Raw genomic sequence first — 56,362 nt, 5'->3', positions numbered from 1 at the left:
GAGTCCGCGACCGTCGGCTCGCCCGCGGCCGTGGTCAACGCGGTGCTCGACGCGCTCAAGCCGTACGGGGTGCGGCACGCGGACATGCCGCTCACCCCGGCGGCCGTGTGGCGCGCGTCGCAGAACAGTCCACTCCGGACAGATTTGGCGATCACGTGATGAACGGGCAGGAGTTGCGGGCGCACGCGGAGTCCCTGCGGGCGGGCCGGACGCCGTTCGTGCTGGCGACGGTGGTGCGGGCGCAACGCCCCACGAGCGCGAAGCCCGGCGACTGCGCGCTGGTGCTCGCCGACGGGACCATCGAGGGTTTCGTCGGCGGGTCCTGCGCCGAGTCGACCGTGCGACAGCAGGGGATCCGGTTGCTGCTGACCGGCGAGTCGGCGCTGCTGCGGATCCAGCCGGGCGCGGGCGAGCAGGTCGAGGAGGGGGTGGTGACGGTCGGGAACCCGTGCCTGTCCGGCGGCGAGCTGGAGATCTTCCTCGACGCGCAGATGCCGCCGCCGTTGGTGGCGATCCACGGTGACGGGCCGATCGCGCGGGCGCTGGCGTCGGTCGGCCGCGTGCTCGGCTACGAGACGCGGGTGGGCGCCGAGCTGTCCGACGACACGTTCGCGGTGATCGTGGCGTCGCACGGCCGGGACGAGGAACGCGTGCTGGAGGCGGCGGTGCGCGCGGACGTGGCCTACATCGGCCTGATCGCGAGCGAGAAGCGCGGTGCTGCGGTGCTGGAGCGGCTGGGACTGCCCGAGCCCGGCCGCATCCACACCCCGGCCGGCCTGCCGATCGGGGCGCGGACGCCGGCCGAGGTCGCGGTGTCGGTGTACGCGGAGCTGATCGCGACCCGCCCGCGCCCGCCGCAGCGCCCGGCCGAGGACGTCGAGGTGGCCGCCGAGGCGGTCGACCCGGTGTGCGGCATGAGCGTCGCGATCACGCCGGAGGCGGTGCAGCTGCCCTACGGCGGGCGGCGGTACTACTTCTGCGGGGCCGGGTGCCGTCACGCGTTCGCCGACGAACCGGGCAGGTACACCGGTGACGCCTGAGACGGTCGGCGATCTCGCCGAGCGCCTCGGCGCCGCCGGGTACCTCACCGACGACGCGCTGGCCACCGCCCTGTTCCTCGCGGTCCGGATGCGGCAGCCGATCCTGCTGGAGGGCGAGCCCGGTGTCGGCAAGACGCAGGCGGCCAAGTCGCTGGCGGCGGCCATGGACACGCCGCTGATCCGGTTGCAGTGCTACGAGGGACTGTCCTCTTCGGACGCGCTGTACGAGTGGAACTACCCGCGCCAGCTGCTCGGGATCCGGCTGGCCGAGTCACGGGGCGAGTCGCTGGCGGAGGCCGACCTCTTCGCCGACGACTACCTGCTGGCGCGGCCGCTGCTGGCGGCGATCACGCACCCCGGCCCGCGCCCGGCGGTGCTGCTGATCGACGAGGTCGACCGCGCCGACGACGAGTTCGAGGCGTTCCTGCTCGAACTGCTGGCCGAGTCAGCGGTGACGATCCCGGAGCTGGGCACGCGGCGCGCGGTGGTGCCGCCGGTGGTCGTGCTGACCTCCAACCGGACCCGCGAACTGCACGACGCCCTCAAGCGGCGGTGCCTGTACCACTGGATCGCGCACCCGGAGGTGGCGCAGGTGGCGGCCATCATCCGGTTGCGGGTGCCGGGCGCGGCGGACTGGCTCGCCTCGCGTGTGGCGCGGGCGGTGGGGCGGATGCGCGGGTTCGGGCTGTACAAGCCGCCGGGGGTCGCGGAGGCGATCTCGTGGGCCTCGGCGCTGCAGGTGCTCGGTGTGCCGGTGGTGGACGGCCCGGCGATGGAGCGGACGCTGAGCGCGGTGCTCAAGTACGAAGAGGACCGCGCGGTGGCAGTGGAGCGGCTGGTGGAGGTGGTTGGTGAGTGAGCCTGGGCCGCGGTGGTGCGGAGGTTCGGCGTGGTGCTGAGGTGCGAGGCGGACTTCGGGGCGTTTTCCTCGGTGTCGGTGCGGCGGCCATATCCAGCGGACCGCGGTGGTGGAGCGGCTGGTGGAGGTTGTCGGTGAGTGAGGTTGCCGGTCTGGCCTGCGGTGGTGCGGAGGTTTGGCGTGGTGTTGAGGTGCGAGGAGGACTGCGGGGGCGTTGTCCTCGGTGCCGGTGCGGCGGCCATTTCCAGCGGGCGCGGTGGTGGAGCGGCTGGCGGGGGTGGTTGGTGAGTCAGCCTGGCGGTATGGCCCGCGGGGGGCGTTCTCCTCGGTGCCGGTGCGGCGGCCAGATCCAGCGGGCGCAGTGGTGGAGCGGCCGGTGGAGGTGGTCAGGGAGTGAGCCCGCCGGCTCCGCGGTGGCGCGTCTCGTGGAGGTCGTCGGTGAGTGAGCCCGCCGGTGGTGTCGCGTGAGTGACCTGGCGGAGCTGGCGGCGCGGCTGTGCGAGCGGCTGCGGTCGGCCGGCCTTGCGGTCGGTGCGGATCGGGCCGCGCGCTTCGCCCGGGCGGTGATGCTCGTGTCGCCGCAGCGCACGCGCGAGCTGTACCTGTGCGCGCTAGCAACCCTCACCTCGTCCCCGGCCGACGAGCAGGTTCTGGCCCGGGTGTTCGTCACCGTCTTCCCCCTGCCCGAGGCCGGCGCCGGCGGGGCCTTCAGCGCTGGGGAATCGACGGGGCCGTCGCGGGAGGTGCGGGCGCCCACCGCGGGCAGCGCGGTGGACCGGCTGGCGACCCGCGACTTCGGCACGCTCGAACCCGCGGAGCTGGCGCAGCTGCGGGCCGCGATGAGCGAGTTCCGGCTGGCGACCCCGCTGCGGCGGTCGCGGCGGAAGCGGGTTTCGCCCGGCGGGCGGCGCGCCGACCTGCGGGAGACGTTGCGCGTGGCGCGCCGCACCGGGGGCGAGCCGGTCCGGTTGCGGCGCTGGGTGTCGCGCGAGAAGCCGCGGAAGCTGGTCGTGCTGTGCGACATCTCGGGGTCGATGGAGCCCTACGCGCGGGCCTTGCTGCAGCTGCTGGTGTGCGCCGCGGGTGGCGCGCGGGCCGAGGTGTTCACGTTCGCGACCCGTCTCACGCGGCTGACCCGGGTGCTGCAGCGGGCACCGTCGGCGGCGCTGGCCGACGCCGGGCGGGAGGCGCCGGACTGGTCGGGCGGCACGAAGATCGGTGATTCACTCGGCGAGTTCCTGGATACCCATGGCGTGCGCGGGATGGCGCGCGGAGCGGTGGTGGTCGTCCTGTCCGACGGATGGGAGACCGGCAGCCCCGAGCGGCTGGGCCGCGAAATGGCCCGGTTGTCGCGGCTCGCGTACCGGATCGTGTGGGCCAACCCGCGCACGGCCAGCCCGCGGTTCCGGCCGTCGACCGGCGGGATGGCGGCGGCGTGGCCGTACTGCGACGCCGTCGTCAGCGCCCACCGCCTGGATGCGATCGAAGATCTGCTGAGCGCCATAGCCGGTTACTCCGGGCGGGATTAGGGTAGCCTAACCGCAGACGCTGAACGGGAGTGAGGAGCGGCGTATGGCAGGCAAGTCCCGGCCGGCGGTCCGGCTGCGGGTGCTGCGCACCCAGCGGCTGACACCGCACATGATCCGCATCGTCGCCGGTGGGCCAGGGCTGGCCGATTTCCAGCCGAACGAGTTCGCCGACGCGTATGTGAAGATGCTGTTCCCGCAGGAGGGTGTGGAGTACCCGACGCCGTTCGACATGGGCGTCATCCGCGCCGAGATGCCACGCGAGCAGTGGCCGGTGATGCGGACCTACACCGTGCGCTACTACGACCCGCGCGCCGGCGAGCTGGCGCTGGACTTCGTGCACCACGGCGACCAGGGGCTCGGCGGCCCGTGGGCGGCGGCCGCCCAGCCGGGGGACGAGCTGCTGCTGGCCGGCCCCGGTGGCGCCTACGCCCCCGGCGAGGAGGCCGACTGGCACCTGCTGGTCGGCGACGAGAGCGCCCTGCCCGCGATCGCGGTGGCGCTGGAGATGATGCCGGCCGGCGTGCCGGTGCGGGTGTTCGTCGAGGTGGCGGACCCGGCGGAGGAACAGCCGCTCGCCACCAAGGGGGACGCGCAGATCCAGTGGCTGCACCGTTCCGCCGGGGACGACCTGGTGGCCGCCGTGCGCGCGCTGGAGTTCCTGCCGGGCACGGTGCAGGCCTTCGTCCACGGCGAGGCCGGTTTCGTCCGGGAGCTGCGCCGGTACCTGCTCGGCGAGCGCGGGATGCGCAAGGACCTGCTGTCGATCTCGGGCTACTGGCGCCGGGGCAAGACGGACGAGGAGTGGCGGGCGGAGAAGGCCGCGGAGCGCGCCGCCGAGGAGGCCGCCGGCCGTTCGTGACGGTCAGCGGCGGGCGCTGGTGGCGGGCTGCACCGGCCGTTCGTGGCGGGTTGCGGCGGCCGCTCGTGACGGCCTGCGGCGGCCGTTCGTGGCGGGCTGTGATGGCTGCTCGTGATGGGCTGCGCCGACCGTTCGTGAGGGGCTGCGCCCGGCGCTTGTGGCGAGCTGTGCCGACCGTTCGCGATGGCTGTGCCTGCCGTTCGTGGCGGATAGCGCCGGCCGCTTGTGGCGGGGTTGCGGCGGCTGCTTGTGGCGGGCTGCGCTTGCCGTTCGTGATGGCTGTGCCTGCCGTTCATGGCGGGCTGCGCCTGCCGCTAGTGGCGGGGCTGCGGCGGCCGCTCGTGACGGGCTGCGCGGGCCGGTTACGCCGGGTGGTTGCGAGGCCGGCCGGCCCGTCGGCTATTCTCTCTTCCGGCGCCGGAACCCGGCGCCACACGCGGACGTAGCGCAGCTGGTAGCGCATCACCTTGCCAAGGTGAGGGTCGCGGGTTCGAATCCCGTCGTCCGCTCCACGCGCGATTAGCTCAGCGGGAGAGCGCTACCTTGACACGGTAGAGGTCACTGGTTCAATCCCAGTATCGCGCACCACAGTCCCTTGTGGACATCGGCTTTCCGGGAACGGCTGCCACGCTTGAGCGCGGCAGCCGTTCTCGTTTCGGGGGGCACGGACGCCGCGGTGAAGCGCACCGGCAGCCCTGCCGGGTCCTCGGCGCGGGAAGCAGTGGGACTTTCTCCGACGCCATCGCCAGGGTCACCCTGTGCAGCCGGCACAGAGCCGTGCCCACCGCGATTCGATCATCTGTCCGGTCCGGCGGGCCGGAAGCGTGTGCGGCCCGGTCACTGCAGGCCCACGGCCTCGCCGGTGCCAGGCGCTGCCGCGTCGCGGCACTTCGGCGCCGAAACCGTCCTGAAGCCGCGGTGAAACCGGCCGCCCGCAGGCTGCGGTCATGGAACAGGACGAACTCACCTCGCTGCCCACCGCCCGTCCCACCGGCTGTCCCTTCGACCCGCCCGCCGAGCTGGGTGAGATCCGGGCGCGGTGGCCCCTCGTGCGCATGTCATACCCCGACGGGCACCGCGGCTGGCTGGTCACCGGTCACGCCCAGGCCCGCGCCGTGCTCGGCGACTCGCGGTTCACCTCGCGGTACGAGCTCATGCACTACCCGCTCCCCGGCCTGGACGGCGACATCCCGCCGGCACCGGTCGGCGACCTCACCGGCATCGACGCGCCCGAGCACACCCGCTACCGCAAACTGCTCGCCGGGAAGTTCACCGTCCGCCGGATGCGCCAGCTCACCGATCGGGTCGAAGAGGTCACCGCCGAGCACCTGGATGCCATGGCGCAGCACGGCCCGTCGGTGGACCTGGTCCAGGCCTACGCGCGCCCGGTGCCCGCGGTGATGATCTGCGAGCTGCTCGGTGTGCCCTACACCGACCGCGAGTTCTTCCACACCCAGGTGACGGCGCTGATGGCCCCGAAGAGCACGCCGGAGGAGCAGTTCGCCGCGTACGGCGCGCTGCAGGACTACCTGCGGGACCTGGTACTCGCCAAGCGCGCCGAGCCCACTGACGACGTGCTCGGCGACCTCACCACGAGCGTCCTGAGCGACGAGGAACTGTCCGGCATCGGCACGTTCCTGCTGGGCGCCGGCCTGGACACCACCGCCAACATGATCGCGCTGGGCGCCTTCGCGCTGCTGCGCCACCCGGACCAGCTCGCCGCGCTCCGCGACGACCCTGCCCTGGCGGACAGCGCGGTCGAAGAGCTGCTCCGTTACCTGACCATCGCTCACACCGGTGTCCGCGCCGCGCTGGAGGACGTCGAGCTGGACGGTCAGGTGATCCGAGCGGGTGAGACCGTCACCATCGCCGCGCACGCCGCCAACCGCGACCCGGAGCGGTTCCCGGAGCCGGACACGCTCGACCTGCGCCGGCATGCCGCCGGGCACTTGGCTTTCGGCCACGGCATCCACCAGTGCCTGGGACAGCAGCTGGCCCGCGTCGAAATGCGCGTCGCCATCCCCGCGCTCTTCGCCCGCTTCCCGACGCTGCGCCTGGCCGTCCCGGCCGACGAGGTGCCGCTGCGGCACGACATGAACATCTACGGCGTGCACCGGCTGCCGGTCAGCTGGGATTGATCAGTGGCACAGTGACGGATGCGTAGCCGAGTGGGCGCCAGGTATTCAGCGCGAGCGTGGTGGTGTTGAGCTCGAGGGTGGCGTTTCCATGGGCACGGCGCTGGCGAGCATCGTCGCGGGCGGGCGGGGTGTTTCATCGGCCTCCTCAGAAGACAGTGCCCGCGTCCTGGGCGACGATCTCGTCCAGGGCTCGTTCGGCGACGGCGGCGATGGTCATGGACGGGTTGCACGCGGCGGTGTTGCCCGGCATCAGGGCGCCGTCGAGTACGTAGAGTCCGCGGTGGCCCAGGACGCGGCCGGCGAGGTCGCAGACCGTGCCCATCGACGCGCCACCGAGCGGGTGCCACGTGCTCGGCACGAGCGTCGTGGTGTTGAGCTTGACCGCGGCGGCTCCGCCGATGTCGGTGATCCGCTCGTGGATGCGCTGCGCCACCTTGGCGTCCGCGTTGCCCGGCCACTGCAGCACGGCGTCGTCCTTGACCGGGTCGTAGACGAAGTGGCCGCGCCCCGCGCTCACGCCGTAGCCGACGAGCATCGTGGTGCGCAGGTTCGGCAGCGGCGGGATGGACGCCTGGATGACCGTGTTCGCCAGTGCCGGGTCGGACCACTCCTTGCTGCCGTAGATGACCGGGCCGCCCTGCGGGGAGCCGAAGTCGTCGGCGAGGCTGGTCCACGTGTAGATCTGGTCGCCGTTGGAGCCCCAATTGGTGCCGAGGCCGTCCGGCAGGTCCGGGATCCCGCCGGTGGCGCCGGCGCGCATCAGCAGCTTGGTGGTGTTCGCCGTGCCGGCCGCCATCACGAGCGCGTTCGCGGTGAGGACCTTCTTTTCGAGCACCACGCCGCCCGTGTTGATCCGGTCGACGTGGATCAGCCAGCGCCCGTCGGGAGCCATCGCCACATCTGTGACGTTGTGCAGGGTCGCGACGGTGCAGCGGCCGGTGGCCTCGGCAGCCGCCAGGTAGGTGACGTCGACCGAGTGCTTGCCGCCATTGTTGACGCCGAACGCGCAGTCGCCGTTGGTGTAGGACGGTTTCATCTCGCCCTTCAGCTCGCGGAGGGCGTAGCTCCAGTCGATCGGCATCGGAATCTTCTCGACCGAGTGGCCCGCCGCCCGGGCGTTGCGGGCGAAGATCCGCGCCGCCGCGTAGGTCGGGCCGGCGATCAGCTCGTCCGGTGCGGTGGCGATGCGCAGCATGCTCGCCACCCGCGGGTAGTACACCTGGTCCATGCGCGCGTAGTCGAGCTGCTCGGGGAAGTTGGCGTTGAACACCTCCTCCGTCGGCTGGAGCGTCATGCCCTGGTAGACCAGTGATCCACCGCCGACGCCCGCCGCGCACATGATGTCCATGCCGTTGCCCGGCACGCGTTCCAGCAGTCCGGTGTAGCGCTCGAACGGGAACGACACGAGCCCGAACAGGTTGGGCTCCGAGCCGAGCCAGAAGATCCGCTTGTCCGGCGCGGTCGGGTGGGGGAAGGTCTCGGCGTTCGGTCCGGTTGGCCAGCGGATGCCGCGTTCGAGGACGTGCACGGGCACCCCGGCCTGCGCCAGCCGCAGGGCGGTCACGCCGCCGCCGAAGCCGGAGCCGATGACCACCACCCGGTGCTCCTCGCGGGTGACCGGCACGCGGCTCGCGGACGCGGCGCCCGGCAGGAGGGTCAGGCCCGTGGCGGCGGCCGCCCCCTTGATCACGGTGCGGCGGCTCAGAGCGGGCATGGGTCCTCCGTTGCGGTCGGTGCGGGTTCGGTGACGGGCGGGAGTTTAGGGAGGTGAACCGAGACATGGAACGATTTGCGGATCTCACTACTCGCCAGTAGCATCCGGCTGATGCGAGGTCGCCGGAGTTGAGCCCGCACCGCAGCGACGCCCTGCGCAACCGCGAGACGATCCTGCGCGTGGCCGACGAGGCGTTCGCGGAGGGCGTGGACGTCGTCCCGCTCGAGGAGATCGCCCGCCGGGCGCGCCTGGGCCGCGCGACGGTCTACCGGCACTTCCCCGACCGCCGCGCGCTCGGCTTGGCAGTGGCGGCGCAGCAACTGCGGGCGCTGCGCCGGATGGTGAAGCAGCAGGAGGCCGCACCCCGTCCGTTCCGCGAACTGCTGGCGATGGTGCTGGCCATGCAGGTTTCCCGGCGACCGCTGGTCCGCCTGTTCCGGGAGCTGCCGGTGCGCTACCAGCAGCAGAAGGCGAACGCGTTGATCACGATCCTGACCCCGGCTTTCCGGCGCGCGCAAGCCGATGGGCAGCTGCGCGCGGACGTGCAGCCGACGGACCTGTTGCTGGTGTTCGAAATGGTGGAAGCGGCGGTCGCGGCGGGATCGGCCGCGGTGCACCGGGACGGCGCCGTGCGGCGGGTGGTGGATGTCGTGCTGGATGGGTTCTTCGCGGTGGCGCCGGTGCGTTGAGCGGTGCAGGTCGCACGCCGTTGCCAAGATCGCCGGTGCGGCGCGGAATGATCGTGGACTGCTGCGAGGTCATGGTCTTCCTTCTGTCCTTTGTGGCTTCGGTTCTGCTGATCAGTTTAGGAGGGCGCAAACCGTCGCACATCTACCGAAAGACAGATCTTTGCGGCTCTCACCGCACCACCCCGCGCACCCCTTCCGGCCAGTCCAGCGGCACTCCGAGCTTTGCCAGACGGTCCTGGAAGTCCGCCAGCAGATCGGGCCGCGCGCGCACCGCCCGCGGGGGCACTCCGTTCTCCAGCGCGAACGCCGCCAGCGCTCCGGCCGCCTCGCCGGTGTTCCACTCCACCGGGTGCAGCCGGTAGCAACCGTTCGTCACGTGCGTCACCCCGAGGCACTTTCCGCCCGCCAGGAGGTTTTCCACCCGCACCGGCAGCAGCGCGCCGAGCGGGATCTGGAACGGGTGGCAGGCGATGTCGAGGTACCCGCGGCCCCCGGTGCTCGGGTGCAGGTCGATCCGGTAGCAACCGATCCCCACGCTGTCGGCGAACTGCTCGGCCTGCCCGATCCCGGCACGCGCCTCCACGCCGACGTGCTGCTCCAGCACCGTGAACTCGGCCCGGATGCGGCGGCTCTCCCGCACGTACGGGGCGAGCGCCAACCCATCCGCGGTGCCCAGCGGCTCCCCGGCCAGGCGCAGACCGGGATACCCCGCCTCGGTCTGCAGCCAGTGCACGAACGACAACGTCAGCGACCGCGCCTGCGCCAGCCGCGCCGCCCGCTCCTCCGGCGCCACCCCGGTCACCGGCGCCAGCCAGTAGTCGATCTGCGGCCAGTTCACCAGAGTCACATCCGGCCGCGGCGGATCCCACAACCGTCCACTCCGGATCCGCCGGAACCGCCACAGGTCCTGTCCCTCGCCGAACAACGGGCGGCTCAACGGCTCGCCCGTCTCCGGCTCCTGCGTTGCCCACCCCAGCTGCGGGCCGGGCCAGAACGGCGCCCGGTAACCGCGCCAGAAGTCGTAGTCGTCGGGGCGCGGCACGACGTGCGAGCCGTCCGGGTCCCACTCCAGCGCGGCGCACCAGGTGAGCGCCTGCTGGTCGAACGGATCGGCCGGCCCGTCCAGCGCGTGCGGCTCGCCCGTCTCGTCCGCGCTCTCCGACCCGAGCACGTGCTCACACCCCGCCAGCGGCAGGACATCGCCCTCTTCGGTCGCGTCGATCACGTACGACGCGCTCAGCGACACCACACCCTCCGGCGACGCGAACTCCACCGCGTCCACCCGGTCGCCCGTCGTCACCGCGCCGACCGGCGTGTGGTGGTACCGGATCTCCAGGTTCCCCGCGCGCACCAGCGGCGCGAGCAGCTCGTCCAGCACCTCGCCCACGACCACCGGCTCCGCGCACAGCGCGCTCACCCAGCCCTCGCCCGGGTTCAGCTCCCGCACCGCGCGCGCCTCGGCGCCCAGCCGGGGGTCCGCCCGGTACCGGTCCCGCACCCGGGACCGCATCAGCCGGTACGACTGGGTGGCCCCGAAGGTCTCCACCCACGCGTTCTCGTCAGGCGGCACCGCCTGCGTGGTCAGCTGGCCGCCGAGCCGCCCGGTCGCCTCGGTCAGCACCACCCGCCTGCCGAGCATCGCCGCCGACAGGGCCGCGGCCACCCCGCCGCAACCGCCACCGACGACCAGCACCTCGCAGTCGGAACGCATTGCCCTCCCTCTCACTTCACGCCCGTCTGGGCGAGGCTTTCGGTGATCTGCCGCCGCGCCACCAGGTAGGCGATCACCAGCGGCACGGTCGAGATCGCCGTCGCCGCCATCTGCGGTCCCCACAACGGGTTTCCGCTGGTGTCGGTCAGCGCGGTCAGCGCGAGCGGCACCGTGTACAGCTCGCTGCGGTTGACGAACACCAGTGGTTCCAGGAACGAGTTCCAGCTGTACAGGAACGCGATGATGCCGATCGTGCCGAGCATCGGGCGGGTCAGCGGCAGGATCAGGTGCCAGAGGATCCGCGCGCGACCCATCCCGTCGATCATCGCCGCCTCCTCCAGCTCGACCGGGATCGACTGGATGAACTGGCGCATCAGGAAGATCCCGGTCACCCCGGTCGCGCCGAACACCGGCAGCGCCAGCAGCGGCACGTGCGTGTCGGCCAGCCCGAGGTCCTTCATCAGGGTGAAGTTCGGGATCAGCGTGACCTCGACCGGCAGCATCAGCGCGCTCAGGAACAGGAAGAAGATCACGTTGCGGCCGGGGAAGCGCAGCCGCGCGAAGGCGTAGCCGGACAGCAGCGACAGCGCGCACGTGAACAACGCGACCAGCACGGCGATGTACAGGCTGTTGTAGATCTGCCGGGCGAACGGCTGGAACGCGAAGACGTCCCGGATGTTGCCCAGCGTGATGTCGCGGGGGATGAGCTGCGGCGGCGACGCGAGCACGTCCCCGGGCGGCTTCAGCGCGCTGGTGATCATCCACAGGAACGGGAACACCAGCGGCACGCACAGCACCACGAGGAAGGCGTACCGCAGTACCCGGCTACTCACTGTGCACCCACTTCCTGCGCGCCCACCACTGCGCCGCCGCCAGGAGCAGCGTCAGTCCGAAGAGGACGACGGCGATCGCGCTCGCGTAACCGGTCCGGAACAGCTGGAACGCCTGCTCGTACAGGTAGTAGGCGAGCACCGACGTCGCGTGCGCCGGCCCGCCGTGCGTCATCAGCTGGATGTAGTCGAACACCTGGAACGACCCGATGAACGTGATCAGCACGACCACCAGCGTGGTGGGCGCGATCAGCGGCAGCACGATGTGCCTGGTCACCCGCCACTCGCTCGCGCCGTCCAGCCGTGCCGCCTCCAGGGTCTCCGACGGCATGTTGCGCAACGCGGCGAGGAAGATCACGGCCTTCAGCCCGACCGTCTTCAGCGCCGCCACCACGGTCACCGCCACCAGCGACGGCTGGGCCTCGAACAGCCAGTTCGGGCCGGTGATGCCGAAGACCGAGAGGAACTCGTTGACCCCGCCGCCCTTGCCCTGCAACAGGAACCGCCACACCAGCGCCCACGCCGCCTGCGAGGTGATGACGGACAGGAAGGCGAGCGTGAGGAACACCTCGGCTCCCGGCGGGCGCCGGTGGAGCACGAGCGCGAGGCCGAGCGACAACCCCACGTTGATCACCACGAGCCCGAGCGCGAACACCCCGGTGACCGCCAGCGAGTGCCAGAACGTGGCGTCCCCGGTGAGCAGTTCCCGGTAGTTCTCCCAGCCCGCTGGTTTCGACACGCCCGAGCGCAGGTCCGTGTGGGTGAACGACAGGACCACGACGGACACCAGCGGGACCAGCACGAACAGCGTGAACCCGATCATCTGCGGGGTGATGAGCAGGTAACCGGTCAGCGTCTCGCGGACGCGTCGCCGTGCGACCACGATCCCTCCCTAACTCTTCTCGCGCAGCAGCGGGCCGACCTCGCCGCACAGCTCGGACAGCGCCTGAGGCACGTTCGCGCCTGGTGACCACAGCTCGTCGAACACCGGCTGCGCCGCGGTCTTGATCTCCGGCCACGTCCGCGGGTACTGGAACGCCTGCCCCTCGGTGATGCCGGGCACGAGGATGCTCGTAATCGCGTCCGGCGGCAGTGCGCTCCCGGTGTAGACCTGCGTGGCGTCGGCGAGCACGGACTGGCGCGGCGGCGGGAAGAACCGGGCGAGCTCACGCATCGAGCGTTCGCTGGTGAGGAACTTGAGGAACTCGATCGCCAGGTCCCGGTGCGGCGCCTGCTGGAACACCACCAGCCCGGCCTGCCCGGTCACCTGCGGCTGCCCACCGGGGCCGGCGGGGAGCGGGGCGAAGCCGTATTGGAACTTCGCGCCCTTCAGCTGGGACAGCCGGGAGAGCTGGGTGATCGTCAGGGCGGCGTTCCCGGCGTAGAAGTCCGCCTGCGCGCCGGGCGGCACCGCGGTGCTGTCGGTGAACGCCATGCGGTGCAGGGTGTCGATGGCCCGCACGGCTTCCGGCGAGTCCATTGTGCACTGATCGCCCGAAGCGAAGCGCGCGCCGTAAGCCCGTAGCAGCGGGTCGAGCGTCGGCCACGACACCGGCAGCGGCCCGTACAGGCTGCCTTCGTTGCTCTGGAACACGTAGCTGCCGCCCGGCAACGTCGGCTGCAGCTCGCGCGCGAGGGCGGCCAGCCGGTCCCACGTCCACTCGCCACGCGCGGCCAGCTCGGCGGGTTCGGGCAGACCGGCGCGGGCGAAGAAGTCCCGGTTGTAGACCACGAAGAACGGGCTGGTGGAGAACGGCACCCCGTACACCGCGTCGCCGTTCCGCCAGTTCGTGAACGCGCTCGGCACGAAGTCGCCCAGCCGGTAGGCGGGGTCGGCGCGCAGGGCGGGCCCGACGTCGGCGAGCACCTCGGTGGCGGCCATGCCGACCGCGTCCGGCGCGCCGAGCCAGCCCAGGTCCGGCGGGTCGCCACCGGCCAGCCGGACGGACACCTTCGTCGTGTAGTCGGCCTGCGGCACCGTCTGGATCCGCACCGGCGTACCGCCGTGCTGGGCCGAGAACTCCCCGGCGAGCCGGTTGAGCAGGCCGAGCTGCTCCTGGTTGGACGTCCAGACCGTCATGGTGACGGTGTCGGCGCCGGCTCGGTCGCCGATCCCGCAGGCCGCGGTCAACGCGACCGCGGACACGGCGAACAGGCGCCCCCATCGCTTTCTCATGCAACCTCTCCGTTGGGGTCGGCAGTGTCAGGCGCGGGTGAGCGTGGCCCCCTCGCGCTGCGGGCAGTCGACGGTGCTGATCGCAGTGCCGCCACCGTCCAGCGCGGCGAGCAGTTGTTCGAGCGCGCGGCGGCCGACCAGCCGGCCGGGGATGCCGTAGCCGGACCAGAAGTCGTCTTCGCTCTCCTCGGAGATCCCCGCGACGGCGATCGGCAGGTCCACGGCCACCGCGCGCACCGCCTCGGCGTAGTCGACGTTCTCCGCGACCACGGCGGTGACCCCGCTTTCGCGCAGTTCCCGCACGAAGGCGGGGGAGATCTCGTCGAGCTTCGGGAAGGCCTCCGACACCGTGAGGTCGCCGTCGCGCAGCCCGGCGAGCCGGTCAGCGGTGGCCGGCAGACCGGAATTCGCGCCCACGTAACGGATTTCCCGGTGCCCGAGCGCGGCGATCCGGCCGGCCAGCACCCGCCCCGCGCCCCGGTAGTCCGGCGACACGTTGGGCACCTCGCGCCCGTCGTCGAGGAACCGCCGCCCGATGAACACGAACGGGTACTCCTCGGCGACCAGCTGCTCGAGGTCGGCGGGGATCTCGTCCCGCCCGAGCAGCACGGCGCCGTCCACCAGGCGGAGCTTGTTCTCGCCGCCGGCGTAGATGCTGCGCACCGGCCCGGACATCGCGGCGCTGGTGAACAGCAGCAGGTCGTTCCCGGACTCCTCGGCGGCTTCCTCGATGCCCAGCAGGAACGGGTGGTAGAGGCTGCGCTGCGCGGTACCGAACACGCGCTCGTAGGTGAAGATCCCGAGCAGCTGGCTGCGCCCCTTGGCCAGGCGCCGCGCGAGCGGATCGGCGCGGTAGCCCATCTCCCTGGCGATGGCGAGCACCCGCTGCCGGGTCTCCTCCGGGATCGTCGTCGCCTTGTCGCGCAGGATCAGCGACACCGCCGCCTGGGTGACCCCGGCGCGGCGCGCGATGTCCGCCTGTGAGACACGGCGTGGCCTGCCTTGGCCAGTTATGCGCATAACTAAACGATGTCAGCCGCAGATCTGGTCTGTCAAGCCCGGCTGGAGTAGAACGAGATCATGGCGACGGAGCTGAAGGTGGACACCGACCCCGCCGAGGTGGGGTTCGACGCGCGGCGGCTGGACCGGATCGACGGGCACTTCGCCAGGTACGTCGACGACGGGTTGCTCCCCGGGTACCTGGCCGTGGTCGCGCGGCGGGGGAAGATCGCCTACGTCGCCCGGCGCGGGCACCGGGACGTCGAAGCGGGCCTTCCGGTCGAAGTGGACACCCGCTGGCGCATCTTCTCGATGACCAAGCCGGTCACGTCCGTCGCCGCGATGGTGCTCTACGAGGAGGGCGCCTTCGAACTCACCGATCCGATCGCCCGCTGGCTGCCCGAGTTCGCCGAGCCGCGGGTGTACGTCAAGGGCTCCGCGCTCAAACCTTTCACCGAACCGGCCACCGAGCCGATCCGCGTGTGGCACCTGCTCACCCACACCGCCGGGCTCACCTACGGCTTCCACCACGCGCACCCGGTCGACGCCATCTACCGCGCCAACGGCTTCGAGTGGGGGACCCCGCCCGGCGCCGACCTGGCCGAGTGCACGCGGCGGTGGGCTGAGCTGCCGCTGGTCTTCCAGCCCGGCGCGGAGTGGAACTACTCGGTCGCCACCGACGTCCTCGGCCGGCTCGTCGAGGTGGTGTCCGGGCAGCCGCTCGACGAGTTCTTCGCCCAGCGCGTCTTCGAGCCCCTCGGCATGGGCAACACCGGTTTCGCCACCGATTCCACGGACAAGTTCGCCGCGCTGTACGTGCCGGATCCCAGTACCGGCAAGGCTGTCCGCAACGACTCGTTCGGGCGGTCCGGGCTCGAGAAGGCCGCCTGTCTGTCGGGCGGTGGCGGGCTGGTGTCCACGGCCGCCGACTACCACCGGTTCACCCAGTTCCTGCTGAACCGCGGTGAACTCGACGGCGTCCGGCTGCTCGGCCCGCGCACCGTCGACCTGATGACGAGCAACCACCTGCCCGGCGGTGTGGACCTGGAGGCCTACGGCAGGCCGCTGTTCGCCGAAATGCCGTTCCACGGCTTCGGGTTCGGGCTCGGGTTCTCCGTCCTGACCGACCGGGTGAAGGCGAAAACCCTGTCCAGCGAGGGCGAGTTCGCCTGGGGCGGCGCGGCGAGCACCGCGTTCTGGGTCGATCCGGCCGCGGAGATCACCGCGTTGTTCTTCACGCAGCTGCTGCCGTCCAGCACCCACCCGATCCGGCAGCACCTGCGGCAGCTGGTGTATCAGGCGGTCGTCGACTGACGGTGCAGCCGCCGCAGCGCCAGCGCGAGCTGCAGGCGCAGGCGACCGGACGGATCGTGCACCGACCAGCCCAGCAGGGTTTCCGCGTGGGCCAGCCGGTCCTGCAACGTCGAGTGGTGCACGGTGAGTGCGGCGGCCGCCGCGCGCAGGCTGGCGCTGGTGGCCACGGCGTCGAGCGTGGCGAGCATCCACGGCGCCGAGGCGGCCGCACGCTCCAGGGACCGCACGTCCGGCACCGGTTCGCTACCTGGCCCGACGGCCTCGGCGAGCACCGCCAGCCCGCCCAGTTCGTCCGCGCGGACCACCCGCGGCCCCGGGTCCTCGGTGGTGCCCTCGGCGGTGAACCGCACCGCCGTCCGGGCCGCGGCCAGTGACGACGGCAGGTCGAGCACGGGCACCAGGGGACCGATGCCCGCGCGCGCCCCGGCAGGCGGAGTGATCATCACCCCGGCCGTGCCGTCCGCGTAGGCGATGGCTCGTGCGGTCGCTCCCAGTCCGAGCCGCCGCGCGGCCTTCTCCCTGGCCTGCGGGGACGCGGTGCCGTCCAGCACGACCTCGACGGGCTCCGGCACCCGGTCCCGCTCGAGCACGAGCCGGATCGCGGCGGCGGCGCGTTCGAGGACCATCGCGTCCACCGCCGAGGGCGGGCCCGGCCGCTCCAGCCACAGCCCGTCCACACCGGGCCAAGCCGGATCGACCGGGGTGTCCAGGTCCGAGCGCCGCCCGTCGGCCGAGACCCGGACCCGCTTGCCGGGCACCTCCAGCCGGGCGGCGCAGCCGGCGAGGGTGGCCGCGCCGCGGACCAGCGCTTCCAGCCCGGCGTGCCCGTCGACGAGGCGGTCGAAGTAGGCGATCACCTTGACCGCGGCGCCCGCCTCCGGGTCGAGCGCGGCCAGCCGCCCTGCCAGCTCTCTCACCGGTCCATGGCGTCACTCGGCGAGGATCCGGCGCAGCCACCGCACCCGCGCGGCCTTCGCGGCACGGGAGATCTCCGCCTGCGGCGCGAACGAGTCGAACCCGTGGTAGCCGCCCGGCCACACGTGCAGCTCGGCCGACCCGCCCGCGAGCCAGATCCGCCGCGCGTAGTCGACGTCCTCGTCGCGGAAGGACTCCGCCGAGCCGACGTCGATGAACGCCGGCGGCAGCCCGGACAGGTCGGTGGCCCGCGCCGGGGCGGCGTAGGGGGAGACGTCCGGGCCGCCGCGCGCGGAGCCGAGCAGCGCCGTCCAGCCGGTGTCGTTCGACGTGCGGTCCCACACGCCGAGCCCCTTCATCTGGTGCGTCGACGGGGTCTCGTTGCGGTCGTCCAGCATGGGCGCGACCAGCAGCTGACCCGCGAGCCGCGGACCGCCGCGGTCCCGCGCCATCAGGGCGACGGCCGCGCTCAGCCCACCACCCGCGCTGCCCCCGGCCACGACCAGCCGCGACGGGTCGATGCCCAGCTCGGCGGCGTGCTCGCGGGTCCACAGCAGCCCGGCGTAGCAGTCCTCGACCGGCACCGGGTGCGGGTGCTCGGGCGCCAGCCGGTACTCCACCGACACCACGACCAGACCCAGCTCCAGCGCCCAGGCCAGTGGCTCGTCGAGCCCGACGCGGTTGGTGCCCACGACCATGCCGCCGCCGTGGATCCAGTAGATCCCGGGCGCGGGTGTGCGCAGCCCGGTGGGTCGGCCGACGACCACGGACACCTCGTCCGACACCCGACGGTCCACCAGTTCGATGCGGCCGTCCTGGCTCAGCTCGTCGTCGGAGAGCAGGCGTGCGCCCATGCCCTCGCGCATCGCGGGGATCATGTCCGGCAGGATCGCGGGCGGGACCTGCTCGGCGATGACGTCGAGCATGGCCGCGGCTTCGGGGTCGAACGCCGGTGGCGGGCCGTACGGGGCGCTGGTGGTCATCGGGCCTCCTGGTCACGACGGTGGGGAACACCATCCTGACCCGGCCGGCACGCGCCGGGTGGCGGGTGTTGCCCGCCACCCGGCGGGTGCCTAGCCCAGCTTGCCGATGATCTGCTCGCCGTAGGCGTGCAGCGTCTGTTCGCGCTGGTCGTGCATCAGGTACACGGCGAACTGGTCGACCCCCAGGGCGGCCAGTTCCTGCAGCCGCGCCACGTGCGCCCCCGCGGGGCCGGTCAGGCAGAACCGGTCGACGATCTCGTCCGGGACGAAGTCGGTCGACGGGTTGCCCGCCTTGCCGTGGTGGGCGTAGTCGTAGCCCTGCCGCTCGCGGATGTAGTCGGTCAGCTCGTGCGGCACCGGGCCGGACTCGCCGTAGCGGGCGACCAGGTCGGCGACGTGGTTGCCGACCATCCCGCCGAACCACCGCAGCTGGTCGCGCTGGTGCGGCAGGTCGTCCCCGACGTAGGCGGGCGCCGCGACACAGATCGTGATGCCTGCCGGGTCCCGCCCCGCCGCCCTGGCCGCCTCGCGGACCGAGCCGATGGTCCACTCCGCGATCGCCGGGTCGGCGCACTGCAGGATGAACCCGTCCGCGTGCTCACCGGCCAGCTGCAGCGCCTTCGGCCCGTAACCGGCCATCCACATCTCCAGCCGCCCGCCGCGCACCCACGGGATCCGCACCGGGGTGTCGCCGAGCACCACCTCCCTGCCCTCGGCCAGCTCCTTGATCGCGTGCATCGCGTCCCGGACCGTGGCCAATGTGGACGGTCGCTTGCCGATCACCCGGTGCGCCGAGTCGCCGCGGCCGATCCCGCACACCGTGCGGTTGCCGAACATGTCGTTGAGCGTGGCGAACAACGACGCGAGCACCGACCAGTCCCGCGTGCCCGGGCTGGTGACCATCGGCCCGACCGTCATCGCCGACGTGGCGGCCAGGATCTGCGAGTAGATGACGAACGGCTCCTGCCACAGCACCACGGAGTCGAACGTCCAGCCGTAGCCGAACCCGCAGTCCTCCGCCGCCTTCATCAGCCGGATCACCTCACGCGCGGGCGGATCCGTCTGCAGCACCACACCGAAGTCCATGACGGCTCCCTAGTTCAGGTACTGGCACAGGTCCCGGGACAGGAACTTCCCGTGCCCGGCGCTGCCGGAGAACCCGGACGGCGACACGATCACCCGGCCACGCGAGAGCACGGTCTCGACCTTCCCGGTGATCTCGAAGCCCTCGTACGCCGAGTAGTCCACGTTCATGTGGTGCGTCTCGGCGGACAACGTCTGCTTCGCCGCCGGGTCGTAGACCACGATGTCGGCGTCCGAGCCGGGCGCGATCACGCCCTTGCGCGGGTACAGGCCGAACATGCGCGCGGGGGTGGTCGAGCACGCCTCGACCCAGCGGCCCAGCGAGATCTCGCCGGCCACCACGCCCTGGTGCAGCAGGTCCATCCGGTGCTCGACACCCGGCATGCCGTTGGGGATCTTCGAGAAGTCCCCGCGGCCGAGCTCCTTCTGGTCCTTGAAGCAGAACGGGCAGTGGTCGGTAGACACCACGCTCAGGTCGTTCGTGCGCAGCCCGCGCCACAGGTCGCCCTGGTGCCACTTCTCCCGCAGCGGCGGGGAAGCGACGTACTTCGCGCCCTCGAAGTCCGGCTTGGCCAGGTCCTCGATGGACAGGTACAGGTACTGCGGGCAGGTTTCGGCGAACACGTTCTGCCCCGTGTTCCGCGCTTCCGCGACGGCCGCGAGCGCTTGCGACGCCGACAGGTGCACGATGTAGAGCGGCGCACCGGTCACCTGCGCGAGCCGGATCGCCCGCGACGTCGCCTCGCCCTCCAGCTCCGGCGGCCGGGTCAGCCCGTGCTGCACCGGATCGCCCTTGCCCTCGGCGAGCGCCTGCGCGACCAGCTGGTCGATCGCGATGCCGTTCTCCGCGTGCATCATGATCGTGGCACCGGTTTCGGTTGCCTGCTGCATCGCGCGCAGGATCTCGCCGTCGGTGGAGTAGAACACGCCCGGGTAGGCCATGAACATCTTGAAGCTGGACACCCCGGCGTCGATGCAGGCCTGCATCTCCTTGAGCGTGGTGTCGTTGACGTCGGACAGGATCATGTGGAACCCGTAGTCGACGGCGCAGTTTCCGTCGGCCTTCTCGTGCCACTTGTCCAGCGTCGGCTGCAGCGTGGAACCCTTGGGCTGCACCGCGAAGTCGATGATCGTCGTGGTGCCGCCCCAAGCCGCCGCGGTGGTGCCGGTCTCGAACGTGTCGTGCGAGAACGTGCCGCCGAACGGCATTTCCATGTGGGTGTGGGCGTCGATCCCGCCGGGCAGCACGTACTTCCCGGTCGCGTCGATCACCTCGTCGGCGGTGTCGAACAGCCCGGGCGCGGCGACCGCGGCGATCGTCTCGCCCTCGACGAGCACGTCCGCGCGGCTCGCCCCGGTGGTGGACAGCACGGTGCCGCCCTTGATCAGCGTGCGCATGCGTTCTCCCTCAGGGCGCCACGAGCGGGTCGTAGGAGTCCGGGCGGCGGTCCCGGTAGAACTGCCAGAGGTTGCGCACCTCGGACAGCTTGTCCATGTCCAGGTCCCGCACCACGACCTCGTCCTCGGTGTCCGATGCTGCGTCGCCGACCAGCTCGCCGCGCGGGTCGACGAAGTAGGTCTGGCCGTAGAAGTCGTTGTCGCCCAGCGGTTCCACGCCGACCCGGTTGATCGCGCCGACGTAGTACTCGTTCGCCACGGCCGCGGCGGGCTGCTCCAGCCGCCACAGGTACTGCGACAGGCCGCGGCTGGTCGCCGACGGGTTGAACACGATCTTCGCCCCGGCCAGGCCCAGCGCGCGCCAGCCCTCCGGGAAGTGCCGGTCGTAGCAGATGTAGACGCCGATGCGCCCGACCGCGGTGTCGAACACCGGGTAGCCGGTGTTGCCGGGCCGGAAGTAGAACTTCTCCCAGAAGCCCTTGACCTGCGGGATGTGGTTCTTCCGGTACTTGCCCAGGTACTTGCCGTCGGCGTCGATCACGGCGGCGGTGTTGTAGTAGACGCCGGCCTGCTCCTCCTCGTACATCGGCGCCACGATCACGATGCCGTGCCGCTCGGCGACCTCCTGCAGCAGCTTCGTCGTGGGGCCGTCCGGGATGCCCTCGGTGTAGGAGTAGTAGTCGGCGTCCTGCACCTGGCAGAAGTACGGACCGTAGAACAGTTCCTGCAGGCACACGACCTGCGCGCCCTGCGAGGCGGCGGTGCCGATCGCGTCGACCGCGCCGGCGATCATCGAGTCCTTGTCACCCGTCCACCGCTGCTGTACCAACGCGGCTCGGACCAGATTGCTCACGGGTTTCCTCCTTCGGTTGACGGTGCGCCCAGGACAGGGCGAGGTAGACGACGAAGGCGCCGGCCAGACCGGCGACCCAGCTGTAGTCGTAGACGGGCTTGAGGAACGGGATCAGCCCGTCGGCGGGGAACGGCCCCTGCGAACCCGGCGCGGTGTAGGCGCCGCCGACCGCGAGCACCCCGCCGACGGCCGTGGCCACCAGCGCGCGCCAGTTCCAGCCGGCGCGGAACCAGTACCGCCCGCCCTCGGCGTAGAGCCCGGCCAGGTCCAGGTTGGTGCGCTTGACGACCCAGTACCCGGCCACCAGCACCCCGGCGACCGCGCCGAGCACGCCGCCGTAGAAGCCCAGCCAGGCGAAGATGTAGATGTCGGGGTCGGAGTAGAGCTTCCACGGCATGATCACCACGCCGATCACGCCGGTGATCAGGCCGCCGACGGCGAAGGTGATCCGCTTGGGGAAGGCGTTGGAGAAGTCGTAGGACGGGCTGACCACGTTCGCCGCCAGGTTCGCCGAGATCGTGGCGAGCACCAGCGCGATCAGCGCCACCACCACCAGCGCCGGGCTGGAGAACCGGTCGGCCAGCTGCGCCGGGTCCCAGATCGCCTCGCCGTAGAGCACCTGGCCGCCGGAGGTGGTCAGGATCGCCACGATCGCTATGAACGTCATCGTGGTCGGCAGGCCGAGCACCTGGCCGCGGGCCTGTTTGCGCTGGCTGCCGCCGAAGCGGGTGAAGTCCGGCATGTTCAGCGACAGCGTCGACCAGAACGCGATCATCGCCATCAGCGACGGCGCGAAGATCTTCCAGAAGTCGGCGCCCCAGCCGAGCTGCGCCGGTTCGGACAGGATCGGACCGAGGCCGCCCGCCTTGATCAGCACGTAGGCGAGCAGGATCAGGAACCCGACCGACACCAGCGGCGCGGTCCAGTTCTCGAACCGCCGCACCGCCTCCATCCCGCGCCAGATGATCAGCATCTGGACCACCCAGAAGATGCCGAACGACAGCCACAGCGTCCACGGCTGGCCGCCCACCTCGGCCGCATTGCGCCACCCCGACCCGGTCAGCTTGCCGACCAGGATGTAGATCGCCTCACCACCGACCCAGGTCTGGATGCCGAACCAGCCGCACGCGATGAACGCCCGCAGCAGCGCGGCCAGGTTCGCTCCCCGTATTCCGTAGAAGGCACGCGCGAACACCGGGAACGGGATTCCGTACTTGGTGCCTGCGTGGCTGTTGAGCAACATCGGGATCAGCACGATCAGGTTGCCCAGGGTGATCGTGATGAGCGCCTGGAGCCAGTTCATCCCCAGCGCGATCAACGACGCGGCGAGCGCGTAGCTGGGAATGTTGTGCGCCATTCCCATCCACAGGGCGAAATAGTTGTAGGTGCTCCAGGTGCGTTTTTCGACGGGCACCGGAGCGAGCTCGTCGTTGAAGAACCGGCTACCCCGGATCGGCGCGGTGTCGCTGAGATCCACCCGGCCGTCCGGTCGCGTGATCTGCGAGGTGGGTTCCATTGCGGAATCCTGCTCGTCCCCGCGGCGGGGGAGGCACTGTCAGAGTGTTCACCGTTGCCCGCGTCGGAACGCATTGTGTCGATTGCGCCCGGCGCGGGCCGGTGCATCACCCGGATGTGAAAGCCGGTTGTGACAGCCGGTCAACCTACGCGAAACACGGGCTCAGAATTCGAAGACCCCGCCGGACTCGGCGGCCGCGGCGCACTTGTTGCCGAAGGTGTGGGTGTAGACCACCGGCTTGCCGCGCCAGTGGCCCTTGGCGGTGGCCGTGGTCGGGCTGTAGATCATCGGGCACACCGTCGCCTCGCCGGGGATGCGCTCGATGTCGCCGTCCACAGTGGTCAGCGTGGCGCAGGCCTTGGTCTTGCCGGGGTGGCTGCCGCCCGCCGGGTGGCAGTCCAGGCTCACGGTGACGACCCGGCCCGCGCCGTCCTGCAGGGAGAGCATCAGGCTGGCCGCGGGGGTCTGGGCGGGCGGGGCGGCCAGGGCCAGCACCGACGCCGCGGCGGGGAGTAGGGCGGAAAAAGGCATATCGGGGCTATCGGCCGGTCCAGCCCGGATCTGTGTTACCGGTTCGGGTGATCGTCGGAAAGATCATGGGCCAGCAGCGCGAGGTAGAGCGACAGCATCGATTCAGGGTCCTCCAGCGGCACGCCGAGCACCTGCTCGATGCGCGCGAGCTGCTGGTAGTAGGCGGTGCGGGAGGTGTGCGCGGCCGCGGCCGCCGCGGACTTGTTGCCGCCGTGCTCGCAGTAGTGCCGCAGGGCCTGGACCAGCCGGGTGCCCGACGCCGCGTCCCGCGACAGCAGCGGGCCCAGCTCGCGCTCGGCGAAGGCCCGCACACGCTCGTCGTCGGCGAGCAGGTGCAGCAGGCCGCGCAACCGGACGTCCTGCAGCCGGTGCACCTCGCGGTCGGTGTCCGAGCGCAGCGCCGCCGCGGCGACGTGGGCGGCCTCGACCAGGCTGCGGCGGGCGTCGGCGGCGCTGTCCACGACCGTGCCGACCGCCAGCACCGTGGGCACCGACGTCGGCCGTGCCCGCAGCTCGGCGGACAGCCGCCGCAGCACCGCGTCGACGTTTGCCTGCGGCGAGAGCGACAACAACGCGCGCACGCTGACGTCGTCGACGACCGCCACGAGCGCGGACACCTTCGCCCGGCGGGTGGCCAGGGAGACGGTCTCGGCGAGGTCCCGCAACACCGTCGGCGCGGACGCCGCATGCCGTGGCGACGCGGTCATCCGGGGCCGGACCGCGACGCCCACCAGCCGCCCGGACAACGGCGAGCCCAGCGCGGCCGCACGCGCGAGCAGCTCGGTGGACGGGGCGGGCGAGGTCATCAGCTCGGCGAGCACGGCCCGGTGCGCCTGTCGCTCCAGGCTGTCCGCCTCGCGAGCGACCAGCCGGTGCACGGCGAGCGCGGACGCCGCCCGCTCGGCGACCACGACGTGCCGGTCCGGCGGCGGCTCGTCGCACACGACCACCAGCCGTCCCCAGTCGTGCCCGCGGGCGCCGACGACGGTGACCAGCCAGCCCGCGTCGGCGTGGTAGCCGGTCCGCTCGCCCAGGTGCACGGTGCGGGAGCGGGACGGCCAGCCGGTCAGCAGCTCGGCCGGATCGGCGCCGGCGGAGTCGTAGGCGAGCACCTCGTGGGCCAGGGTCTCCAAAACGACCGGCGACTCGGTCATGCGCGCGACCTCGCGCAGCACCTCGGCCGGCTCCGCGCCCGCGACGGTGAGCTGCGTGAACACCTGGTGCACGTGCTCGGCGGCCCGCAGCTCGGCGACCTGGGCGTCCACGATCAGCCCGTTCACCGCCTCGGTGACCGCGACGTACCGCGTCTCGCGGGACAGGGTGATCAACGGCAGCTCGTGCCGCGCGGCCGCGTCGACCAGCGCCCGCGGCAGCGCGTCGCTCCAGTGCCGGACCAGCTCGACCACCAGTCCGGCGACCCCGGCCTCGGCGAGCCCGTCCACGTACTTCGCCAGCTGCGCGGCGTCGTCCGGCAGCGCGATCCCGGTGGTCAGGACCAGCTCGCCGCCCTTGAGCAGGTGCCCGATGTCGGCGACCTCGGCGACGTGCACCCACCGCACCCGGGTGTCCAGCTTCTGCCCGCCGGCCACGACCTTCGGGCGGCCGTGCCGCAGCACCGGCAGGGCCAGCACGTCCGCGACCGTCGGGTACAAGCGCCACCACCTCCGCAGAAAGCAGACTGTACGGCCGATCGGGCCATTGGGTACATGTTGTGTGTGGTGGCCGGGCGCGGCGGCCACCGAGACTGGCGGGCATGAGCGAATCGGAGCTGCTGGCCCGGCACCGGGCGGTCCTGCCGAACTGGCTGGCCCTGTACTACGACGAGCCCCTGGAGATCGTGCGAGCGCAGGGGAGGCGGGTCACCGATTCCTCCGGAACCACCTATCTGGACTTCTTCGCCGGCATCCTCACCAACGCCATCGGCTACGACGTCGCCGAGATCTCCGACGCCATCCGCGCCCAGGTCGACTCCGGCGTCCTGCACACCTCGACGCTGTACCTGATCCGCAAGCAGGTCGAACTCGCCGAGCAGATCGCGGAGCTGTCCGGCATCCCGGACGCGAAGGTGTTCTTCACCAACTCCGGCACCGAGGCCAACGAGACCGCGCTGATGCTCGCGACCCAGTACCGCCGCTCCAACCAGGTGCTCGCGATGCGCAACAGCTACCACGGCCGGGCGTTCGCCACGATCGGCATCACCGGCAACCGCGGCTGGTCGGCCAGCTCGCTGTCCCCGGTCAAGGTCTCCTACGTCCAGGGCGGCTACCGCTACCGGGACGCCTTCCGCGACCTGTCCGACGCCGATTACGTGCGTGCCTGCACCGACGACCTGCGGGACGTCCTGGAGACCACCACGTCGGGCGACGTGGCCGCGCTGATCGCCGAGCCGATCCAGGGCGTCGGCGGGTTCAACGTGCCTCCGGACGGGCTGTTCGCCGCCTTCAAGGAGGTCCTCGACGAGTACGGCATCCTGCTGATCTCCGACGAGGTCCAGACCGGCTGGGGCCGCACCGGCGAGCACTTCTGGGGCATCCAGGCGCACGGCGTCACCCCGGACGCGATGACGTTCGCCAAGGGCCTCGGCAACGGGCTGGCGATCGGCGGCGTCGTGGCGCGCGGCGACCTGATGGACTCCATCACCGCGAACTCGATCTCGACCTTCGGCGGCAACCCCGTGTCCACCGCGGGCGCGAAGGCGACGCTGGACTACCTGCTCAGCCACGACCTCCAGGGCAACGCCGCGAAGCAGGGCGCGCGGCTGCTGACCGGGCTGCGCGACATCGCCGAGCGCTACGACGTCGTCGGCGACGTGCGCGGCAAGGGACTGATGATCGGCGTCGAGCTGGTCGAGCCGGACGGCGCGCCGAGCCCGGAGGCCGCGCGGCTGGTGCTGGAGGAGACCCGCGCCCGTGGTCTGCTGGTCGGCAAGGGCGGGCTGCACGGCAACGTGATCCGGCTGGCGCCGCCGATGACCCTGACCGACGACGAGACCGGCGAAGCGCTCGAAATCCTGCGGGAGTCGATCGCCGCCGTGCAGGAGGCGCGGAAGTGACGCAGCGGATCAGCCACTGGATCGACGGCAAGAGCTGGGCTGGGGTCGCGGACCGGACCGGGGAGGTGTTCGACCCCGCCACCGGTGAAGTGCGCGCTCGCGTGGACTTCGCCGGTGGCGGGCAGGTGGACGAGGCCGTCGCGGCGGCCGCGCGCGCCTTCCCCGGCTGGCGGGACACCTCGCTCGCGGCCCGGTCGCGGGTGCTGTTCCGGTTCCGCGAGCTGCTCACCGAGCGCAAGGACGAGCTGGCGGCGATCATCACCGCCGAGCACGGCAAGGTCCTCTCGGACGCGGCCGGTGAGATCGCGCGCGCCATCGAGAACGTCGAGTACGCCTGCGGCGCGCCGCAGATGCTCAAGGGCGGGTTCAGCGAGAACGCCTCCACCGGGGTGGACGTGTACTCGATCGCGCAGCCGCTCGGCGTGGTCGGGGTGATTTCGCCGTTCAACTTCCCGGCGATGGTGCCGCTGTGGTTCGTGCCCAACGCGCTGGCCTGCGGCAACACGGTCGTGCTCAAGCCGAGCGAGAAGGACCCGTCGGCGTCGCTGTTCATCGCCGAGCTGTTCGCCGAAGCCGGGTTGCCGGACGGGGCGCTCAACGTGCTGCACGGGGACAAGGTGGCGGTCGACGGGCTGCTGACGCACCCGGTGGTGAAGGCGATCTCGTTCGTCGGCTCGACGCCGATCGCGCGGTACGTCTACGAGACCGCCACCGCGCACGGCAAGCGAGTGCAGGCGCTGGGCGGGGCGAAGAACCACATGGTCGTGCTGCCCGACGCCGACCTCGACCTCGCCGCGGACGCCGCCGTGTCGGCCGGGTTCGGGTCGGCGGGGGAGCGGTGCATGGCGGTGTCCGTGGTGGTCGCCGTCGACCCGGTCGGCGACGAGCTGGTGTCGAAGATCGCCTCGCGGATGGGTTCGCTGACGGTCGGCGACGGGCGGTCACCGGAATCGGAGATGGGCCCCCTGGTGACCGCGGCGCACCGCGACCGGGTGCAGTCCTATGTGGAGGCCGGCGTGTCCGCGGGGGCGTCGCTCGTGGTGGACGGCCGGTCGGTTTCCGTGCCCGGCGGCGGGTTCTGGCTCGGGCCGACGCTGTTCGACCGGGTGCGCACCGACATGTCGATCTATACGGACGAGATCTTCGGACCGGTGCTGTCGGTCGTCCGCGCCGGCAGCTACGACGACGCGCTGGCGCTGGTGAACGCCAACGCCTACGGCAACGGGACGGCGATCTTCACCAACGACGGCCGCGCCGCGCGGCGGTTCCAGAACGAGGTCGAAGTCGGGATGGTCGGGCTCAACGTGCCCATCCCGGTGCCCGTCGGGTACTACTCGTTCGGCGGCTGGAAGGACTCCCTCTTCGGCGACAGCCACGCCTACGGGCCGGAGGGGTTCCACTTCTTCACCCGGACCAAGGTCATCACGTCGCGCTGGCCGGACCCGTCGCAGGGCGGGGTGAACCTGGGCTTCCCGCGCAACTCCTGAGCGCCCGCTCACCGAGCTGGGACACGCCGCCCGCGCCTTCCGTAAACTCGTGGTGAGATACCCGCCGTAGGAGTTCGGAGGTGAGGCGTGCCCAGCTCGGAGGAGCGTCGCTTCGAGGTCCTGCGCGCCATCGTCGCGGACTACGTGTCCACCCACGAGCCGGTCGGCTCCAAGGCGCTCGTGGACCGGCACAGTCTCGGCGTGTCCAGCGCGACGGTGCGCAACGACATGGCGGTGCTGGAGGAGGAGGGGTACATCACCCAGCCCCACACCAGCGCCGGCCGCATTCCCACCGACAAGGGCTACCGGCTCTTCGTCGACAAGTTGTCCGAGGTCAAGCCGTTGAGCCCGGCCGAGCGGCGGGCCATCATCAGCTTCCTCGACGGGGCGCTGGACCTGGACGACGTCCTGCGCCGCTCGGTGCGGCTGCTCGCGCAGCTGACCAGGCAGGTCGCGGTCATCCAGTACCCGACGATGTCGAACTCGTCGCTGCGCCACCTGGAAGTGGTGCCGCTCACACCGGCCCGCCTGATGCTGGTGATCATCACCGACTCCGGGCGCGTCGACCAGCGCACCGTCGACCTCGGCGACGTGATGACCGAGGAGAACGTCGCCCGCATCCGCGAGATGCTCAACGCGGCGCTGGCCGGCCGCCGCCTCACCGACGCGGCCACCCGGGTCACCGAACTGCCCGACCAGGCGCCCGGCGAGCTGCGCGACGCCCTCGTGCGGATCTGCACGTTGCTGGTCGAGCACCTGGTGGAGCACCCCGAGGAACGGCTGGTCCTCGGCGGCACGGCGAACCTCACCCGCAGCGTCGCCGACTTCCCCGGGTCGCTGCGCCAGGTGCTCGAGGCGCTCGAAGAACAGGTCGTGGTGCTCAAGCTGCTCGCCGCGGCGCGCAACCCCGGTGCGGTCACCGTCCGCATCGGTGAAGAGAATGAAGACGAGCAGATGCGCAGCACCTCGGTCGTGTCGATCGGCTACGGCAAGAACGACATGCTGCTCGGCGGTATGGGTGTGGTCGGTCCGACCCGGATGGACTACCCCGGCACGATCGCGGCGGTGCGCGCGGTGGCCAACTACGTGGGGCAGATCCTGGCCGGCGGCTAGCCAGGGCGATGCTTGTCTAGGAGGACGGTTCAGAAGGTGGCCAGGGACTACTACGGCATCCTCGGGGTGCCCAAGAACGCGAGTGATCAGGAGATCAAGCGCGCCTACCGCAAGCTCGCCCGCGAGCTGCACCCCGACGTCAACCCGTCCGAGGACGCCCAGCACAAGTTCAGCGAGGTCACCACGGCGTACGAGGTCCTGTCGGACCCGCAGAAGCGCAAGATCGTGGACCTCGGCGGCGATCCGCTGGACAACGGGGCCCGCGCCGGTGGTGGCGGCGGCGACCCGTTCGGCGGGTTCGGCGGTCTCGGCGACATCATGGACGCCTTCTTCGGCGCGGCCACCGGCGGCGGCCGCGGGCGCGGTCCGCGCAGCCGCGTCCAGCCCGGCTCGGACGCGCTGATCCGGATCAGCCTCAGCCTCGAAGAGTGCGCGACCGGGGTCGACAAGGAGATCACCGTCGACACCGCGGTGCTGTGCGACCAGTGCCACGGCAACGGCACCGCCCCCGGCGGCACCGTCAAGACCTGCGACACGTGTGGCGGGCAGGGTGAGATCCAGTCCGTGCAGCGGTCCTTCCTCGGCCAGGTCGTCACCTCGCGGCCGTGCCCGGTGTGCCGCGGCTTCGGCGAGGTCATCACCGACCCGTGCCGCCAGTGCGGTGGCGACGGCCGGGTGCGCGCCCGCCGCTCGGTGACCGCGAAGATCCCGGCCGGTGTCGGCGACGGAATGCGGATCCGGCTGTCGGCCCAGGGCGAGGTCGGCCCCGGCGGCGGCCCGGCCGGCGACCTCTACATCGAGGTCGACGAGGAGCCGCACGAGGTGTTCGTGCGCGAGGGCCACGACCTGCACTGCAACCTGCGGATCCCGATGACGGCGGCCGCGCTGGGCGCCACGGTGCCGCTGGAGACCCTGATCGACGGCGAGTACGAGCTGTCGGTGGACCCGGGCACACAGTCGGGCACCGAGCTGGTGCTGGCGGGGATGGGCATGCCGCGGCTGCGCTCGTCCGGGCGGGTCGACGGGCGGGGTGACCTGCACGTCCACGTGGACGTCGCGGTGCCGACCAAGATCGACGAAGCCCAGCGCGAGCTGTTGCAGCAGCTGGCCCAGCTGCGCGGCGAGGAGGCCGGGGTGACGTCCAACGGGCGGCACCAGGGCGGGCTGTTCTCGAAGCTGCGCGCCAAGAGCCACAAGTAATGCCGTCCACCACGCCGCCGGTGTTCCTGGTCGAGGAGCTGCCGGCGGGTTCGCGGTTCGCGTTGTCCGGCGAGGAGGCCCGCCACGCGGCGACCGTGCGGCGCATGCGCGCGGGGGAGCGGCTGGTCGCCTCCGACGGCCGGGGTTCCGCCGCGGAGTGCGTGATCGCGGAGGTCCGGCCGGGCCGTGAACCGGTGCTGGACCTGGAGGTGTCCCGGCGGTGGACGGAGGCCGCGCCCGCGCTGCGGGTCGTGGTGGCGCAGGCGCTGGCCAAGGGCGACCGCGGCGAGCTGGCCGTGGAGCTGGCGACGGAGGCGGGGGCGGACGAGATCCTGCCGTGGCGGGCCGAGCGCAGCGTGGTGCGCTGGGAGGAGGGCCCGCGCGGGGCGAAGGCGCTGGCCCGCTGGCAGAACACCGCCCGCGCAGCGGCCAAGCAGGCCCGGCGGGCGTGGGTGCCGCCGGTGCGCGAGCCGGTGAGCACGGCCGAACTGGCGGCGGTGGCGGCCAACGCGGCGTGCGCGGTGGTGCTGGAGGGCAGTGCTTCGCGGCGGCTGACCGAGCTGTCGCTGCCCGCCGCCGGTGATCTGCTGCTGGTGGTCGGCCCGGAGGGCGGCATCACCGACGGCGAGGTGGACGCCCTGACGTCGGCGGGTGCGATCGGGGTCCGGCTGGGACCGACCGTGCTGCGCACGTCCACCGCGGCCGCGGTGGCCCTGGGCGCACTCGGCGCGATGACGTCCCGCTGGGCCTGACCGTCACGCGCTGTCGTCGCCGGACCGGGCGAACCGTGGAACCGGTCACCTCGGCGGAACATCACGGAAACCGCACCGCAAGCGGCTCAACGGCTGATTCGCGTACCGCCCGTCTTCGAAACCTGGAAAAAATTGGGTGTCGACTGTGGCGCGCCGGGCATCGCACCCATTACCCTGACCCACACGACACCTGGGGTCGCCCCCGGGTGCCCAAAGCCCCGCCGGACACCTCCCCCCTCGGTCCGGCGGAGCCGCGGAGGCGGTGGAGCGACCCCCAGGCTCCACCGCCCCGCGGCGTCTACCGCGAGTCGCGACTTCCCTTGCGCCACCGCACTTCCGGCACGCGATAGGGTTCGGCGCATGAGTGATGCCGAGACGCTGTTCGAGCGGATCATCGCCGGTGAGATCCCGAGCGAGAAGGTGTACGAAACTGAAACGACATTCGCGTTTCGGGATATCCAGCCGCAGGCTCGCGTGCACGTGCTCGTGGTGCCGAAGAAGCGTTACCGGAATGTCGCCGAGCTGGCCGCGGCCGATCCGCAACTGCTCTCCGACGTGCTGACGACCGCCGCGAAGGTCGCCGAACTCGAGGGCATCGCCGAGTCCGGCTACCGAGTGGTCTTCAACACGGACAGTGACGCCGGTCAGACCGTCTTCCACGTGCACGCGCACGTCCTCGGCGGAGAACAGCTCGGGTTCTTCGGGCGAGTCGCGAAGTAACCGACTGCGCGCGCCCCGCCCGGCCCGCTAGCATCGATGGGGTAAGCAGGAAGAGAGCAGCGGAAACGCAGAAGGCAGGCCCGAGGACACTTGGCCGGAACCGCACAGGGTGGAGCCGCCCGATCGGACGTTCCCGAGAGCGCCGGGGACGTCACTGAGACCACCGGAACCGCACGGAGCACGCGCAGCGCCCAGTCCCGGTTCCCCATTCCGGACGGCGCGGTGCTGACGCTGCTCGGATCCCGCGACGAGAACCTGCGGGTGGCCGAGGAACTGCTGGCCGCCGACGTCCACGTCCGGGGCAACGAGGTCACCCTCACCGGGGAGCCCGCGGACGTCGCGTTCGGCGAGCGCGTGTTCGCCGAACTGGTCGCCCTGGCCGGGCGCGGCCAGCAGGTCGGCCCGGACACCGTCCGCCGCACCGTCGGCATGCTGTCGGCAGGCGGCGCGGAGTCGCCGGCCGAAGTGCTCAGCATGGACATCCTGTCCAGGCGCGGCCGCACCATCCGACCCAAGACGCTGAACCAGAAGCGCTACGTCGACGCCATCGACAAGCACACGATCGTGTTCGGGGTCGGCCCGGCCGGCACCGGTAAGACCTACCTGGCGATGGCGAAGGCCGTGCAGGCGCTGCAGGCCAAGGCGATCACCCGGATCATCCTCACCCGCCCCGCGGTCGAGGCCGGGGAGCGGCTCGGCTTCCTGCCGGGCACGCTGTCCGAGAAGATCGACCCGTACCTGCGGCCGCTGTACGACGCGCTGCACGACATGGTCGACCCGGACTCGATCCCGCGCCTGATCCAGGCTGGCACGATCGAGATCGCGCCGCTGGCCTACATGCGCGGCCGCACCCTCAACGACGCGTTCATCATCCTCGACGAGGCGCAGAACACCACGCCCGAGCAGATGAAGATGTTCCTCACCCGGCTCGGCTTCGGCTCGAAGATCGTGGTGACCGGCGACATCACGCAGGTCGACCTGCCGAGCGGGCAGAAGTCGGGCCTGCGAGTGGTGCGTGAGATCCTGGAAGGCGTGGAAGACTTGCATTTCGCCACGCTGACCAGCTCCGACGTGGTGCGCCACCGGCTGGTCGGGGACATCGTGGACGCCTACGAGAAGTGGCAGGCCGAGCAGGACGCCGAGCGCGGCACCGGCACCGGGAACGGCTGGCGGGGCCGGCACTGAGCATGACCATCGAGATCGCGAACGAGTCCGGCGTCGCGGTGGACGAGACGTCGATCGTCTCGGCCGCGCGCTTCGCGCTGGACCGCATGGAGGTCAGCCCGCTCGCCGAGCTGTCGGTGGTGCTGGTGACCCTGGACGTCATGTCCGACCTGCACGAGCGGTGGATGGACCTGCCCGGTCCCACCGACGTCATGGCCTTCCCGATGGACGAGCTGGACGCCGCCCGCCGCCCCGACGCCGGTGACCCGTCACCGGCGCTGCTGGGCGACATCGTGCTGTGCCCGGCCTTCGCCAGGGACCAGGCCCGCACCGCCGGTCACTCGCTGCTCGACGAGCTGCACCTGCTGACCGTGCACGGCGTGCTGCACCTGCTCGGCTACGACCACGCCGAGCCCGCCGAGGAACGCGAGATGTTCGGGCTGCAGAAGCGGATCCTCGCCGACTTCCAGGCCGCCGTCGCCGAGGCGAGGCGCCGCGACGCGCAGCGCACGGCCGACGACCGGCTGCTGGGGGCCGCGGGCCTGGACGGCCCCGCCGACGCCGAAAGCTGAGGCTGCCGGAGATGGCGAGTTCGGCCGCTCTCCTGGTGATCGCCGTGGCGCTGGTGCTGCTCGGCGCGGTGCTGGCGGCCGCCGACGCGGCCGTGAGCACCGTGTCCAAGGCCCGCGCGGAGGGGCTGGTCCGGATGGGCCGCCCCGGCGCCCGCCAGCTGGCCATGGTGATCGACGAGCGGCGCAGGCACATCAACCTGCTGGTGCTGCTGCGGCTGGGCTGCGAGCTGACCGCGACGGTCCTGGTCACCGTCGTGTTCCTGCGCTGGATCAAGCCGGAAGCGCTGGCGCTGGTGGTGGCCGCGCTGGTGATGGTGCTGGTCAGCTACGTCCTCATCGGCGTCGGGCCGCGCACCATCGGCCGCCAGTACCCGTACCGCGTGGGCACGGTCATCGCCTGGCCGGTGCGGGTGCTCGGGTCGATCCTCGGGCCGCTGTCCCGGCTGCTGATCATCCTCGGCAACGCGATCACCCCCGGCCAGGGTTTCCGCGAAGGCCCGTTCACCACGGAAATCGAGCTGCGCGAGCTGGTCGACCTTGCCGAGGAACGCGGTGTGGTGGAGCCGGGCGAGCGGCAGATGATCCACTCGGTGTTCGAGCTCGGCGACACGGTGGCGCGCGAGGTGATGGTGCCGCGCACCGAGATCATCTGGATCGAGCAGACCAAGAGCGTCCGGCAGGCGCTCGCGCTGTCGTTGCGCACCGGGTACACGCGGCTGCCGGTGATCGGCGAGTCGGTGGACGACATCGTCGGCGTGGTCAACATCAAGGACCTGGTCCGGGCGCAGCTGGAGGGCGGCGAGGCCAAGCCGGTGTCGGACCTGATGTACCCGGCCAGCTTCGTGCCCGACTCCAAGCGGCTGGACGACCTGCTGCGGGAGATGCAGGTGTCGCACAACCACCTGGCGATCGCGGTCGACGAGTACGGCGGCACCGCCGGCCTGCTGACCATCGAGGACATCCTGGAGGAGATCGTCGGCGAGATCACCGACGAGTCCGACCTGGAGGAACGGCCGCCGGTCGAGCACCTCGACGACCGGACGGTCCGGGTGTCCGCGCGGCTCGGCGTCGGCGACCTCGGCGAGCTGTTCGGACTGGAACTGGAGGACCACGACGTGGAAACGGTCGGCGGTCTGCTCGCCCAGCGGCTCGGGCGCGTGCCGCTGCCCGGCGCCGAAGCCGAAGTGGACGGCCTGCGGCTGCACGCCGAGGGCGGCAAGGACCGCCGCGGCCGGATGCGGATCACGACCGTGGTGGTGCAGGCGGAGAGCGACGAGCTGGCCGGACGTAGGGTGCGTACCGGGAACGGTGACCACGACGAGGCCGACAGGAGTGTGGACCATGCCTGACCTGGACCCGGAGGACGAGAAGATCGTCATCCTCGCCCGATCCGCGCGGGCGCGGAACTCCGCCGCCGAGGGCGCCGCGGTGCGCGACACCGACGGCCGCACCTACGCGGCCACCACGGTCGACCTGCCCTCGTTCAAGATCACCGCGTTGCAGGCGGCGGTCGCGGCGGCGGTGTCCAGCGGGGCGGAAGGCCTGGAGGCGGCCGCGGTCGTCACGGCCGAGCCGTTCGTGGCCGAGGCGTCCGTGCAGGCGGTGCGCGATCTGGCGAAGACGGCGACGATCCTGCGGGCCGATCCGTCCGGGACAGTGCGGGAAGTCCTGTGACCCACCGCTCCGGTTTCGCCTGCTTCGTCGGCCGTCCCAACGCCGGCAAGTCCACCCTGACCAACGCGCTGGTCGGCACCAAGGTCGCGATCACCTCGAGCAAGCCGCAGACCACCCGGCACGCCATCCGCGGCATCGTCCACCGCGACGACGCCCAGCTGGTCATCGTGGACACGCCCGGCGTGCACAAGCCGCGGACCCTGCTCGGGCAGCGGCTCAACGACGTCGTGCGCGAGACGTGGTCCGAAGTGGACGTCGTCGGGTTCTGCGTGCCCGCCGACGAGAAGGTCGGCCCCGGCGACCGCTACATCGCGAGCGAGCTGCGCAAGGTAGCCAAGCGCACGCCGGTCATCGGGATCGTCACCAAGACCGACGTCGCCAAGCCGGAGCAGATCGCCGAGCAGCTGCTGGCGCTGCAGGACGTGCTGGACTTCGAGGAGCTGATCCCGGTGTCCGCCGTGGACGGTTTCCAGGTGAAGCAGCTGGAGGACCTGCTGGTCGCGCGGCTGCCGGAGGGCCCGCAGCTCTACCCGGACGGCGACCTGACCGACGAGCCGGAGCAGACGCTCGTGGCGGAGCTGATCCGTGAGGCGGCGCTGGAGGGCGTGCGCGACGAGCTGCCGCACTCCATCGCGGTGACCGTCGAGGAGATGCTGCCGCGCGAGGACAAGCGGGACCTGCTCGACATCTACGCCACGGTGTACGTCGAGCGGCCCAGCCAGAAGGGCATCATCCTGGGCCACCAGGGCGAGCGGATGAAGGCCGTCGGGGCGCAGGCGCGGCAGCAGATCCAGAAGCTGCTGGGCACGAAGGTCTACCTCAACCTGCACGTGAAGGTCGCCAAGGACTGGCAGCGCGACCCGAAGCAGTTGCGCCGCCTGGGTTTCTGACGGTTCCGCCTGCCCTCGGAGGGCCACCGGGTACGCTGCCGCCCGACGTGATCCACTCCGAGGGGGAAATCCAGTGACCAATCCCTATGGGCAGCCGCCGGGGCAGCAGCCCTACGGGCAGTACCCGCAGACCGGCCCGCAGCCCTACGGCCAGCCGTCCGGCGGGTTCCAGCAGCCGTACCCGCAGCCTGGTTACCCGGCGTATGGGCCGCCGCAGGGCTATCCCGGCCAGCCGCCATACGGCCAGCCCCAGTACGGCGCCATCCCGCCGATGCCGGGCCAGGCGCACATCGTCGTGCCGGGGTCGCAGATCCAGTTCCGGCACACGCCGCCGCTGGTGCTGGCCACGATGGGCAGCCGCTTCCTCGCCCGGCTCGTGGACGGGCTGATCATCGGCGTGCCGCTGACGATCCTCGTGCTGATCCTGCAGCTCGCCGTGCTCGCCGGCGACCCGAGCACGTGGTGGATCTTCCTCCTGTTCCTGCCGCTCACCTCGCTGTCGGTGCTGGTGTACGAGGGCGCGATGCTCGCCACGCGCGGCGCGACGGTCGGCAAGAACGTGGCCGGCATCCGGATCGTCACCGAGCAGTCGGCGGGACAGCCGGGCGCCGGGATCGGCGGCGGGCCCGCCTTCACCCGGCTGGCCACGATGGTGCTGCCGGGCCTGATCCCGTGCGTCGGCGGTCTGGTCGAGCTGCTGGTGGTGCTGTCGCCGTTCTTCGACGAGCAGGCGCGCCAGGGCTGGCACGACAAGGCCGCGAAGACTTACGCGATCTCGACGAAGGCGCTGTACTGAGGTCATGGGCGAACGGTCGTGGCGGAGCGTGCGGGTCACGCCCGCCGTGGCCGCCGCCGGTCTCGCGGCCGGGGTGGCGCTGGGCACCGGCGTGCTCCGGATCCCGTGCTGGTTCCACGCGCTGACCGGTCTGGACTGCCCGTTCTGCGGCGGCAGCCGGGCGCTGGGCGCGTTGTTGCACGGCGATGTGGTCGCGGCCCTGTCGTACAACGCGTTCGCGCTGGTAGTGCTCCTCCCGCTGGCGGTGGCCACGCTGGTCGCGGCGCTCCGGTGGGAGGCCGGGCTGGCGGGCAGGTGGTGGCCGCCCGGAGCGCGGGGACGGTGGCTCACGCTGGCCGTCGCCGGTGCCGCGCTCGTGTGGTGGGCAGGGCGGAACCTGCCGTTCGCGCCGTTCACCGGCTTGTCCGCGTACGCGTGAGACCATGGGGACGTGAGTCTTTATCGCGACACCGGCGTGGTGCTGCGGGTCCACAAGCTGGGTGAGGCGGACCGCATCATCACCTTCCTCACGCGGCGGTACGGCAAGGTCCGGGCCGTCGCGAAGGGGGTGCGCCGCACGACGTCGCGGTTCGGGGCGCGGCTGGAGCCGTTCGGGCACGTCGACGTGCAGTTCTACACCGGGCGCACCCTGGACGTGATCACGCAGGTCCAGACGGTCGACGCGTTCGCGTTGCCGCTGGTGGGCGACTACCAGCGCTACACGGCGGCCAGCGCGATCGCCGAGACCGCCGACCGGCTCACCGTCGAGGAGGGCGAGCCGGCGATGCGGCTGTACCTGCTGGTCGTGGGGGCGTTGCGGGCGCTGGCCGACGGTCAGCGGGACGCCTCGCTGGTGCTGGACGCGTTCCTGCTGCGGGCGATGGCGTTCGCGGGCTGGGCGCCGGCCATCACCGAGTGCGCGCGTTGTGGCCTGCCCGGCCCGCACACCGCGTTCAACGTGCAGGCGGGCGGCCTGCTGTGCGGCAACTGCCGGGTGCCGGGGTCGGTGCACCCGGCGCCCGAGGTGCTGGTGCTGCTGGAGTCGCTCCTGCACGGCGACTGGGACGTCGCGGAGGCCTCGGTCGCCGGGACCAGGCGGGACGCCAGCGGCATCGTGGCCGCTCACCTGCAGTGGCACCTGGAGCGGCAGCTGAAGTCGTTGCCGCTCGTCGAGAGGCGTGCCAGGGAGCTCCAGCCGGGCAAGTAGGGTCGGAAGCCGCAACCCGAGGCAGTGGGAGGATCAGGTGCGGCTCAAGGCACGTGCGGCGCGTTCGGCGGCAGTGGAACTGCGGGCCCCGGACCCGCACCCGTCCGGTGCGAAGCCGCCGGCGATCCCCGCCGAGCTGGTGCCGAACCACGTCGCACTGGTCATGGACGGCAACGGCCGCTGGGCCAACCAGCGAGGCCTGCCGCGAATCGAGGGGCACAAGCGCGGCGAGGCCGTGATGATCGACGTCGCCAGCGGGGCCGTCGAGCTGGGCGTCAAGTGGCTTTCGGTGTACGCGTTCTCGACGGAGAACTGGAAGCGCAGCCCCGACGAGGTGCGGTTCCTGATGGGCTTCAACCGGGACACCATCCGCCGCCAGGTCGACTACCTGGGTTCCATCGGCGTGCGGATCCGGTGGGCCGGGCGCGCGCCGCGGCTGTGGCGCAGCGTCATCAAGGAGCTGCAGGCGGCCGAGGAGAAGACCAAGCACAACACGCTGCTGAACATGACGATGTGCGTGAACTACGGCGGGCGCGCGGAGATCGCCGACGCGGCGCGCCAGGTGGCGCGGTTGGCCGCCGAGGGCAAGATCAACCCGGACAAGGTGGACGAGCGGATGCTCGCGAAGTACATGTACCAGCCGGAGATGCCGGACGTGGACCTGTTCCTGCGGCCCTCCGGCGAGCTGCGGACGTCGAACTTCATGCTCTGGCAGTCGGCCTACGCCGAGTTCGTGTTCCAGGACACGCTGTTCCCGGACTTCGACCGGCGCCAGCTGTGGGCGGCGTGCGAGGAGTACGCGCGCCGGGACCGCCGGTTCGGCGCCGCGGTGGACGCGGCGAAGGGGGCGTCGTGAACACGGAGGCGGCGGACACCGCGGAGCTGCTCAGCCGGGCCAGGGAGGCGCTGGAGACGTACCTGGAGGTCCACGTCGACGACGACGGCGCGTTGACGTTTTCGCACAACGGCGTGCCGTGCGTGATCCAGTCGACGCAGCTCGCCGAGGGCCTCACGGTGCTCAGCCTGACCTGCGTGGTCGGCTGGGACCTGCCCGACGACCCGGCCTTCGCGGCGAAGGCGGCCGAACGCGCCGGGCAGGGCCTGTTCGGCACGCTGGGGGTGCAGCACGCGGAGCGTGGGCTGGACCTGACGCTGCGGTACGCGTTCCCCGCGCAGGGGCTGGAGATCTCCGCACTGGGGACCCTGTTGATGCTGGTGGTCTCGACGGCTTCGCAGCTGCGCGCCGAGCTGACGTAGGCCCCGGCTGCGCGGTTGAGTGGTTGCGCGGCTGGGCGGTGTGCGGTAGCGCAGCCCAGCCAGCCCTTTCACCGGTCCGGGATCCACCCTGCGGTGCTAATGCCGCAGCCCCAGGCTGCGAGCGCTCCACTGCCCGAACCCCGACCGCGCTTCCCCCACCCTGCGTTCGCGCCATCCGCGTCCCAACCCCGGGCGGCCGCCACCCGGCGGTCCCACGGTCGGGCCTTCCCGCCACCCGGCGGTCCCACGGTCGGGCCTTCCCGCCGCCCGGTGTTCCCGCGCCCGGCGTTCCCGCCGCCCGGTGTTCCCGCCACCCGGCCTTCTCGCCGCCCGGCGGTCGCACGGTCCGGCCTTCTCGCCGCCCGGCGTTCCCGCGGCCTCATGTCCCAACCCCGAGCCGCCCGCCGCTCACCACCCGCGACTCACCAACCCCCACCTCCCTCCGCCCCGCCGCCCACCCCCTAACTCACCAACCCCCACCTCCCTCCGCCCCACCACCAGCTCACAAACCCGCCACTCGCACCCGCACGACTGGCCACTTCATGCGCCTCAGCGCACGAGATGACCCACTCGTCGACCCAACCGAGGCATCCTGTCGCCGGTGCCTGGCAGTATCGGCCCGGTGAGCGAAGTACTGGACCGGACCGAGCCCGAGGGCAAGCGGCGTCGCGGGCGGATCACCTCCATCGAGGTGCTCTGCGCCCTCCTCGTCGTCGCCGTGCTCGGGCAGGGCTGGCTGCGCGACGTGCTCGACGTGCCCGCCCTGCGGACCGGCTCCACGGTGTTCGTCGCGGTCTGCGTGCAGGCCCTGCCGTTCCTCGTGCTCGGCGTGCTGATCAGCGGGGCCATCGCGGCGTTCGTGCCTGCCCGCGTCCTGCGCCGGGTCATCCCGCGCAACCAGGCGGGCGCCGTGGGCGTCGCGGGGCTAGCCGGGGTCGCCCTGCCCGGCTGCGAGTGCGCGTCCGTCCCGGTGGCGCGCCGCCTCATCGGCCAAGGGGTCGCACCTGCCGCCGCGCTTACCTTCCTGCTCGCCGCGCCGGCCGTGAACCCCGTCGTGCTCGTCGCCACCGCGGTCGCCTTCCCGGGGCAGCCCGAGATGGTGCTCGCCCGGTTCCTCGGCTCCTTCGCGACCGCCGTCGTGATGGGCCTGCTCTGGGCGAAGTGGGGCAAGCTCGACTGGATCGTCCAGCGCGCCCTCGAGCGCCTGCCCGAGGGCGGCAACCGGTGGCGCACCTTCACCGAGACCGCCCGCGCCGACCTGGTCGAGTCGGCCGGGTTCCTGGTGCTCGGCGCCCTCATCGCCGCCGCCATGAACGTCCTCGTGCCCGCGGCGTGGTTCGAGGTCCTGAGCAACCAGATCGTGCTGGGCGTGCTCGTCATGGCCGTCCTCGCGGTGGTGCTCGCCCTGTGCAGCGAGGCCGACGCGTTCGTGGCCGCCTCGCTCACCGCCCTGCCGCTGCTGCCGCGGCTGGTGTTCCTGGTGGTCGGCCCGGCCATCGACGTGAAGCTGTTCGCCCTGCAGGCAGGCACCTTCGGGCGGTCTTTCGCGGTACGGTTCGCCCCGGTGACGTTCGTCGTGGCGACCGCCTGCGCGGTGATCGTCGGGGTCCTCGTCCTGGGAGGTGCGAGATGATCCAGCAACAGCCGCGGACCGGCCTCGCCGTCGCGTCGGCCGCGCTCGGCGCCGTCGGGATCGTGATGGCCATGTCGGTGTGGGTCACGTGGGCGTTCGTCCGGCCGCGAGCCGGGGATGCGCTGCCGTCGCCGCTGGCCGTGGTGCTCACGTTGGTGCTCGGCGCGCTGTGGGTCCTGATCCTGGTGCTGGCGGTGCTGGCCGTCCTGTTCGGCGTCCTGGGCCGCAACGCCGCGGGCGGGCTGGCGCGCGCCGGGATCGTGTTCGGGTCGCTCGCCGCGTTGCTCGCGCTGGCCGGCGCCGTCGCGTTCGTGGTGTCCGCGGCCGACTGGCTGACCGTCGTCCCGACACGGTAGGGGAGGAACCAGGTGCGTCGCGAAACGCAGAACATCCTGCTCGTGCTGCTCGGCGGGGCGCTGTTGAAGATCGGCGTCAACGGCGATTACCTGCGCTACGTCAAGCCCGCCCAGCAGCCGTGGGTGGTCGCCGGGGGAGCGGTCATCCTGCTGCTCGGCGCGGTCGCGATCGTGCGGGACGTGCTGGCCGCGCGCCAGGCCAGGACGGTCACCGCGGGCCACGACCACCACCACCCGGCGCGGTCGGCGTGGCTGCTGGTCGTCCCGGTGCTGGCGGTGTTCCTCGTCGCGCCGCCCGCCCTCGGTTCCGACTCGGTCATCCGCACCTCGGCGGGCGCGCCCCGCTCGGCCGTCGCCCAGGACGCCGCCGCCTTCCCGCCGCTCCCGGCCGGCGACGTCGTGCCGCTGACCCTCACCGAGTTCGTGACGCGAGCGGGCTGGGATTCCCGCGGCTCCCTCAACGGCCGGACGGTCCGGCTGAGCGGTTTCGTCGTGCACGGCAAGGAAGGCGTGCTGCTGGCACGAATGGTGATCCGGTGCTGCGCGGCCGACGCGGCGCCGATGACGGTCCGCCTGACCAGCCCCCAGGCGGCCCGCTACCCCGACGACACGTGGCTGGAGGTGACCGGGCAGGTGGTCCCCGGCACGGCCGTCGCCGCGAACGGCTACACGCCGGACGTCACGGTCACCGCACTCCAGCCGATCCCCGCACCCCAGGACGCCTATGAGTACTAGACGAGTGACGCCGAGCTCGATCAGTGGCCGCAGGCGACCAGGGATCGGGCGGCAGGCCGGTGCAGACCAGGTGCATCGATCTCGGCCCGCCGTCACCGTCTCCCCACACCGCCCAGACCGCGGACCTAGCGTCTAGCCCAGGTCGGGCGGCTCGCCGCCGGTGTGCGCGAACAGCTTGTTCACGATCTTCCAGTTGCCGCCGATGCGCGCCAGCGACAGGTAGTCGAGGAAGGAGACCGTTCCCCAGTAACCTTCCTCGGCCACGGTCACGAACGCCGCGTCGCCGGTCTGCTGCACCGAGAGGATCCGCGAACGGTAGTGCCCGGTGTCCGCCGGTGCGCTCGCGACCATCTCGGCCAGCTCCGAGACCGGAACGTCGTAGCGTTCGCCACCCAAGGAGCCGAACATGCGGGCATCCTCGTGGAAGGACTCCCGCACCTTGTCGGCGTTACCCGTCGCCTCACCGTCCAGGCACAGCTGGACGGCCCGGCAGATCGCGTCGTAGTCGTCGACCGTCGTCGCGGTGGTTTCGCTGATTGCCTGAGCCATGCGTCGTCCTCCTCACCGGAGTCATCAGGAGGCGCAAAGAGAAAACGCTACGCCTCGACGGGGCCCGGCACCAGGCCGTCCCCCGGCGGTGTGGCCGGGACCTAACTCCCCAGGCGCTTGGCGCAGTCGGTGCAGGTGCCCACGATCTCGACCGTGTGCCGGATGTCCGAGAAGCCGTTGCCGGAGGCGACCTTCTCCGCCCAGCGCTCCACCGCCGGGCCCTCCACCTCCACCGTGAAGCCGCAGTGGCGGCACACCAGGTGATGGTGGTGGTGCGTCGAGCAGCGGCGGTAGATCGCCTCGCCCGACTCGGTCCGCAGGACGTCGACCTCGCCGGCCTCGGACAGCGACTGCAGCGTCCGGTAGACCGTGGTCAGCCCGATGCCGTCACCACGTTTGCGCAGCTCGTCGTGCAGTTCCTGCGCCGACCGGAAGTCGTCGACCTCCGACAGCAGGTCGACCACGGCCGCGCGCTGCTTCGTCGACCGGCGGCCGGGCACCGGGGCCCGGCGAACGTCGCTACTCGTCATGAACCCTCCTGGACGTGGGCCACCGCGTCCATCACGATGTGCGCAAGATGATCGTCCACGAGCCGGTAGACCACCTCACGGCCCCGGCGCTCACCCCGCACCACCCCGGCCGCCTTCAGCACCCGCAGGTGCTGGCTGATCAACGGCTGCGCCACGTCGAGCGCGTCCACCAGCTCGTGCACGCACCGGTCGGCGTCCCGCAGCTGCAGCACGATCGCGATCCGCACCGGAGCCGACAGCGCCCGCAACAGCTCGCCCGCCTCGGACAACGTCGCCGCGGGCTGGGGCGGCGTGCGTGGCTTCAGCTCGTCGCCGGCGTGGACCTGGTCGGCGTCGTCGGGCAACCCGGGCAGCGCGGCGTCCGGACGAGCCATCGGCATAGCCATCTCCAGCCTCGAGTCGGTCGGTGTCACACCATCCTAGTGGCCAGCCGGTAGTGGTTGCCGTTATCGCCTCCCCGGGGCCCATGTCAAGCCCCGCGCCGGGCCGCGACGACGGCCGGATACGCTGGACGGAACCGATAACCGTCCCCGCATCTGATGGAGAGCGTGGAGTGCCCGCCAACATTGAGACCGTCGTCAGCCTGTGCAAGCGTCGTGGCTTCGTCTTCCCGAGCGGGGAGATCTACGGCGGAACCCGGTCGGCGTGGGACTACGGACCGCTCGGCGTCGAGCTCAAGGAGAACATCAAGCGCCAGTGGTGGCGCACGATGGTCCAGAGCCGTGACGACGTCGTCGGCCTCGACTCCTCCGTGATCCTGCCCCGCCAGGTGTGGGTGGCCTCCGGTCACGTCAACGCCTTCAACGACCCGCTGGTCGAGTGCACCGTCTGTCACCGCCGCTACCGCTCGGACCAGCTGGCCGAGGACTACAGCGCGCGCACCGGCAAGGAGATCTCCGAGGACGACCTGTCCGACGTCCCGTGCCCGAACTGCGGCACCCGCGGCCAGTACACGCCGCCGCGCGAGTTCAACATGATGCTCAAGACCCACCTGGGCCCGGTCGAGTCGGAGGAGGGCCTGGCCTACCTCCGTCCGGAGACCGCGCAGGGCATCTTCGTGAACTTCCTCAACGTGCTGACCACGTCGCGGAAGAAGCCGCCGTTCGGCATCGGCCAGATCGGCAAGTCCTTCCGCAACGAGATCACCCCCGGCAACTTCATCTTCCGCACCCGCGAGTTCGAGCAGATGGAGATGGAGTTCTTCGTCGAGCCGGGCGAGGACGAGCGCTGGCACCAGTACTGGATCGACCTGCGCACCGAGTGGTACACCGACCTCGGCATCAACCGCGACAACCTGCGGCACTACGAGCACCCGAAGGAGAAGCTGTCGCACTACTCGAAGCGCACCGTCGACATCGAGTACCGCTTCGGCTTCTCCGCCGGCCAGGAGTGGGGTGAGCTGGAGGGCATCGCAAACCGCACCGACTTCGACCTCACCACGCACTCCAACCACTCCGGGGTCGACCTGGCCTACTTCGACCAGGCCACCAAGGAGCGCTACCGGCCGTTCGTCATCGAGCCGGCAGCCGGTGTCGGCCGCCCGATGATGGCGTTCCTGCTGGACGCCTACCACGAGGACGAGGTGCCCAACGCCAAGGGCGGTGTCGACAAGCGGACCGTGCTCAAGCTCGACCCGCGGCTCGCGCCGTTCAAGGTCGCGGTGCTGCCGCTGTCCCGCAACGCCGACCTGACGCCGAAGGCGAAGGACCTGGCCGCCGCGCTGCGCCGCAACTGGAACGTCGACTTCGACGACGCCGGCTCCATCGGCAAGCGCTACCGCCGCCAGGAGGAGGTCGGCACCCCGTTCTGCGTCACCGTCGACTTCGACACCCTGGAGGACCAGGCCGTGACGGTGCGGGAGCGCGACAGCATGCAGCAGGAGCGCGTGGCGATCGACAAGGTCGAGGCCTACCTCGCCGCCCGCCTCCCCGGCTGCTGACGGAAAGGCCCCGGAAAAGCCCTGGTCACCGCGGTGACCAGGGCTTTTCCATGTCGGCGTCGTCAGATCCGCTTGTAGAAGAACGTCGTCGGTTTCAACGCGCCCGCCGGGTCGGCGGCGTAGTCCGGCACCGTGCCCGCCTCGGCCCAGTCCGCCGCGGCGTACAGGCGCGCGGCCGGGCTACCCGTCTCGGTGTCCAGCACCAGCAGCGTGATCCCGGCCGCGCGGGCGCCCCGTTCGGCCTCCGCCAGCAGCGCCCGGCCCAGCCCGCGGCCCCGCGCGTCCCGGTGCACCAGCAGCTTCGCCAGCTCACCGCGGTGCGGCGCGTTGGGCAGCTGCGCCGGCCGGACCTGCACCGTGCCGACCAGCCGTGGGCCGTCCCAGGCCGCCCAGATCAGGACGCGACCCTCGGCCATGTCGCCGGCGAGCCCCTTCCACCAGGCCCCGGCCGACGCGGGGTCGAGCGGGGCCAGGAACCCGACGGACGCGCCGCCGTTCGTGCAGTCCGCGAGCACCTCGCCCAGGGCGGGCACGGCGGCGGCGAAGTCCGCGGTGGACAGTCGCGTGATCACGGCATCACCAGGACCAGCAGGTAGCGGGCCGGTTCCGGGCCGGAACACACGAACCGCGTCGGTCCCCACAGCCGGAACCGCAGGCAGTCGCCCGGTTCGAGCACGTGCGTCTCGCCGTCGCCCGTCAGCTCCAGGCGCCCGTCGAGCAGCCACAGGTGCTGCTCCAGGCCCGGCACGGACGGCGCGTCGTACCGGATGTCGGCGCCGGGCCGCAGCGTGCCCTCGACGACCTCCGCCCGCAGCGCCGGGTGCGGCGGCGACACCGACCGCCGCACGAACCCGCTGTCCTCGTCGGTCCACACGCTCTGCGCGGACGCCCGCACCACCTGCGCGCCCTCGGCCTCGACCTCGGTGAGCAGGCGCGACATCGGGCGCTCGTAGACGGTGCACAACTTGCCCAGCAGGGACGCGGTCGGGCTGATTTCGCCGCGTTCCACGCGGGACAGCGTCGAGCGGCTGATCCCCGAGCGGTCGGCGAGGTCGTCGAGCGACCAGCCGCGTTCGGCCCGCAACTCCGCCAGGCGCGCGGCCAGGCGGTCCTCCATGGTTCTCACATCAGAGACTGTATCTCAAATTTGAGAGGAGAGTACTTTGACGTGGTCAGCCAGTGACGAGGGAGCGTGGGTGGCAAGCGACGAGCCTCGGCCGGGCCTGGTGCCGGGCCCCAGCCGCAGGGCGGGGACACTGTTCGCCGCGCTCTACGGCGAGCTGACGCCGCGCCCGGACCGGATTCCGGTCACCGATCGCGACCCCTACATCCAGTTCCACGACCGGGCGCAGGCGATGGGCTGGCTCGACAACCTGTGGGGCATGAACGACGCCGGCCGCGAGCATCCGCTTGCCGCGCCGGGATCTGCGCTGGTCACCTGGTTCCAGGTGGGAATCGAATCCGTGCCCGGCGACCGGCCCTTACCGGTGCAGCCGTTCCTCCGCTGCGCCGGAGACGTCACGACGCGACTCGGCGAGCTGCGGCTCGATGCGGCACAAGTGCTGCTGCCCGCGTACAGCCTGGACACGTCGGCGCGCGCCGAGCACGCCCGGGCGCCATCGCTGTCCACCGCGGCCTGGTTCGACGACGTGCGGTCCGCGACACCGGTGCTCGTCACCGTGGACAGCGGTCAGAATCCCGTGGTTCCCGTTGTGGCGCAACGGATGCACCGGTGGCTGGTCAGCCTGCCCCAGAACGTCTTCCGGTGCGAGGCCCTGGTCGAGCGGGAACCCGTGCCACCGCCGTTGCCAGACTCGTTCTGGCACGGGCCGCCCCGGCACCGCGTGACATTCCAGGGCACGTTGGCCGAGTGGTCGCTGGACGCGATCGGCTGGCTCGGCGGCTTCCTCGCCGACCTGGCCGCACGGGAGGGCGCGGCTGTTCCCCTGCTGCTCACCGTGAGCCGCGCGACGGCGATCGGACCCTGACACTTGTCACGGCCGGATCATGACGCTCGGCCTGCGAACCGGGGCCGTGGCGGCGGCACGCTGAGCACATGGACGGAACACAGACCCTGACCCGGGCCGCGGTGCGGCTGACGGGCCTGCGCAAACACTACGGCGAGGTGCGCGCCGTGGACGGTGTCGACCTCACCATCGCGCCCGGCGAGGTCGTCGCGCTGCTCGGCCCGAACGGCGCGGGCAAGTCGACGACCGTCGACATGCTGCTCGGCCTGACCACGCCCGACGCCGGCGAGGTCGCGATCTTCGGCACGACCCCCGCCGAGGCGGTGGCGCGCGGCGCGATCGGCGCCATGCTGCAGGGCGCCGCGCTGCTGGAGGACGCCACCGTCGGCGAGATGGTCGGCATGATCGCGTCGCTGCACCGCAAGCCGATGCCCGTCGCCGAGGCCCTGCGCCGCGCGGGCATCGAGGACCTGGCCAACCGGCGCGGCACCAAGCTCTCCGGCGGTCAGAAGCAGCGCGTGCGGTTCGCCGTCGCCCTGGTCAGCGACCCGGACCTGCTGGTGCTCGACGAGCCGACCGCCGCGATGGACGTCGGCAGCCGCCGCGAGTTCTGGAAGTCCATGCACGCCTACACGAACACCGGCCGCACGGTGTTGTTCGCGACGCATTACCTGGAGGAGGCCGAGGAGTTCGCCGACCGGGTCGTGCTCATGCGCGGCGGGCGGATCGTCGCCGACGGCTCGGTCGCCGAGGTCCGCGCGCTGGCGAGCGGGCGGACGCTGCGGGCCGCCGTGCCGGAGGCCACCCCGGCGGCGGTCGCGGAACTGCCCGGCGTCACCGAGTACGAGGTGCGCGGCGGCCGGATCGCGGTGTCCACTTCGGACTCCGACGCCACCCTGCGGGCGCTGCTCGAACGCTTCCCCGGCGCGCACGACGTCGAGATCACCGCGATCGGGCTGGAAGGCGCTTTCCTGACCCTCACCGCCGACGAGGAGAACCACCGATGAGCCTGAAGTTCCTGACCCTGGAGATCCGCCGCGTGCTGCGCGCCCCGCGGTTCCTCATCTTCACCGTGGCGTTCCCCGTCCTGATGTTCCTGCTCTACGTCGGCATCTTCGCGCGCGGCGACCAGGACGCCGTCGCGCCGCTCATGGTCGGCATGACCTCGTTCGGCGCCATGTCGGCGGCGTTGTTCGTCGGCACCCGGGTGGCGGTCGAGCGCAAGGCCGGCTGGCAACGGCAGCTTCGGCTCACCCCGCTGTCCGGCGCCGGTTACCTGAGCGCGAAGGCCGCGACCGGCTTGACGCTCGCGCTCGCGCCGGTGGTCCTCGTACCGCTGGTCGGCGCGCTGACGCAGGGCGTGTCCCTCGGGGCGGGCAGCTGGCTGCGGGTCACCCTGGGGGTGTGGCTCGCCGCGATCCCGTTCGCCCTGATCGGGCTGCTCATCGGCCAGGTCGGCACGGCCGACTCGGTCCAGCCGATCACGCAGCTGGTCATGCTGCCGATGGCCCTGCTCGGCGGCATCTTCATCCCGGTCGAGGCGATGCCGCACTGGCTGCTGCAGATCTCGCACGTGCTGCCCAGCTACTGGATGGCACAGGTCGGGCGCGGCGCGGTGACCACCGACCTGAGCACGAGCCTCGGGCAGGACGTGCTGTGGCTGGCCGTGTGGACCGCGGCGGTCGGGGTCGCGGTGGTCCGGCGTTACCGTAAGGACTCCGCGCGGGTGTGATGGGGAGAAGCACGGTGGCCGAGGACAGGACGCAGTGGTGGAACGAGCACGCCGCGGGACGGCCCCGCCCGCGGTTCGCGCGCCGCTGGCCGGTCGCCGGGGCCATTTTCTACCTGGCCAGCGCCGTGCCGGTCGGCCAGCGACTCGACCCGCTGCTCGTCGTGCTGCTCGTCGCCTACGGCTTGTGCTACGTGACCTTCCCGTACTTCCTGCTGTCGCACCGGCGGATGCGGGTCCGGCTGCCGTTCGCGGTGCTGATGCTCGTGCTCGGGTGGGCGGTGCTGTTTCAGGGCGCCAGCATCTACATGCTCCTCTACGCCACGCTGGCGATCGCGATGAGCATGCCGGCGGGGTGGGTGCTGGTGTTCGACGGCGCCGCGGTCGCCGGGTGCGGGCTGCTGCTGCTCGTCCACAACGACGTGCGCGGCACGCCGTCGGACATCGGCACGGTCGTCGGCATCACCACGACGATGTTCTTCATGGGACGGCTGGCTCAGACCGTGCGGCGGCTCAGGCGGGCCAACGAGGAGATCGCCGCGCTCGCGGTGAGCGCGGAGCGGGAACGGCTGGCGCGGGACCTGCACGACATCCTCGGCCACAGCCTCACGACCATCGCGGTCAAGGCAGGTCTCGCCCGGCGGCTGATCGAGACCGCGTCCGACGAGGAGCGCGCGGTCACCGAGATCCGCGAGGTCGAGGCGCTGGCGCGCAGCGCGCTGACCGACGTGCGCGCGACGGTGTCGGAGTACCGCGAGGTGTCGCTGTCCGCCGAGCTGGTGGGCGCGCGGGCGGCGCTGCGGGCCGCGGAGATCGACGCGGAACTGCCGAGCGCGGTCGACAACGTGCGGCCGGAGCTGCAGAGCGCCTTCGGGTACGTGCTGCGCGAGGCGGTAACGAACGTGCTGCGGCACTCCGGCGCCAGCCGGGTGAAGGTGCGGCTGGGGCGGAACTGGCTGGAGATCTCCGACAACGGCCGCGGCACCGAACCGGCCGCGGCGGGCAACGGGTTGCGCGGGCTGGCGGAGCGGCTGGCCCAGCTGGGTGGCACGCTGCAGGTCCGGGCGCGGCCCGGGGAGGGGTTCCAGCTGCGGGCCGAGGTGCCCGCGGCGAAGCCGGTGGAGGTTTCGTGATCCGGGTGCTGCTGGCCGACGACCAGGCGATGGTGCGGGGCGCGCTGGCGACCGTGCTCGGGCTGGAGCCGGACATCGAGGTCGTCGGCCAGGTCGGGTCCGGCGACGAGGTGCTCGCCGCGGCGAAGGAGACCGCGCCGGACGTGGCGCTGCTGGACGTCCAGATGCCCGGCACGGACGGCCTGACCGCGGCCGCCGAGCTGCACGCGGCGCTGCCGTCGTGCCGGATCATCGTGTGTACCACGTTCGGCAGGCCCGGTTACCTGGCGCGGGCGATGGCCGCGGGGGCGGCCGGGTTCGTGGTGAAGGACTCGCCGCCGGAACAGCTCGTCGACGCGGTCCGGCGGGTCCACAACGGACTGCGCGTGGTCGACCCCGCGCTGGCCGCGGAATCGCTGGCGACGGGGGCGAGCCCGCTCACCCCGCGCGAGCACGAGGTGCTGCGCGCGGCCAGCGACGGCGGCACGGTGTCGGACGTCGCGCGGCGGCTGCACCTGTCCGAGGGGACCGTGCGCAACCACCTGTCCGCCGCGATCGGCAAGACCGGCGCCCGCACCAGGGCCGAGGCCGTCCGGTTGGCGGAGGAGCGCGGCTGGCTGTGAGGACCCGTCTGGGAGGATGACCGGGATGGGTGAGCGGGTGAGCTGGGTGCGCCGTGCCGTGCTGGGCACGGTGCTGGTGTTGCTGATGGTGGTGGGCGGGACGGCGTTCCGGGTGTGGCAGGTGGCGCGCGAGGACGATCGCACGCACGCCGACGCGATCGTGGTGCTCGGCGCGGCGCAGTACAACGGGAAGCCGTCGCCGATCTTCCAGGCGCGGCTGCGGCACGCGATGGACCTGTACGAGGAGGGGGTCGCCGAGCGGATCGTCACCGCGGGTGGCAACCGGGCCGGTGACGCCTACACCGAGGCCTCGGCGGGGGCGAACTGGCTGGTCGAGCAGGGCGTCCCCCGCGAGGCGACGCTGGCGGTGGGCGAGGGCAGCGACACGCTCGGCAGCCTGCGCGCGGTGGCCGGCGTGTTCGGCGAGCGGGGCTGGCGGACCGCGGTGCTGGTGAGCGACCCGTGGCACTCCCTGCGGGCGCGCACGATGGCCAACGACGCCGGCCTGGAGACCTGGACCTCGCCGACGCACCGCGGGCCGATCGTGCAGACGCGGGAGACGCAGTTCGCCTACATCTACCGCGAGACGGGCGCGCTGCTGTTCTACCGGCTGACCAAGACACCTGCCGACAACATCGGCGGTACTGGGCTGGGCTGAGGTCCGCGCCCGGCGGTCGCACCGGCTCCGGTCGGCTCCAGGGCTGCCTTGATCCTGTTCTCCCGAAGAGCCCGCAGGCGGGCGCGGCGTCCGCGAGTCCCGTTCCGGCTCATGTTCCAGTCGCCCCCGCACGAGTGGGCATCTCGTGTGTCCTGGTCAGAACCCTGCCCGCGCACCCCGGAAATGTCGGTGGGTGCCCGTAGAGTTGCGGGGTGTACAGCGAGCACGATCAACAGCGGTGGCTCGACGAAGCGCCGAAGCGGGCGGCGCTTCCCGGGTCGCGGCCGGACGGCCGGAGTGCCTTCGCGCGGGACCGGGCCCGCGTGCTGCACTCCGCGGCGCTGCGCCGGCTGGCCGGCAAGACCCAGGTGGTCGGGCCGGGGGAGGGCGCCGAGGTCAGCGGTGTGCCCCGCACGCGGTTGACGCACTCGCTGGAGGTCGCGCAGATCGGGCGCGGCATCGCCGAGGAGCTGGGGGCCGATCCGGACCTGGTGGACACGGCGGGGCTGGCGCACGACATCGGGCACCCGCCGTTCGGGCACAACGGCGAACGGGCGCTCGACGAGGTGGCGCAGTCGTGCGGCGGCTTCGAGGCCAACGCGCAGACGCTGCGCATCCTCACCCGGCTGGAGCCGAAGGTCGACTCGGCCGGGCTGAACCTGACGCGTGCGTGCCTGGACGCGTCGACGAAGTACCCGTGGCCGCGGCGGGCGGGCACGGCGAAGTTCGGGGTGTACGCCGACGACCGGGAGGTGTTCGACTGGATGCGGGCAGGCGCGCCGGAGGGCCGCACCTGCCTGGAGGCGCAGATCATGGACTGGGCCGACGACGTGGCGTACTCGGTGCACGACGTCGAGGACGGCGTGCTGTCGGGACGGTTGTCGCTGTCGGTGCTGGCCGACCCGGGGGAGCGGGCTGCCGTGGCGGAGCTGGCGGCCAAGCACTTCTCGCGGTTGTCGGTGTCCGCGCTGGAGGGCGCGGCGCGGGACCTGCTGGACCTGCCCGTGGTGGCGGAGCTGGCGCGCCCCGGGGTCGACTCGACGCCGCACGGGCAGATCGCGCTGAAGCGGATGACGAGCGAGCTGGTCGGCCGGTTCGCGTCCGCCGCGGTCACCGGAACGCGCGCCGAGTACGGCGACGGCCCCCTCACCCGCTACGCCGCGAGCCTGGTGATGCCGGAACGCGTGGCGGCCGAGGTGGCGCTGCTGAAGGCGCTCGCGCTGCGCTACGTGATGAGCGACCCCCGGCGGCTCGCCATGCAGGCCGGCCAGCGCGAACTGCTGGCCGAGTTGGTGACGGTCCTGGCCGAGCGCGCGCCGGAGCCCCTGGAGACCGCGTTCCACCCGGCGTGGCACGCGGCGCCGGACGACCCCGCGAGGCTCCGCGTGGTCATCGACCAGGTCGCCTCCCTGACGGACGCGCAGGCACACGCCTGGCACCGCTGGCACACCGGACGCCACTGATGCCCACCCACGAGGCGCGACTGCGCGCCGTCGCGCGCCGGACGCTGCCGCTGCCCATCGCCGAACGCTGGACCTCGTTGATCCGGCCTGCCGTACGCCTCCGCCCGGCACAACAGGGTGACCAGGTGGTCGGCCGGCTAGGCGGCTGCCCCGCCGTGCCGCACGACTTCGAGTGGCCGGTGTGGCCGGGGGAGGGCTCGCTGAGCTTCGTGGCGTCCGTCGACTGCGCGAAGCTGCCGCGCGAGTCGATCGACCTCGCCCTGCCCGCCGACGGCACGCTGTTGTTCTTCTACTTCGACGACACCCTCGGCTACTTCGACCCGGCCTTCCCGCCGCGCCCCGTCGGCGGGCGGGATCCGGAGTCGCTGACCGCGGGTGCGCGAGTCGTCCACGTCCCGGCCGGGGTGTCGACCGCCGAACGGGAACCACCCGCCGACATCGAGCCCTACGACTGGATCCCGCTGGCCGCCGCGCACCGGCTGACCGGCCCGGACTGGTCCCACCCGTCGTTCCGCGCCGCGTGCCGGGACCTGCCGGCGCACGTCCTGTCCTTCTTCGACGACCACGCCAACGGCGACACCTTCATGAACGCCCTGGCCGCGACCGTGCCGAGCCCGGCGCACCAGATCGGCGGCTACGCGTTCCCGATCCAGGACGCCGTCGAACTCGACGTCGCCGCGGCGCACTTGCGCGCCGACGTCGTGCGCGACGAGCAGGCGTGGTCGGCGGTGCAGGAGGAGGCCCGCCGCTGGGTCGCGCTCGCCCAGATCGACTCCGACGACGAGACCGGCATGATGTGGGGCGACGCGGGCCGGCTGCACTGGCTGATCCGTCCCGCGGACCTCGCCGCCGGGCGGTTCGACGCGGCGTCGTTCACGTGGCAGTGCGGATGAGTTGTCACCCACCTGCGCCTCCCCGGCCCAGCGCCCCGCACCCGCCCCAGCAGAGCCCCCGGCGCCGCGCTCCGGTCCGGTAGCGTCGGGGTCGTGACCACGCCCGAACGTGACCATCTGCGCTTCAGCCTCGCGGTTCACCGGGTCGTCGCCGGCGCCAGTGGCGACTCGGTGGTCTCGCCGTACTCCATCGCCAGCGCGCTCGGCCTCGCGAGCCAGGCGGCGGACGGCCCCGCTGCCGAGGAGCTGCTCCACCTGCTCACCGGGGGCGACCCGGACATCGCCAAGCAGGCCGACCTCCTCCGCGCCGCCGCCACGCTCGACAACACCACCCGCCAGGAGGACCCGGTCCTCGCCGTCGCCAACACGCTCTGGGCCTGGGACCAGCTGCCGGTCCGCGACACCTTCCTCGCCGACCTCGCGGGCTGGCCGGGAGCGAGCGCGAAGACCGCCCCGTTCGTCACCGACCCCGACGGCGCCCGCCGCGCCATCAACGCCGACGTCGCCGAGACCACCCGCGACCTCATCCCCGAACTGCTGCCCCCGGACTCGGTCGGCGCGGACACCGTCGCCAGCCTCGTCAACGCCCTCTACCTCAAGGCCGCCTGGCAGCACCCGTTCCGCGAGGCCACCACCCGCGACGAGCAGTTCCACAGCCCCGGCGGCCCGCGTCGCGTCCGGATGATGCGCCAGACCGAACGCCTCGGCTACGCGCGCCAGGACGGCTGGCAGGTCGTCGAGCTGCCCGGGGCAGGCGTCACCGCGACCGTCCTGCTGCCCGACGGCGACCTCGCCGCCCAGGAGCCGGGCCTCGACGACACCCGGCTGGCCACCCTGCTCGCCGCCCCCAAGCAAGTCCAGGTCGACCTGCGCCTGCCGAAGATCGACCTCGACCGCCCCGCCGACCTCACCGGCGCGCTCAAGCACCTCGGCGTGCGCACCCTGTTCGAGCCCGGCGAAGCCCCGCTCGGCCGCCTCACCCCGGACCCGCGCGCGTTCGTCTCGGCCGTCCAGCACCAGGCGGTCCTCAAGCTCGACGAGCAGGGCCTCGAGGGCGCGGCGGCCACCGCGGTCATGATCCGCACCATGTCCATGGTCACTCCGGTCGACCCGGTCGAGGTGCGCGTCGACCGGCCTTTCCTGCTCCTCGTGCGGCACGCCCGGACGGGTGTGGTCTACTTTTTCGCCCGCGTAGTCGAGCCCTGAGGGTGAAAGAGTGACCGCTTTGCTGCAGGCGCCCGAGACCGTGCCCGAGGTCGGAGAGGAACGGCGTCGGTTCGGCCGCGCCGACGCACTGGTCATCGGCATCTACGTCGTCGCCGCGTTCATCCTCTACGCCGGGTTGTGGGTCAACCTGGGCAGCGGCGGCTACATGTACAACAGCGGCCAGGACCAGAACATGTGGGAGTGGTTCTTCGCGGTCACCGCCCACGCGGTGTTCAACTGGGAGAACCCGCTCGGCACCACCCTGCAGAACTACCCGGACGGCGTGAACCTCATGGCCAACACGGCCATGTTCGGGCTCGGCATCCCGCTGTCGCCGATCACGCAGCTGTTCGGCCCCACCGTGACCTGGGCGATCGCGCTCACCGGCGGCTTGGCAGGCACCTCGATCGCCTGGTACTGGGTGTTCTCGCGGCACCTGGTCACCTCGCGCACGGCCGCCGCGATCGGCGGCGCGTTCTGCGGCTTCGCACCGGCGATGATCTCGCACGGCAACGCGCACCCGAACTTCGTGGTGCTGTTCCTGATCCCGTTCATCGTGATGCGGCTGATCCGGCTCGCGCAGGGGCACCGGCCCGTGCGCGACGGCATCATCCTCGGCCTGATGCTGGCCTACCAGGTGTTCCTGGGCGAGGAACCGCTGCTGATCATGATGATGGCGTTCGTGCTGTTCGCCGCGGGCTACGCGGTGTCGCGGCCGCGCGAGGCGCTGCGGATGGTCAAGCCGATGGCGGGCGGCCTGACCGTCGCCGCGGTCGTCGCCATCGCCATCGCGATCTTCCCGCTGTGGTGGCAGTTCTTCGGCCCGCAGAGCTACCGCACCCTGGAGCACGGCCCGGTCGGCAACGACACCGCGGCGTTCACCCGGTTCGCGACCGAGTCGATCGCGGGCACCCCCGAGGCCGCCGCCGACGTGTCGATGAACCGCACCGAGGAGAACGCGTTCTTCGGCTGGCCGCTGATCATCCTGATGGTCGTGCTGACCGTGTGGCTGTGGCGCGACGTCCTGGCCCGCGCCATCGCGATCTCGATGTTCCTGATGGCGTGGCTGTCGCTGGGCGTCGAGATGATCGTCAACCACGAGGAGACCGGGATTCCCGGCCCGTGGCGGCTGCTGGCCGAGCTGCCGCTGTTCGACTCGCTGCTCGAATCGCGGCTGGCGATCGGCTGCATCCCGGCGGTCGCGGCGCTGCTCGCGATCGCCACGGACCGCGTGTTCGAGGCGGCGCCGGGCTTCCGCGATCGGAATCTGCCGGTGCGGTTCCTGTGGCTGGGCGCGCTGGCCGCGGTGCTGCTGCCGATCGCGCCGACGCCCTACAAGACCTACATCCGCCCCGAGACCCCGGCCTTCTTCGCCGACGGGGCGTGGCGCCAGTACGTCGGGTCCGGCTCGGTGGTCGTCGTGCCGCTGCCCAACGGCGGCGACGCGCGGGCGCTGCACTGGCAGGTGGAGGCCGACCTGGGCTTCCCGCTCGCCGACGGGTACTTCGTCGGCCCGAGCGGCCCGGACGACAAGCGCGGCCGGTACGGCGCGGTGAACCGCCCGACGGCCGACCTGCTGGCCGAGGTGCGGGACAGCGGCGAGGTGCCGAACGTGACCGTCCAGCAGCGCGCCCAGGCGGTCGAGGACCTGAAGTACTGGAAGGCCGACGCGGTCGTGCTCGCGCCCGTGACCAACGGCAACGCGCTGCACCAGACGGTGGACCAGCTGCTCGGCGGCCAGGCCGTCTACGTGGACGGCGTGTGGGTCTGGGACGTCCGCGCCCTCCGCGGCTAGGTGTAGTGCCCAGTGAGGTTGTCGACGCGGGTGATGGGTGGTTGGCCGTTGAGGGCGGTGTGGGTGCGGTGGTGGTTGTAGTGGTGGAGGAAGTCGGGTAGTGCGTTGGCTCGTTGTTCTGAGTTGGTGAAGGGTTGGGCGTAGGCCCATTCTTCGGCGAGGGTGCGGTTGAAG

The 56,362-nt window shown here is 71.9% G+C and carries 58 protein-coding genes and 2 tRNA genes (1 of these 60 cut by a window edge); 40 read left to right on the top strand and 20 right to left on the bottom strand.

The genetic code is table 11. The features are described from left to right. The 8 genes from L2C96_RS20010 to L2C96_RS19975 all read left to right on the top strand — a co-directional run. A protein-coding gene (locus tag L2C96_RS20010; protein WP_237337376.1) for an aerobic carbon-monoxide dehydrogenase large subunit crosses the window boundary here: on the top strand, positions 1-159 show its 3' end. It extends 2,196 nt beyond the left edge of the window; only the last 159 of its 2,355 coding nucleotides appear in the window; the start codon falls outside the window, past its left edge; its stop codon occupies positions 157-159. Further along, entirely contained in the window at positions 159-1,040 is an 882-nt protein-coding gene (locus L2C96_RS20005) for an XdhC family protein (RefSeq protein ID WP_237337323.1), read from the top strand. Before L2C96_RS20010 ends, L2C96_RS20005 begins: the two co-directional genes overlap by 1 nt. Further along, positions 1,030-1,899, top strand: coding sequence for an AAA family ATPase (locus L2C96_RS20000; protein ID WP_237337322.1), 870 nt, complete (start codon positions 1,030-1,032; stop codon positions 1,897-1,899). Before L2C96_RS20005 ends, L2C96_RS20000 begins: the two co-directional genes overlap by 11 nt. Before the next feature lie 464 nt (positions 1,900-2,363). Then, the gene (locus L2C96_RS19995; protein WP_237337321.1) at positions 2,364-3,428 is read left to right on the top strand and encodes a vWA domain-containing protein; all 1,065 of its coding nucleotides are present in this window, start codon (positions 2,364-2,366) and stop codon (positions 3,426-3,428) included. A gap of 43 nt (positions 3,429-3,471) precedes the next feature. Beyond that, positions 3,472-4,287, top strand: a complete 816-nt coding sequence (locus L2C96_RS19990; RefSeq protein ID WP_237337320.1) for a siderophore-interacting protein — start codon at positions 3,472-3,474, stop codon at positions 4,285-4,287. Between the two features lie 436 nt (positions 4,288-4,723). After that, positions 4,724-4,799, top strand: a tRNA-Gly gene (locus L2C96_RS19985). 1 nt (position 4,800) lies between these two features. Beyond that, a tRNA-Val gene (locus L2C96_RS19980) sits at positions 4,801-4,875 on the top strand. 359 nt (positions 4,876-5,234) lie between these two features. Beyond that, complete coding sequence (locus L2C96_RS19975) at positions 5,235-6,425, top strand: cytochrome P450 (protein ID WP_237337319.1); 1,191 nt, start codon at positions 5,235-5,237, stop codon at positions 6,423-6,425. Between the two features lie 145 nt (positions 6,426-6,570). Here L2C96_RS19975 and L2C96_RS19970 read toward each other — a convergent pair whose 3' ends face one another. Further along, a complete protein-coding gene (locus tag L2C96_RS19970) occupies positions 6,571-8,139 on the bottom strand; it encodes a GMC oxidoreductase (protein ID WP_237337318.1) in 1,569 nt (522 codons plus the stop codon). A gap of 128 nt (positions 8,140-8,267) precedes the next feature. On the opposite strand from L2C96_RS19970, the gene L2C96_RS19965 reads away from it, so the two are divergent. Continuing rightward, positions 8,268-8,828, top strand: a complete 561-nt coding sequence (locus tag L2C96_RS19965; RefSeq protein ID WP_237337317.1) for a TetR/AcrR family transcriptional regulator — start codon at positions 8,268-8,270, stop codon at positions 8,826-8,828. Positions 8,829-8,997: 169 nt separating this feature from the next. Here the strand turns inward: L2C96_RS19965 and L2C96_RS19960 are convergent, their stop codons facing one another. The 5 genes from L2C96_RS19960 to L2C96_RS19940 are packed head-to-tail and all read right to left on the bottom strand — an operon-like array spanning position 8,998 to position 14,565. Next, entirely contained in the window at positions 8,998-10,539 is a 1,542-nt protein-coding gene (locus L2C96_RS19960) for an FAD-dependent oxidoreductase (RefSeq protein ID WP_237337316.1), read from the bottom strand. Positions 10,540-10,550: 11 nt separating this feature from the next. Next, positions 10,551-11,372: a carbohydrate ABC transporter permease gene (locus tag L2C96_RS19955; protein ID WP_237337315.1), complete on the bottom strand. Its 822-nt coding sequence runs from the start codon at positions 11,370-11,372 to the stop codon at positions 10,551-10,553. Then, the gene (locus L2C96_RS19950) at positions 11,365-12,252 is read right to left on the bottom strand and encodes a carbohydrate ABC transporter permease (RefSeq protein WP_237337314.1); all 888 of its coding nucleotides are present in this window, start codon (positions 12,250-12,252) and stop codon (positions 11,365-11,367) included. The genes L2C96_RS19955 and L2C96_RS19950 overlap by 8 nt, the downstream gene beginning before the upstream one ends. A 9-nt stretch (positions 12,253-12,261) precedes the next feature. Further along, the gene (locus tag L2C96_RS19945; RefSeq protein ID WP_237337313.1) at positions 12,262-13,545 is read right to left on the bottom strand and encodes an ABC transporter substrate-binding protein; all 1,284 of its coding nucleotides are present in this window, start codon (positions 13,543-13,545) and stop codon (positions 12,262-12,264) included. A 27-nt stretch (positions 13,546-13,572) separates the two neighbouring features. Beyond that, a complete protein-coding gene (locus L2C96_RS19940) occupies positions 13,573-14,565 on the bottom strand; it encodes a LacI family DNA-binding transcriptional regulator (RefSeq protein ID WP_237337312.1) in 993 nt (330 codons plus the stop codon). Positions 14,566-14,625: 60 nt separating this feature from the next. Between L2C96_RS19940 and L2C96_RS19935 the strand changes: the two genes are divergently transcribed. Continuing rightward, the gene (locus L2C96_RS19935) at positions 14,626-15,858 is read left to right on the top strand and encodes a serine hydrolase domain-containing protein (protein ID WP_237337311.1); all 1,233 of its coding nucleotides are present in this window, start codon (positions 14,626-14,628) and stop codon (positions 15,856-15,858) included. Here L2C96_RS19935 and L2C96_RS19930 read toward each other — a convergent pair. The 8 genes from L2C96_RS19930 to L2C96_RS19895 form a co-directional block, all read right to left on the bottom strand. Beyond that, positions 15,840-16,775 (bottom strand): helix-turn-helix domain-containing protein, encoded by a 936-nt coding sequence (locus L2C96_RS19930; protein WP_020416594.1) that lies wholly within the window; start codon positions 16,773-16,775, stop codon positions 15,840-15,842. The two genes, L2C96_RS19935 and L2C96_RS19930, sit on opposite strands and share 19 nt — an antisense overlap. 12 nt (positions 16,776-16,787) lie before the next feature. Continuing rightward, entirely contained in the window at positions 16,788-17,756 is a 969-nt protein-coding gene (locus tag L2C96_RS19925) for an alpha/beta hydrolase (protein WP_237337310.1), read from the bottom strand. Between the two features lie 90 nt (positions 17,757-17,846). After that, positions 17,847-18,842: a TIGR03842 family LLM class F420-dependent oxidoreductase gene (locus L2C96_RS19920; RefSeq protein ID WP_237337309.1), complete on the bottom strand. Its 996-nt coding sequence runs from the start codon at positions 18,840-18,842 to the stop codon at positions 17,847-17,849. 9 nt (positions 18,843-18,851) lie between these two features. After that, positions 18,852-20,237 carry a dihydropyrimidinase gene (gene hydA, locus L2C96_RS19915; RefSeq protein ID WP_237337308.1) on the bottom strand — a complete coding sequence of 462 codons (1,386 nt, stop codon included), beginning with the start codon at positions 20,235-20,237 and terminating at the stop codon, positions 18,852-18,854. Between the two features lie 10 nt (positions 20,238-20,247). Next, the gene (locus L2C96_RS19910; protein ID WP_237337307.1) at positions 20,248-21,090 is read right to left on the bottom strand and encodes a nitrilase-related carbon-nitrogen hydrolase; all 843 of its coding nucleotides are present in this window, start codon (positions 21,088-21,090) and stop codon (positions 20,248-20,250) included. Further along, the gene (locus tag L2C96_RS19905) at positions 21,041-22,606 is read right to left on the bottom strand and encodes an NCS1 family nucleobase:cation symporter-1 (RefSeq protein WP_020416599.1); all 1,566 of its coding nucleotides are present in this window, start codon (positions 22,604-22,606) and stop codon (positions 21,041-21,043) included. The genes L2C96_RS19910 and L2C96_RS19905 overlap by 50 nt, the downstream gene beginning before the upstream one ends. A 162-nt stretch (positions 22,607-22,768) precedes the next feature. Beyond that, positions 22,769-23,137, bottom strand: coding sequence for an SSI family serine proteinase inhibitor (locus L2C96_RS19900; protein WP_017981223.1), 369 nt, complete (start codon positions 23,135-23,137; stop codon positions 22,769-22,771). A gap of 35 nt (positions 23,138-23,172) precedes the next feature. Continuing rightward, complete coding sequence (locus L2C96_RS19895) at positions 23,173-24,789, bottom strand: PucR family transcriptional regulator (protein WP_237337306.1); 1,617 nt, start codon at positions 24,787-24,789, stop codon at positions 23,173-23,175. A 101-nt stretch (positions 24,790-24,890) separates the two neighbouring features. On the opposite strand from L2C96_RS19895, the gene L2C96_RS19890 reads away from it, so the two are divergent. From L2C96_RS19890 to L2C96_RS19800, 19 genes are all read left to right on the top strand, one after another. After that, positions 24,891-26,189 carry an aspartate aminotransferase family protein gene (locus L2C96_RS19890; RefSeq protein WP_020416601.1) on the top strand — a complete coding sequence of 433 codons (1,299 nt, stop codon included), beginning with the start codon at positions 24,891-24,893 and terminating at the stop codon, positions 26,187-26,189. Beyond that, positions 26,186-27,676 carry a CoA-acylating methylmalonate-semialdehyde dehydrogenase gene (locus L2C96_RS19885; RefSeq protein WP_237337305.1) on the top strand — a complete coding sequence of 497 codons (1,491 nt, stop codon included), beginning with the start codon at positions 26,186-26,188 and terminating at the stop codon, positions 27,674-27,676. Before L2C96_RS19890 ends, L2C96_RS19885 begins: the two co-directional genes overlap by 4 nt. Before the next feature lie 87 nt (positions 27,677-27,763). Further along, the gene (gene hrcA / locus L2C96_RS19880; protein WP_017981227.1) at positions 27,764-28,789 is read left to right on the top strand and encodes a heat-inducible transcriptional repressor HrcA; all 1,026 of its coding nucleotides are present in this window, start codon (positions 27,764-27,766) and stop codon (positions 28,787-28,789) included. A 36-nt stretch (positions 28,790-28,825) separates the two neighbouring features. Continuing rightward, the gene (dnaJ, locus tag L2C96_RS19875; protein WP_020416603.1) at positions 28,826-29,989 is read left to right on the top strand and encodes a molecular chaperone DnaJ; all 1,164 of its coding nucleotides are present in this window, start codon (positions 28,826-28,828) and stop codon (positions 29,987-29,989) included. Continuing rightward, a complete protein-coding gene (locus tag L2C96_RS19870; RefSeq protein WP_237337304.1) occupies positions 29,989-30,741 on the top strand; it encodes a 16S rRNA (uracil(1498)-N(3))-methyltransferase in 753 nt (250 codons plus the stop codon). The genes dnaJ and L2C96_RS19870 overlap by 1 nt, the downstream gene beginning before the upstream one ends. Before the next feature lie 360 nt (positions 30,742-31,101). Further along, positions 31,102-31,461: a histidine triad nucleotide-binding protein gene (locus L2C96_RS19865; RefSeq protein ID WP_020416605.1), complete on the top strand. Its 360-nt coding sequence runs from the start codon at positions 31,102-31,104 to the stop codon at positions 31,459-31,461. Positions 31,462-31,551: 90 nt separating this feature from the next. Beyond that, the gene (locus L2C96_RS19860) at positions 31,552-32,646 is read left to right on the top strand and encodes a PhoH family protein (protein WP_027935652.1); all 1,095 of its coding nucleotides are present in this window, start codon (positions 31,552-31,554) and stop codon (positions 32,644-32,646) included. 2 nt (positions 32,647-32,648) lie between these two features. Next, positions 32,649-33,197 carry an rRNA maturation RNase YbeY gene (gene ybeY / locus L2C96_RS19855; RefSeq protein WP_017981232.1) on the top strand — a complete coding sequence of 183 codons (549 nt, stop codon included), beginning with the start codon at positions 32,649-32,651 and terminating at the stop codon, positions 33,195-33,197. An 11-nt stretch (positions 33,198-33,208) separates the two neighbouring features. Further along, positions 33,209-34,546 (top strand): hemolysin family protein, encoded by a 1,338-nt coding sequence (locus L2C96_RS19850; RefSeq protein WP_020416607.1) that lies wholly within the window; start codon positions 33,209-33,211, stop codon positions 34,544-34,546. Continuing rightward, complete coding sequence (locus tag L2C96_RS19845; RefSeq protein ID WP_020416608.1) at positions 34,539-34,871, top strand: cytidine deaminase-like protein; 333 nt, start codon at positions 34,539-34,541, stop codon at positions 34,869-34,871. The genes L2C96_RS19850 and L2C96_RS19845 overlap by 8 nt, the downstream gene beginning before the upstream one ends. Continuing rightward, positions 34,868-35,761, top strand: coding sequence for a GTPase Era (era, locus tag L2C96_RS19840; RefSeq protein ID WP_020416609.1), 894 nt, complete (start codon positions 34,868-34,870; stop codon positions 35,759-35,761). Before L2C96_RS19845 ends, era begins: the two co-directional genes overlap by 4 nt. Positions 35,762-35,834: 73 nt before the next feature. After that, positions 35,835-36,557, top strand: coding sequence for an RDD family protein (locus L2C96_RS45125; protein ID WP_020416610.1), 723 nt, complete (start codon positions 35,835-35,837; stop codon positions 36,555-36,557). Between the two features lie 4 nt (positions 36,558-36,561). After that, on the top strand, positions 36,562-36,975 hold the full coding sequence (locus tag L2C96_RS19830) for a DUF2752 domain-containing protein (protein WP_237337303.1): 414 nt from the start codon (positions 36,562-36,564) through the stop codon (positions 36,973-36,975). A gap of 12 nt (positions 36,976-36,987) precedes the next feature. Further along, positions 36,988-37,743, top strand: coding sequence for a DNA repair protein RecO (gene recO, locus L2C96_RS19825; protein ID WP_039791214.1), 756 nt, complete (start codon positions 36,988-36,990; stop codon positions 37,741-37,743). A gap of 37 nt (positions 37,744-37,780) precedes the next feature. Beyond that, the gene (locus L2C96_RS19820) at positions 37,781-38,599 is read left to right on the top strand and encodes an isoprenyl transferase (RefSeq protein ID WP_020416613.1); all 819 of its coding nucleotides are present in this window, start codon (positions 37,781-37,783) and stop codon (positions 38,597-38,599) included. After that, on the top strand, positions 38,596-39,000 hold the full coding sequence (locus tag L2C96_RS19815) for a hypothetical protein (protein WP_017981240.1): 405 nt from the start codon (positions 38,596-38,598) through the stop codon (positions 38,998-39,000). The genes L2C96_RS19820 and L2C96_RS19815 overlap by 4 nt, the downstream gene beginning before the upstream one ends. 622 nt (positions 39,001-39,622) lie before the next feature. Further along, entirely contained in the window at positions 39,623-40,633 is a 1,011-nt protein-coding gene (locus L2C96_RS19810; protein WP_237337302.1) for a permease, read from the top strand. Further along, positions 40,630-40,989, top strand: a complete 360-nt coding sequence (locus L2C96_RS19805; RefSeq protein WP_237337301.1) for a hypothetical protein — start codon at positions 40,630-40,632, stop codon at positions 40,987-40,989. Before L2C96_RS19810 ends, L2C96_RS19805 begins: the two co-directional genes overlap by 4 nt. A gap of 12 nt (positions 40,990-41,001) precedes the next feature. Further along, on the top strand, positions 41,002-41,724 hold the full coding sequence (locus L2C96_RS19800; RefSeq protein WP_020416616.1) for a TIGR03943 family putative permease subunit: 723 nt from the start codon (positions 41,002-41,004) through the stop codon (positions 41,722-41,724). 132 nt (positions 41,725-41,856) lie between these two features. Here the strand turns inward: L2C96_RS19800 and L2C96_RS19795 are convergent, their stop codons facing one another. The 3 genes from L2C96_RS19795 to L2C96_RS19785 form a co-directional block, all read right to left on the bottom strand. After that, complete coding sequence (locus L2C96_RS19795) at positions 41,857-42,273, bottom strand: nuclear transport factor 2 family protein (protein ID WP_237337300.1); 417 nt, start codon at positions 42,271-42,273, stop codon at positions 41,857-41,859. Between the two features lie 101 nt (positions 42,274-42,374). Beyond that, positions 42,375-42,803, bottom strand: coding sequence for a Fur family transcriptional regulator (locus L2C96_RS19790; RefSeq protein WP_026152974.1), 429 nt, complete (start codon positions 42,801-42,803; stop codon positions 42,375-42,377). Continuing rightward, positions 42,800-43,183, bottom strand: a complete 384-nt coding sequence (locus tag L2C96_RS19785) for an ArsR/SmtB family transcription factor (RefSeq protein WP_020416619.1) — start codon at positions 43,181-43,183, stop codon at positions 42,800-42,802. Before L2C96_RS19785 ends, L2C96_RS19790 begins: the two co-directional genes overlap by 4 nt. A gap of 173 nt (positions 43,184-43,356) precedes the next feature. Between L2C96_RS19785 and L2C96_RS19780 the strand changes: the two genes are divergently transcribed. Further along, positions 43,357-44,742, top strand: a complete 1,386-nt coding sequence (locus tag L2C96_RS19780) for a glycine--tRNA ligase (RefSeq protein ID WP_020416620.1) — start codon at positions 43,357-43,359, stop codon at positions 44,740-44,742. Between the two features lie 62 nt (positions 44,743-44,804). Here L2C96_RS19780 and L2C96_RS19775 read toward each other — a convergent pair whose 3' ends face one another. Together L2C96_RS19775 and L2C96_RS19770 are read right to left on the bottom strand one after the other, a co-directional pair. Further along, positions 44,805-45,314 (bottom strand): GNAT family N-acetyltransferase, encoded by a 510-nt coding sequence (locus L2C96_RS19775; protein ID WP_237337299.1) that lies wholly within the window; start codon positions 45,312-45,314, stop codon positions 44,805-44,807. Next, a complete protein-coding gene (locus tag L2C96_RS19770) occupies positions 45,311-45,859 on the bottom strand; it encodes a helix-turn-helix domain-containing protein (protein ID WP_237337375.1) in 549 nt (182 codons plus the stop codon). The genes L2C96_RS19775 and L2C96_RS19770 overlap by 4 nt, the downstream gene beginning before the upstream one ends. A 79-nt stretch (positions 45,860-45,938) precedes the next feature. Here L2C96_RS19770 and L2C96_RS19765 point away from each other — a divergent pair, with 79 nt between their 5' ends. The 10 genes from L2C96_RS19765 to L2C96_RS19720 all read left to right on the top strand — a co-directional run bounded on the left by L2C96_RS19765 (position 45,939) and on the right by L2C96_RS19720 (position 56,188). After that, on the top strand, positions 45,939-46,730 hold the full coding sequence (locus L2C96_RS19765; protein WP_237337298.1) for a hypothetical protein: 792 nt from the start codon (positions 45,939-45,941) through the stop codon (positions 46,728-46,730). Between the two features lie 68 nt (positions 46,731-46,798). Continuing rightward, positions 46,799-47,716, top strand: coding sequence for an ABC transporter ATP-binding protein (locus tag L2C96_RS19760; RefSeq protein ID WP_020416624.1), 918 nt, complete (start codon positions 46,799-46,801; stop codon positions 47,714-47,716). Then, positions 47,713-48,441 carry an ABC transporter permease gene (locus L2C96_RS19755; protein ID WP_020416625.1) on the top strand — a complete coding sequence of 243 codons (729 nt, stop codon included), beginning with the start codon at positions 47,713-47,715 and terminating at the stop codon, positions 48,439-48,441. The genes L2C96_RS19760 and L2C96_RS19755 overlap by 4 nt, the downstream gene beginning before the upstream one ends. Positions 48,442-48,455: 14 nt before the next feature. Continuing rightward, positions 48,456-49,571: a sensor histidine kinase gene (locus tag L2C96_RS45120; RefSeq protein WP_237337297.1), complete on the top strand. Its 1,116-nt coding sequence runs from the start codon at positions 48,456-48,458 to the stop codon at positions 49,569-49,571. Further along, positions 49,568-50,173 (top strand): response regulator transcription factor, encoded by a 606-nt coding sequence (locus tag L2C96_RS19745; protein ID WP_020416627.1) that lies wholly within the window; start codon positions 49,568-49,570, stop codon positions 50,171-50,173. The genes L2C96_RS45120 and L2C96_RS19745 overlap by 4 nt, the downstream gene beginning before the upstream one ends. Positions 50,174-50,198: 25 nt before the next feature. Beyond that, entirely contained in the window at positions 50,199-50,831 is a 633-nt protein-coding gene (locus L2C96_RS19740; protein WP_237337296.1) for a YdcF family protein, read from the top strand. A gap of 212 nt (positions 50,832-51,043) precedes the next feature. After that, entirely contained in the window at positions 51,044-52,294 is a 1,251-nt protein-coding gene (locus L2C96_RS19735) for a deoxyguanosinetriphosphate triphosphohydrolase (RefSeq protein ID WP_237337295.1), read from the top strand. Next, positions 52,294-53,187 (top strand): YwqG family protein, encoded by an 894-nt coding sequence (locus L2C96_RS19730; RefSeq protein ID WP_237337294.1) that lies wholly within the window; start codon positions 52,294-52,296, stop codon positions 53,185-53,187. The genes L2C96_RS19735 and L2C96_RS19730 overlap by 1 nt, the downstream gene beginning before the upstream one ends. Positions 53,188-53,280: 93 nt before the next feature. Then, the gene (locus L2C96_RS19725) at positions 53,281-54,393 is read left to right on the top strand and encodes a serpin family protein (RefSeq protein ID WP_237337293.1); all 1,113 of its coding nucleotides are present in this window, start codon (positions 53,281-53,283) and stop codon (positions 54,391-54,393) included. A gap of 10 nt (positions 54,394-54,403) precedes the next feature. Then, positions 54,404-56,188, top strand: a complete 1,785-nt coding sequence (locus L2C96_RS19720; protein ID WP_237337292.1) for a glycosyl transferase — start codon at positions 54,404-54,406, stop codon at positions 56,186-56,188. Here the strand turns inward: L2C96_RS19720 and L2C96_RS19715 are convergent. Continuing rightward, positions 56,185-56,362: integrase core domain-containing protein (locus L2C96_RS19715; RefSeq protein ID WP_237337374.1), on the bottom strand; the 178-nt coding region annotated here is incomplete at its 5' end. The two genes, L2C96_RS19720 and L2C96_RS19715, sit on opposite strands and share 4 nt — an antisense overlap.

Source organism: Amycolatopsis tucumanensis (genome assembly GCF_021654135.1).
GTDB classification, from domain to species: Bacteria; Actinomycetota; Actinomycetes; order Mycobacteriales; family Pseudonocardiaceae; genus Amycolatopsis_E; species Amycolatopsis_E tucumanensis.
The sequence above is the reverse complement of the archived record's forward strand: the minus strand, read 5'-3'. Positions and strand labels throughout refer to the sequence as shown.

Excerpts from the sequence above, each read along its gene's own strand:
- L2C96_RS20005 (WP_237337323.1), top strand. The coding sequence starts at position 159 with ATGAACGGGCAGGAGTTGCGGGCGCACGCGGAGTCCCTGCGGGCGGGC.
- L2C96_RS19990 (WP_237337320.1), top strand. The coding sequence starts at position 3,472 with ATGGCAGGCAAGTCCCGGCCGGCGGTCCGGCTGCGGGTGCTGCGCACC.
- L2C96_RS19975 (WP_237337319.1), top strand. The coding sequence starts at position 5,235 with ATGGAACAGGACGAACTCACCTCGCTGCCCACCGCCCGTCCCACCGGC.
- L2C96_RS19970 (WP_237337318.1), bottom strand. The coding sequence starts at position 8,139 with ATGCCCGCTCTGAGCCGCCGCACCGTGATCAAGGGGGCGGCCGCCGCC.
- L2C96_RS19960 (WP_237337316.1), bottom strand. The coding sequence starts at position 10,539 with ATGCGTTCCGACTGCGAGGTGCTGGTCGTCGGTGGCGGTTGCGGCGGG.
- L2C96_RS19945 (WP_237337313.1), bottom strand. The coding sequence starts at position 13,545 with ATGAGAAAGCGATGGGGGCGCCTGTTCGCCGTGTCCGCGGTCGCGTTG.
- L2C96_RS19940 (WP_237337312.1), bottom strand. The coding sequence starts at position 14,565 with ATGCGCATAACTGGCCAAGGCAGGCCACGCCGTGTCTCACAGGCGGAC.
- L2C96_RS19935 (WP_237337311.1), top strand. The coding sequence starts at position 14,626 with ATGGCGACGGAGCTGAAGGTGGACACCGACCCCGCCGAGGTGGGGTTC.
- L2C96_RS19925 (WP_237337310.1), bottom strand. The coding sequence starts at position 17,756 with ATGACCACCAGCGCCCCGTACGGCCCGCCACCGGCGTTCGACCCCGAA.
- L2C96_RS19920 (WP_237337309.1), bottom strand. The coding sequence starts at position 18,842 with ATGGACTTCGGTGTGGTGCTGCAGACGGATCCGCCCGCGCGTGAGGTG.
- hydA (WP_237337308.1), bottom strand. The coding sequence starts at position 20,237 with ATGCGCACGCTGATCAAGGGCGGCACCGTGCTGTCCACCACCGGGGCG.
- L2C96_RS19905 (WP_020416599.1), bottom strand. The coding sequence starts at position 22,606 with ATGGAACCCACCTCGCAGATCACGCGACCGGACGGCCGGGTGGATCTC.
- L2C96_RS19900 (WP_017981223.1), bottom strand. The coding sequence starts at position 23,137 with ATGCCTTTTTCCGCCCTACTCCCCGCCGCGGCGTCGGTGCTGGCCCTG.
- L2C96_RS19890 (WP_020416601.1), top strand. The coding sequence starts at position 24,891 with ATGAGCGAATCGGAGCTGCTGGCCCGGCACCGGGCGGTCCTGCCGAAC.
- L2C96_RS19870 (WP_237337304.1), top strand. The coding sequence starts at position 29,989 with ATGCCGTCCACCACGCCGCCGGTGTTCCTGGTCGAGGAGCTGCCGGCG.
- L2C96_RS19865 (WP_020416605.1), top strand. The coding sequence starts at position 31,102 with ATGAGTGATGCCGAGACGCTGTTCGAGCGGATCATCGCCGGTGAGATC.
- ybeY (WP_017981232.1), top strand. The coding sequence starts at position 32,649 with ATGACCATCGAGATCGCGAACGAGTCCGGCGTCGCGGTGGACGAGACG.
- L2C96_RS19850 (WP_020416607.1), top strand. The coding sequence starts at position 33,209 with ATGGCGAGTTCGGCCGCTCTCCTGGTGATCGCCGTGGCGCTGGTGCTG.
- L2C96_RS19845 (WP_020416608.1), top strand. The coding sequence starts at position 34,539 with ATGCCTGACCTGGACCCGGAGGACGAGAAGATCGTCATCCTCGCCCGA.
- L2C96_RS19830 (WP_237337303.1), top strand. The coding sequence starts at position 36,562 with ATGGGCGAACGGTCGTGGCGGAGCGTGCGGGTCACGCCCGCCGTGGCC.
- L2C96_RS19805 (WP_237337301.1), top strand. The coding sequence starts at position 40,630 with ATGATCCAGCAACAGCCGCGGACCGGCCTCGCCGTCGCGTCGGCCGCG.
- L2C96_RS19795 (WP_237337300.1), bottom strand. The coding sequence starts at position 42,273 with ATGGCTCAGGCAATCAGCGAAACCACCGCGACGACGGTCGACGACTAC.
- L2C96_RS19790 (WP_026152974.1), bottom strand. The coding sequence starts at position 42,803 with ATGACGAGTAGCGACGTTCGCCGGGCCCCGGTGCCCGGCCGCCGGTCG.
- L2C96_RS19785 (WP_020416619.1), bottom strand. The coding sequence starts at position 43,183 with ATGCCGATGGCTCGTCCGGACGCCGCGCTGCCCGGGTTGCCCGACGAC.
- L2C96_RS19770 (WP_237337375.1), bottom strand. The coding sequence starts at position 45,859 with ATGGAGGACCGCCTGGCCGCGCGCCTGGCGGAGTTGCGGGCCGAACGC.
- L2C96_RS19760 (WP_020416624.1), top strand. The coding sequence starts at position 46,799 with ATGGACGGAACACAGACCCTGACCCGGGCCGCGGTGCGGCTGACGGGC.
- L2C96_RS19755 (WP_020416625.1), top strand. The coding sequence starts at position 47,713 with ATGAGCCTGAAGTTCCTGACCCTGGAGATCCGCCGCGTGCTGCGCGCC.
- L2C96_RS19740 (WP_237337296.1), top strand. The coding sequence starts at position 50,199 with ATGGGTGAGCGGGTGAGCTGGGTGCGCCGTGCCGTGCTGGGCACGGTG.
- L2C96_RS19730 (WP_237337294.1), top strand. The coding sequence starts at position 52,294 with ATGCCCACCCACGAGGCGCGACTGCGCGCCGTCGCGCGCCGGACGCTG.